Below are 57,671 nucleotides of genomic sequence, written 5' to 3' on the forward strand. Positions count from 1 at the left end.
ATTGGCAGTGAAGAGTACTATCACTACGCCACTCTTGGTAGTTTCTATCATTATCTTAGCGCAAATGGTACTAGTCTACTGAAAAGAAATGTAGATAAAGTACAGGTTGTAGAGTACCTGACACATTGGGTAAATAGTATTCGCACATCTTCGTTTGATCAAAAGGATGAGTTGGAAATCGAAACAGCACAAGTCTTACGAAGAGAAACCATTGTCTTACTAAGACGCTTGGTTGCTGACTTAGCAGATTAATCCTCAAGCTGTAAACAAACGACGAAACTTAAATCGGGTCGGTAGTTAAAGTGCGAAAGGTCTACAATGAAAGACCACACAAAACCTCATTGGTTTTGTGTGGTCTTTTTATTGTACTTCTAAATAGGCATTTCGGATCGTCAAATATTGACCATTCGTTATATTGATAGACGTTTCACCTTCTACTACGTCACTTACGAGAAGATCCATCATATCTTGCCGGCTATTTTTGCTGATTTCATAAAATCCTATATCGCTTTGATCATCTACCAATAATGTATAGGAACCAGCTGGTAGATCTGTACCCACTTTGTATTGGCCATCCTTATATATTCCATTAGTGGGTTTTATACTAGGTGCGGAAGCTACAGGATACATTTCTCCACCTTTTAATGTAAAGTTTTCTCCTTCGCGTAATGTGACATACGTGTGGGAATGTCCATCCAGTGCAACGTTAAATACAATACTGTCAGGATTTCCTGATTGATCTTTTGTATTTTCCAGAAGCGTAAGACCATTTGAGAAAACTAAATATTCTCCCGGTTCGATGTCAGTTCCCACCAGATATGTACCACCATTTATGGAAGCCGAAGTTGACGGAGCAGTTTGTTTTTCTGGTTTAGCTGGCTTGGGTACGGTTGTTGACGGCTGTGTCGAAGATGCATCTGAAACGGTGTTGGGTGGTTCTGTAGCCGGTTTCGTTGATGGTTCTTTTATTGCTTTTTCCGGTTCTCTTACATCTTTTTCGGTTTCATTCATTTTAGGCTGTTCTTTCTCGGGGTGTTCTGTGAGTGTTGTTTTAGTAGGTGGTTCCGTTGTTGTATCCTGTATCAAAGTTTCTGATGATGCTGGCTTGTCTGTTGTAGTTTCGGGTGTTTCTTTGTTGCTCGCAATGGCAATAATTAGCGCTATCAGCAATACGGCTGCACTAACCACGGACCACCGCAATTGTTTTTTGTTCATATAGTATGTAACCTCACTTTTTTCATTATATCTATATGATACATGATAGTACTTTACAGAATCTACCTATTAGCTTTCTTGTTATATAGGAAATTTGATTGTTTATCAGTTGAGCTATACATAATAAAGTGTACAGTTGCTATTGTTTAGTTTTATTTTCTTTAAGTAGTATATTACTTTGCAAATGACTATTCACGTGCTAAACTACAAGTACAACTCAATAGACTTTGACTTTATGTCAAAGGGGAGTAGCTATAGGGAAACCTATTTCACAATCGTCAGTACATGGTTTACTACCATCGGTTGTGATAGCAAAATTTTGCTTAGCGAGACCTTTGCCTTTTATTAGGCAATGGTCTTTTTTTGTTGGGAAAAATTAGAGGAGGAAAATGAATGGAAGCAATTTTATTGGAGTATGCATGGGTTTTGTTAGTATTGATCGCGTTGGAAGGATTATTAGCTGCAGATAACGCAGTAGTCATGGCAGTTATGGTTAAACACTTGCCGAAAATGCAACAAAAGAAAGCGTTGTTCTATGGATTAATCGGGGCATTTGTATTCCGGTTTGCCGCGCTGTTCATGATCACATTGTTAGTTAATGTATGGCAGATCCAAGCACTTGGGGCGGCGTACTTATTGTTTATCGCAATCAAACATATTTACGATCAGAAAAAAGGAAAAGAGCATTCCATCGAACCGGAAGCAACTAAGGGTTCTGGTTTTTGGATGACTGTATTGAAAGTAGAATTAGCGGATATTGCTTTTGCGGTGGATTCAATGCTCGCTGCAGTGGCATTGGCCATCACATTGCCTCCATTAGGAGATATAGTGATAGGTGGAATTAACGGAGGCCAGTTTAGCGTCATGCTGGCGGGTGGATTAGTCGGGCTCGTTATTATGCGATTCGCTGCTCATAAGTTCGTCCAGTTGCTAGCTAATTATCCGCAATTAGAGACAACGGCTTTCGTTATTGTCGGATGGGTAGGAGTCAAGTTGACCGTCCTAACGTTAGCACATGAAAAATTAGGATTCTTACCATTAGATTTTCCACATTCAACTGAATGGAAACTGATTTTCTGGGGAGTTTTAGTGGCGATAGTAGTGATAGGTGCCTTAATAAGTATTAAGGAAAAACGAGCTCTGAAAGTATAATGTCTAGTTCTGACAATAAATAAGCGATTTCGCGAATTAGATAGGAATCTCCCATTAAAATTGATGGGAGATTTTTTTATGTGATATTCTTTATTAGACAGTTTATATATTAATTAATATGAAAATATTAATAGTATGTACAGAAAAGTGTAGACAGTCTAATTGAAAGGGGGTTCCTCTTACTATTGATGACATTCAAATTCCAAGAACATTTACCCTCCGTACCAATTCCTGAGCTTGAAGATACGAAAAGGAAACTGCTGGAGGCGATTGAACCATTAATTAGTAAAGAAGAATTCGAAGAGACAAAGAAAGTTGTTCAACAGTTTTTTGAAGAAAGCGGAGAAGCGCAACTACTTCAAGAAAAGCTTCAGATGTGGCAAGAAGATATCGCAGGCAGTTGGCTAAAATCATTTTGGGATAATGTCTATCTGACATCCCGCAATTCGTTACATACAGGCAGTAATTTTAATGTTTTACTCGACAATCAGCAATATCCACTACGGACAATTGCAGAGTTAGCTGGTAAAGTGAGTCGATCTGTAGCGGAGTTTTATCATACGATCATTGATGAAAAAGCCGCCCCTGAAATGTCGGGGGGAATGCCGCTCGACATGAGTCAGTTTCCTAACTTCTTCCGATCGGTTCGAATTCCTAAAATTCACCGGGATGGTCATTACGTCGCTGAATACTCGAAAGTGGAAAATCATATTAGTTTGTTGACTAATGGTAATATCTACTCCATTCCTGTCACCAATCAACGAGGTATAATGTATTCCAGTGAGGCATTGTCGAGTGTAATTGAATCGATTCTTTCATTAAGGGAGCCAGCGGGAAAAAACGTAGGGATTTTCACTACTACAAATAGAAATAAAGCAGCGGATATTTATCAACAACTTTCAGTAACTACAGTCAATGCCGAAAATCTACAAAGCATAGCGGATTCCCTAGTCGTCCTATCCATAGATAAAGAAAGTACAAATTCCGATGAAGCAATACAAAATTTATTACTGGGCGGCAAAAATAAATACTTTGATAAGACATTGCAAATCGTCATTACTAAAACGGGCGAGGTTGGATATAGTGTGGAACATACGGGAGTGGATGGAACTACGAGTTTCGCCGTAATACAATATGTACAAGACCAGCTCACTTCAACGGATACAGAAAATATTGAAACGAAAGAGCAGGCTGAAGCAAAAAAGTTGGATTGGATTTTATCGGCTGAATTACTGGAAGAACTCAACGTATTGGAAACAGAAAATGAAAAAACCGTTCAAAATTATTTTATTCATGTACAAAATTTTGATGCGTTTGGTACCGATGAAATAAAACAACTTGGATTCAGTCCGGATTCATTTTTCCATATGGCGCTGCAAGTTGCTCAATATAAAACATTTGAAACAATGCGTAGCACATATGAAGCGGTGTCAATGCGTTTATTCAAAGAAGGAAGAACGGAATGCATACGTCCATCAAGCACAGAAAATCTGGCATTGGCTAAAGCGATAGTAGAGGATCCACTAGAACCCGCGATAGTATATCGATTAATGCAACATGCAAGTACTGCACATTCCGCACGTTTAAAAGAAGCACGAAAAGGGTTTGGTGTGGAAAGACATCTATTTGGATTACAAGAAATATTTTCACAGTTTGAAGATGAGCTTGAGATAGAAAAATCACCTGCACTATTTTTTGATCCTGGCTATTTAAAAATGCGTCATGATTTTATTTCTACTAGTAATATGACACATCCCGAAGTCAAAAGTTGTATGTTTGGGCCAGTAGTAGAAGATGGCTATGGAATTTTTTATGTCCTACTGAAGAATCGATTGATAATAAACTATTCTAGTTTTAGCCGGAATGAACAGGATGCTAAGCTTCTTGTAAGAAATCTTGATGAGGCGCTGAAAGAACTGAGAGATATCGTATTAGCTGTCAAGTAAGACATGTATAATGGAGAGTGAAATAATGAAAGCTGTAGAATTATATTTAGCGAATTACTTCAATGGAATTGAACTGGCACCCGCTTTATTTTATGAAACTAATAAAGCTATACGCTTTGAAATTTCAGAGTCTATTGCACATGATGAACCGGATTTTTTAAAACAAGCATTTTACCGCTCCATTACTCTATTCGAGGCGGTATTTGGAGACGAGGATGACATCATACTAGTCACTGATGTTCATACAAACAATGATTTCCTACGTGCAAAACCGTTACATGTCTATTCCAAATATGTAAAACGAAAAGATTTGTTATATAAATTGCGGTTTTCGACGGTTCCTAATCTCTATGGCGATGAGGAAGAACTTGTAACGCATCGCTTTTCGCTTTCTTGTCAGAAGCGGGATGTTCGGTATAAGCAATTGCTGAAAGCGATTTGTTATGAAGATTTCGCCGATCCGACAACGATTTTAAAACATAATCCTGAAAGTGGGTATGATATATTCTTTATTAATCAATCGAAGAATATCATTTATCACCTATATGATGATCGCGGGTGTGATATCATAGCGTCTGACAAGGAATCCATTCGATTTCTCTATGAACAATATACTGACTGGATTCTTGATTATGATAAGCAGGAAGTGGATGAAGACTTTTCGTTGAATAATTACAGCTAAACTCGATTCCTCGAAAGATAGATTTTTCGCTTTTAGTATAAGAAAAGAAATCAGCAATCTGGTTTGATTAATGGTATACTTGCAAAGTATAATTTACAAGCGAGTAGGTGAAAGACGTGATAGAGATAAAACTTTCTCCAATTGGCGAAGGGGAGTTCAATAGAGGCGTATTCGCAATATGCGATATTAAAAAAGGACAGCTGTTACACGAGGCACCAGTTATTCCCTATCCAAATGAGCAACATCAACATATTGAAAAAACCGTTCTAGCTGACTATGCTTTCGAATATGGAGAAAACCATTCGGCTGTCCTACTTGGCTACGGAATGTTATTTAATCATTCCTATGAACCAAATGCGACCTATGATATTAATTTTGATCATCATACATTTGATTTCTCTGCCTATAAAGATATTAAAGCTGGAGAAGAGATTTTGATCAATTATAATGGTGATGTGGATGATGATGAGCAATTGTGGTTTAATGACGATTATAATGGCACAGCTAACGATTAATCATAAGCATGAGAACACTTTGAATCAGTATATGGATTAAAGTGATTCTCATTCCTATCATGTCCTAGTAGCTCAGCTGGATAGAGCAACGCCCTCCTAAGGCGTAGGTCGGGGGTTCGAATCCCTTCTAGGACGTCATCAAGTCAGTTGAGAAGAAGGTTAGGATTTTAAAAAGCGCTACACATGTTGTACAAACAACATGTGTAGCGCTTTTTGTTGTTGGAGAAGGCATTATAAAAGTTTAGGACATGAAACCATACGTGAGCCCTGAAGTTAATCCGAGCAATAATAGGTAAGGTGTTATCTTCTGTCCTTTCTGGGCCTTGCGAGTGAGAACGATATTTTTTTGAAATCTTTACAATTGGAATTTAATAAAGTGAAAAAGAGTATAAAGTACTACCCGTAGTAATGTAGATAATACAAAACTAGTAGAGTAGTTTTCAGACAAAGTAGTTTTCATTAAGGATTTTGATGAGGTAGGAAGTTTTACTGTTATTGAAAAACGCCATAACATCAGTCATCTACCTAACAGTTTATTTGAAATAGTTTTTCTTTAAGTCTCTTTAATTTTAAAGCGCTTAACTTATGTATAGGGAGCAGTTGAAAGTGATGATAAGTACTCTTTTGTACCTATTTTTATTGGAGAAGTTTATTATATAATGTTTGAATATTTTTAATATTGTTGACATGCAAAAGTGAATGTCTATAATGTAAAACACAGTTGCCGTTTGAAAACTGTTATACGAATTGGATATTTCATCGACTTCGGTAAAATGGTGATTAAAAGGAGAATAGGAAGGGGATGTAGGATTTTGCGATATGAATCTCTCTATAAATGATAGCGCTGTCAATTGGCGAAAACTTTATTGAGGTATTGGTATTTGAATGTAGTGATCTACACTAGTAGAAACACAAGCTGTTTGAATGAATTTGTAGCATACTAATTGATAGGGTGGTTATGTAATGAAGCGTTCAATGAAATTATTTATGCATATGACACTTATTTTAGTTCTGATTTTCTTATCTGCCTGCTCAAAAAAGGATGTAGTATTAAGTGAAAAAGTGCAAAGTGTTTCCAAAGCTGTTGAAGTCCATCGCGATGAATTTGGAGTTCCACATATTTATGCAGACTCGATGGAAGAATTATACAAAGCTTATGGTTATGTGATGGCACAAGATCGACTATTTCAGCTAGAGATGTTTAAACGGGCAAATGAAGGTACAGCTGCGGAGGTATTTGGGGAAGAGTATCTAGCGCATGATGAAAAGATACGACGTGATGGACACACTGATGAGGCGATTCAAAAAATGATCGATACAATGGATCCTTTTGCGAAGGAAATCATTGAAAATTTTTCAAGTGGGATTGATCGCTATGTCGAAGAAGCCCTTGAGGATCCCGAAAGTAAATTATCAAAGGAATTTTCTGAGTATGATTTGAAGCCTGAAAATTGGACCAGTGTAGATGTTCTTCGCTTGTACATGGCTTCTATGACGGCCTTCATGGATCAAGAGCAGGAGCTTGAAAATGCTACTATTTATGCCGAATTGTTAGATGAATACGATGAAGAAAAGGCGCAAGCAATTTTTAATGATATGGTTTGGATAAACGATCCCGACGCACCAACAAGTTCGGACAGCGATGCTTCGATTGGTGGAGGAACGCCATTTGCAAATGTTAAAACGCTAGAGCAAGTCGCGTTAGCGGGCGAGACTGTCTCGTCGATGCGAGAAGATTTTATTGAGAAAAGGCAAGAGCTGGGGGTCCCATTAAAAGTAGGTAGTAATGCCGCGATTATTGGCGCTTCAAAATCTACATCTGGTAATCCAATTATGTTTGGTGGACCGCAAGTAGGTTTTACAGCACCTGGCTTTATTTATGAAGTCGGACTTCACGGGCCAGATCTTGATATTCAAGGTTCATCATTTATTGGCTATCCCTTCATTATGTTTGGTGCGACGAATGACTTTGCCTTTACAGCAACTGCTGGCTATGGTGATGTGTCTGATATTTTTGAGGAAGAGGTAAATCCCAATAATCCGAATGAGTATAAGTTCAATGGAGAATGGGTGGAATTTGAAAAAAGAACGGAAAGTATTGATGTGAAAAAAGATAATGGAAAGATCGAAACTGTTACTCGGGAATTTCACGAGAGTGTTCATGGTCCCGTTGTATTTAAAGATGATGACAATCATATTGCTTACAGTAAAAAATGGGCGTTTCGAGGAACTGAAGCAGACAGTTGGGCAGCTTATGTAAAGATGAACTATGCAACGAATCAAGAAGAATTTGCGAAAGCTGCAAGAGAGTATACCATGTCATTGAATTGGTTTTATGCTGATAAAAACGATGAAATCGCTTACTATCATGTCGGTCAAATACCTGAGCGGGATGAGCGAGTAGATTGGCGTTTCCCAACACCAGGAACAGGTGAATATGAATGGAAAGGTTTTCTGGACACAGTGGATAATCCACACGAGATCAATCCTGAACGTGGTTTTGTAGCGAATTGGAATAACAAACCTGCGCCAAACTGGAATACGAATGAACAAAACTATATGTGGGGAACAGATCACCGGAATCATCAGTTTATCGATAGAATAAGTGCGCGAAATAAGTTATCGATTGAAGATGTAAATGAAGTCAACTATGAAACGAGCTTTGTCAATTTAAAGACACGTTGGTTCAAGCCATTTTTGCTAAATGCTCTTTCAACGAAGGTAGATAGCCACCGTAAATATGAGACAGCTATCTCCATTCTAGAAGATTGGAATAATTTAAATGAAGATAAAAACAATGATGGCTACTATGATTCACCTGGCGCAACCATTATGAAGGCTTGGTGGGATCAGTTCTTTGTTAATGTTACAGAAGAAGACATTGGTAAATTTTACGAAGAGATGAGACCGTTCGTAGATCATCGATCAGGTGGTTCAGGCTTATTGTCCCGCCTCGTTCAAGGAGATAAAGCAGCATTACAAGTAGAAAATGATTGGTTAAAGGGACGTAACCTTGAAGAAATTGCACGTGAAAGTTTCGATCAAGTTGTAGTGGATCTGGAAAAAGAATATGGCGCATCAATGAAGGAGTGGATCATGCCGATTGAGACGATGACATTCGGCGCTGAATCCCTTATAGGAGTGCCGCATGGACTAGGAGATCAGCAACCCATTATTTTAATGAATCGCGGAAGTGAAAATCACTTTGTTGAAATGACAGAGAATGGCCCTGTAGGCATGAATGTTACACCACCTGGCCAGATCGGTTTCATTAGACAAGACGGTGAGTATTCTCAACATTATAAGGATCAGATTGAAATGTTTAAAAACTTTGAGTATAAACAAATGCTTTTTGAAAAAGAGGATGTACTAGATAATTCCGTTGAGACATTTGAGATTGAATTTCAAGAAGAGTCATAAGGTGAGTGAAGTATTTGCTATGAAAGAACTGTAAGGAGGACTGAGAAGAAAAAGTGTTTTTTTCTTCTCAGTTTTTTAATATGAAGCGGGTGTGGATCAGTTTTAAGTATGATGTGAATAGTCCATACTCTTTCTAATTAAGGTTTCGCATAATAGAATATGTACAAATTGGAGATTCACGACTAACAATAGGTGGTACATTTGATTTGGAAGTTGCAACAGAAGCACAGCGGCAATTGCAAAGTAGAAAGACGATGGGGAAATTAGTATTGACAATGTAAAAATAAGCTGTTCCGGTCGGTTGAATGACTGGAACAGCTTATATTTCTGTGAGACTATATCGTTCTAGTATTGTTGATTTTGACTATCTTCAGGATCTGTTGCATATTCTCCATATTGTTCACTTTCGTCGTTTACTGATTCATCCTCTACTGATAAAAACTCGCGTAATGCTTGTTTGTTTTGTTCTAGGTTAATCTCGAGAACAGCACCAACTTCTGTGCGCAAGTCCCCAAATGATCCTTCTACCGGAATACGCAGTGATTCCATTTCGTTATCCTTTCCACCAGTCAACATACCTTTAGCAATTGTAAAGATCGTTTTACTGTCGATGTTCGTATCAATGTATGGATCAATAACGCCCATTAATTTCGGTATATTGACGAGTGTCTGTAAACTCATCGCTTCGTCTTTTAGTTTCCCTAACGCTTCTTGTTGACGTTGCACGCGACCGTAATCACTGTGGATGTCGTGGCGGAATCGTACGTAACCGAGTAATTGATCCCCGTTCAATTTTTGTTGTCCGGGATAGAGAGTTAAACCTAGGCCGTGTGACATCTCATATGGAATATCGACTTCAATACCGTCAGGAGCGATGACATCGACGATTTTTGAGAAACCTTCGAAATTAACAATCGCATAATATTGTACATCAACATCGAAATTTTGCTTGATCGTTTGTCGTACTAATTCAGGTCCTCCAAGTGCATAAGCGGCATTGATCTTTTCCATACCGTGACCCGGAATATCGACGTATATATCACGCATCAACGAGATTAATTTCACTTTGTTTGTTGTTTGATCGTAGTGACCGATCATCAAAGCGTCTGAACGAGTGTCATCTTCGTCGCCTCTCGCATCATCACCGATCAACAATACGTTAATTTCTCCAAATTGTGATTCGCCACCTTCAAAGTCGTCAAAAGCGGAATCGCTAGTAGAAAAAGTATTACTACTGTCGCTAAGTTCTGTATGTATTTCATTTGTTTTGCCGCCACTCGCAAACGATAAGCCGTTTGAATATTGTGCAGTGACGTATCCGCCACCCGCTAACAGTAGCAAAGTGAATACCATGAATATTAACCGTTTATATTTTCTCTTAAGTTTTTTCTTACGACGCTTTCCAGTCTCTCTGTTTTCCATTAATGTCACACCTACTCATTTGATTATGAATTTTTTGTTAGTACGCTTGAAGCAATTTGGACCGCGATCGCATCATCTAGATACCCGACCGCAAAAATGTAGTCCGGGATGACATCTACAGGAATGATAAAGTATAATAATGCGCTGCCGATAATGGCTAGATCACGTTTTGCAACATCTTGCATTTTAAACCGTGTAAATAATTCTTTCATTTGATCGACGAATGGACCTACTCCGCCAGCCAGTTTTAACTTGTTATCGAAGTCATGTAGAATTCTTTCTCTTCCTTCAGTGCTTTGAACATATGCTTCGTAACTTGCAAGTTTATGTTCGACTTTTTCAATAGAGATATCCGCAGATAGAAGTTCTGATGTTTCGACCAGTTGTTGAATCGTTTCATCGTATGTAGAATGAATCACATGTTTATGATCAACCGGATAGCCTGCCGCGTGAAGTAACTTGGCTAATGGAATTTCTAAAATTATTGCGAATTTCTCTAGATGATCCAGTGTTGCTTTGCGCTTTTCATTAATGATTCTGGAGATGGTTGAAGTGTCAATATCTGTAAGCTCGCTTAGTTTGCGCATGGACAATGAACGATCTTCTAAAACATCACGCAACAACTGCCCGACAGACAGACCAAGACTACTTTCTGACATGACACTACCCCCCCAATTCTACTACACCGGTAAAAATATGTACTTCTCTCAAAATAATAAATGTTTGTTGGCAAATTGTCAACGGTTATAAGCAAGGATCTTTTTTTGTCGAAAAACGTCTGCCGCTAATTATAGTAAAGCTTGACCGAATCACAATCCATAGGCTTTATCGTATGGTTATTTTCACGTTCTGATCAGTATGGCCCTCAGTGCGGTTGGCCAAGTATCATGCAGCCAATCGTTCCGGAAGTAATGACGGAACATATAGAAAAAAGTTTCAATAGGATCCGAACTGAAGTGAGAAGTTTTGCAGGTTATAGGCATTTGGAATATATTCTAAGATGGACCAAAAGATCACAGGGGATTACGGTACTGTATTAACAGTGCATCGATTGAATTTGCACCGCTTAAAAGAAATGGTAGCTAAAGTCTATCTGACAATTTACGTAAAATAATAAACGACGAATACAATAGAAGGAAAGGCGAGCGGCAGTGGCTTTCTTTTCTTTTTAACATGATGAATATAGCAAATCGTGGACTAACACGACAAGCTGTATGTAGAAGCCGTGCTATTGCTGAATGGAATAACTTGCATGAATCATTGAAGACATGGAAAAAGGATTGATAGGGTTGCCTAAACAGCATATAGTACGACAAGGCGGTAATAAGTATTCATAATATCGGTATGCGTGTTAAACTCAATTACGGTGAGAATACGAAGCCCTAGTAAACTCTGCTTTAACATTGGGATGACTGTAACAATTTGTCTCGGTAATTCAACGAAATGAATTTCATTCGTCAGGAAAAGAACTGATTTTCTGGGCTGTATTCGCATATAACTAATGGAAAAGAGGGGAAGGGATTCAATGCAAGAAATGATAGAGAAATGTAGAATGGAAGTTAAAGGTATTTATAATAAATTTGATGCGAGTCATGATCTTGATCATATTGATCGTGTAATGAAAAATGCAGAGAAAATTTTAGCGACAGAACCCAGTGCTGATGAACTAGTCGTCCGTTTAGCAGTTCTGTTGCATGATGTAGAAGATGCAAAATATGAAGAGATGCATGAAGTCACTACGATAGAGTTGCTTGAAAAAATAGGTGCGTCACCACTGATTGCAGACAATGTGATGTCCGCGATTGAAAGTGTTTCATTCAGTGGTGGCAATGCAAAAGATATTACATCCATTGAAGGCGCAATTGTCAGAGATGCTGACCGTTTGGATGCCATAGGCGCGGTCGGCATTGCGCGGGCATTTGCATTTGGCGGGGCACGCGGCAGGAAACTGTACGATCAACAAGAAGAAGCTCGAATGGATATGTCTGAGTCAGAATACCGTATAAAGGAAACGGCTACCGTTACACATTTTCACGAGAAGTTATTATTACTTAGCGAATTGATGGTCACAAAGGAAGGTACGCGTTTGGCAAAAGAACGACATGAATTCATGGTAAGTTTTTTACAGCAACTACGGAAAGAAGTCGATTGAAAAATAGATTGCTAATTCTGAACTCGCTAGGATAGAATGAGGTAACTAATAATAATTTATCTGATAGAGAAAAAGGTGACGTCTTGGACAGAAATAATCGATTATTCATCATTACACTCGTTGTCATCGCCTTGTTTACATTAGGTGGATTCGCAGTACAAAAAGGATTCATCACATTTTAATACTGAAACGAATATTCAGAGCTCATCGGTCATAATGGATCGGGAGCTTTTTTGTTTGGATTGGACGAATTGTTTTACATTTTCACTCATAAGACCCCCTAGGCCAGTTACTTTACGTTTGGGATTAAGTATTTTTACACGTTCAAGTGCGTGAGTAAACAAAAATGGGTATAAATTGGTTCGAGTGCTGCATAGAAATGATAATACTGTAAAAGGGAGAGTGTTCTATATGTTTAAAGAACAGGAAACACGAATGATAACTGTATTTGGTGAAGGGGCAGTGAAAGTCTTACCTAGTACGGTTCATATTGTATTATCTGTAGTGTCAAGAGGAACCGAACTCGGAGAAATCCAGCAAGAAAACGCTAGACGCATGAATCAAGTAATCCAGTCGCTACAAAAAGCGGGTATTGCAGAAACATCCATTCAAACGATTGATTTTCAAATTCGTCCAGTCTATGAATACGTGAATGGAGAACAGCGCTTTCAAGGGTATGAAGTGATTAATTCCATCCGCATTACAAGTAACGAACTTTCACGAACAGGTGAACTGGTTGATCTTGCGGTCAAAAATGGTGCGAATCAAATTGGATCGATCGAATTCACGATGCCCGATCAAGAAGAACAATATCAGCAAGCGCTGGTGCTAGCCTTGCAAGATGCAGAGACTAAAATGATTACGATTGGAACTTCGTTGAAATTACAGAACCGGCCAATTCCATTAAAGGTTGAAGAGCAGCAAACATCTCAACCAGTAGCGTTCCGCGCGATGGCTATGGCAGATACCGCTAGAACACCCATCGAGTCGGGTACGATTACGATCAGCGCAAGCCTGCAAGTGAAATATCAAATAGTCTGACAATGGTCTAGTAAGTTAATGGGCAGTCTGCTACTATGATGAAAAGGCTTTTGAAAGAGGCGGTCCGTATGGATGTACATTTCATCATTAATGAACAAGCTGGAGATGGTAAAGGGGCCAAGTTGTGGGCAAACTTGCGACAGAATACCAGCTATCCATTTCATCTGACCGAGCGACGTAATCATGCGGAAGAACTTGCATGGCGACTTGCTAAACAAACCACTGTGTCATTATTGATCATCGTAATAGGCGGGGATGGGACAATCCATGAAGTGCTAAATGGTGTTGCAGGTTATCCTCATGTAACAGTCGGGGTCATGAAAGCGGGGTCCGGTAATGATTTCGCAAGGACGTTTCCAGCATTTAATAGTTTGCAGGAAGTGGAATCTTATATCGCAATCGAACCGGCTAATAGAAAAACTGTAGACTTTGGCTCCGTGAAATTGAGCGCCTCACATCAACGTTATTTTGCAAGCAACTGTGGTTTCGGCTTAGATGCAGATATTTCATTGGCAGTTGGACAATCTACTATTAAAAAGACGTTAAATAAATGGAAGCTTGGCAGCATAGTGTATGCACTGACCGTAGCGCGTAGTTTATTAGCCTTCAAACCATTTAACGCGAAAATTCAAATTGACTCAGACACACGCATTTTTGAGAATGTCTGGATGATCACCGTCAGCAATCAAAAATACTACGGTGGCGGCATGATAATTTCTCCTCATTCTATTTATGATGATGGAGAGTTTGAGCTGACAGTCATCCACTCTATTTCTGTGCTCAAATTTCTTGCAGTATTTTTAACGGTATTCAATGGAAGTCATACGAAGTTAAAGGGAGTTTCGACGTATAAGAATGACAAATTCATCATGGAGACAGATCGGGAAGTAGGTTGCCATACCGATGGGGAATATATTGGGACAACTACAGATCAGTCTGTCATTTGCGAAGTCGATCAGCGTAAGTGGTTTGTAGCGGATAAATCGATAGTGTAATCGCGTCATGGTGTCAAGGTGGAATCGGTTTGGAATGCTGTGCTATAGTGAAAGTAACAAAGCGGGCAGGTGATTACGGTGCAAAAAAAGCACAGAAAAGTCATTAGAAAAGGGAATGTGGTCGTCTTTCCTGGAACACTCGAACGTCTTCATCGTGAAGGTAGACAAGCATTGGAACGTGACCTTCATGAAGAAGCGGCACGAAATTTCGAATCTGTATTAGAAATTGATCCAGAAGATTACACAGTTTTTGATGGTTTGGCTATTTCTTTATATGAAATGAAAGAATATGAACGAGCAAAAGAATTCGCACTTCTTGCTATGCAAAACCAAGCTGGCGATTACATAGAATTACTTGAGCTTTATCTTTCGATTTCAATCCAATTACAGCAATACGATGAGGTAGAGTTGACGATACAAGGTCTGTTAGAGAAAGAAATCATTCCAGAATATAGCTTGCAGAAATTTCAATACCTGCGAGAATTGAATAGTCGATTATCTAATCGTTATGAAGAACCTTCTATTGAGGAGCCTTCTATTACAAGCGAGCAATTTCACCAAATGGGACCGATGGAGCAACAGGAATTCTTACTTTCATTGCAACATCAGAAATTACAACCGTATATTCCAGTGTTAGTAGATGTAATTGAAACAGAGGAAGCGTTACCTGTTGTGAAGACCTATGCGTTGATGTTATTGCAACAAATAGGCTATCAAGAGTCACTAGCTGTACGGAAATACCACTTTGAAACAAAAGCTAATCCATCGAGACTAGTTTCACCCGAAGAAGATCAATTTGTTCAGGAAGTGCAGTTTCTCGCAAAAGCGCAATTTGAAAAAGATCCCACGGCTAGTGAACTGGTTGTCAATCTGATCCTTAAGTACAGTGTCTTACTGTTTCCATTCCACTGGGGGCCCTACACAGCGGAAGAGGTAGCCAGCGCGTATGTTGCGTATACAAAGCAGTTATTATACGGTAAGCAGACGGAGGATTCTTCATTGCTATCGTTCATACGTTCGGTGGATGAAGAAATGGAGCGTTGACAGTGATTAATTCTTGAAAGATGAATAGACTATGTTATACTAAAATGGTTGTCAACTGCTTACCTGTCCTCAGCAGTGTTGTCGCTTCTTACAGGCGGAACAAATTGAGCCGATTCAGGTAAAGCCTTCAAAGAGTGTCGAAGATTTTTTAGGATGTACAGAAAAAATTCAGATACAATCATGCGAAGGTATAATTGATTAAAATAAAAATAAAAGTATTGCAAATGATTTGGAGGTCATACATATGACAGTTAAATGGGAAAAATTAGAGGGTAGCGAAGGGAAACTTACGTTTGAAGTTTCCGTAGATCGTTTCAACGAAGCATTAGATGAAGCGTTCAAAAAAGTAGTAAAGAAAGTACAGGCACCTGGATTCCGTAAAGGGAAAATGCCACGCAAAATGTTCAATAAAATGTACGGTGAAGAATCACTTTACAACGATGCTATCGATATCGTACTACCTGGAGCATATTCTGCTGCAGTAGACGAAGCGGACGTAGATCCAATCGCAGCTCCTGAAATCGACATTGAAAAGCTAGAAAAAGGCGAGCCTGTTGTTTTCACTGCAATTGTAGCGCTTAAGCCAGAAGTAAAGCTTGGAGAATATAAAGGTCTTGAAGTAACTCGTCAAGCAGTTGAAGTAACAGACGAGGAGGTAGACGCACAGCTTCAACAACGTACTGAAGCACTAGCAGAAATGGTAGTCAAAGAAGATGGCGTTGTGGAAGACGGCGATACAGCTACAATCGATTTCGAAGGATTCGCTGATGGTGAAGCTTTTGAAGGTGGACAGTCAGAAAACTACGAACTTGTAGTAGGTTCTGGTTCATTTATTCCAGGATTTGAAGAGCAAGTAGTAGGCATGAAAACAGAAGAAGAAAAAGAAATTGAAATCACTTTCCCTGAAGAATACCATGCTGCTGAATTAGCTGGAAAGCCTGCTACATTCAAAGTGAAAGTGAACGAAATCAAGTCTAAAGAAGTTCCTGAACTTGATGATGAGTTGGCAAAAGAAATCGACGAGAGTGTATCTTCTGTTGAAGAGTTACGCACGAAGTTGAAAGAAGAAGCTGAAGAACTGAAAAAGAATGATTCTGAAACAGCTCTTCGTGACGATTTAGTAGAACAAGCTGCAAGCAACGCTGAAATGGACATTCCACAAGCGATGATCGATTCAGAAACGGATCGTATGATGCAGGACTTCGAACAACGTCTACAAATGCAAGGCATGAACTTGGATCTTTACTTCCAGTTCTCTGGTCAAGACGAGCAAACACTTCGTGATCAGATGAAAGACGACGCACTAAGCCGCGTACGCGTTTCATTGACACTTGAAGCAATCGGTGCTGCTGAAAAAGTAGAAGTGCCAGAAGAAGAAGTACAAGCTGAACTTGAAAAAATGTCTGAGCAATTCGGTATGGACGTTGAGCAAATCAAGACTACTCTTGGTGGCACATCTGTATTGGAGAACGACCTTCGTTTCAATAAAACAGTACAACTACTTGTTGACAACGCAAAAATCATCGACTAATCTTTCTATATGAATGCAACAAGGTACGGGTTGTCCGTACCTTGTTTTTCTTAAATAAAAGAACTCATGTATAGTCTTCCGGAAACTCCACAAGCTAGAACACAAATAACCATACATATCTGGCTGGTTGTAATCGGTCATTAAGTTCTAAATAGTTGATTAAGTCATGGTAATCTTGTAGTATATTGACTTGAATAGGGGTGAGCATAATGTTCAAATTTAATGATGAAAACGATAACCTTAGCTGTTCTTTTTGTGGGAAATCTCAAGAGCAAGTCCGCAAATTGGTAGCAGGTCAAGGTGTTTATATTTGTGATGAATGCGTTGAACTTTGTGCGGAAATCGTGGAAGAGGAAGTAGGTCTTGAAGAAGGCTTCGAGCTAAAAGATGTTCCGAAACCAAGAGAAATCCAAGGTATCCTCGATGACTATATCATCGGGCAAGATCGCGCAAAGAAATCACTCGCTGTAGCAGTATACAATCATTACAAACGGGTAAATTCAAGCAGTAAAATTGATGATGTCGAGCTAGCTAAATCCAACATCGTCTTAATCGGCCCAACGGGTAGCGGTAAAACATTACTGGCACAAACGTTGGCTCGTATTTTGGATGTGCCATTTGCGATTGCAGATGCGACTTCATTAACTGAAGCAGGCTACGTTGGGGAAGACGTAGAGAATATTCTCTTGAAATTAATTCAGGCAGCAGACTTCGATATCGATAAAGCTGAAAAAGGTATTATCTACATTGATGAAATCGACAAGGTAGCTCGTAAATCTGAGAACGCGTCGATTACTCGTGACGTATCGGGTGAAGGTGTGCAACAAGCCTTGCTGAAGATTCTTGAAGGAACGGTTGCGAGCGTTCCACCACAAGGCGGCCGTAAGCATCCTCATCAAGAGTTCTTGCAAATCGACACAACGAATATCTTATTCGTTGTAGGTGGAGCATTTGATGGAATTGAAGATATCGTTAAACGCCGTATCGGACGTAAAGTCATCGGCTTTGGTTCTGAATCCAAGCAAGAAATCAATGAAGAAGATAGCCTATTGGCTAAATTGATTCCTGAGGATCTTCAATCATACGGCTTGATTCCAGAATTTATTGGTCGTTTGCCGGTAATCGCAACGCTTGATACATTAGATGCAGATACATTGTATCAAATTCTAACAGAGCCCAAAAATGCGATCGTCAAACAATACCAGAAGATGGTCGAACTTGATGATGTAGACCTTCAATTTGAAGATGATGCATTGATCGAAATCGCAAAAGAAGCGATTGCTCGTAAAACGGGTGCACGTGGACTTCGTTCCATTATTGAAAATATCATGTTGGATGTCATGTACGATCTACCTTCACTTGAAGAAGTGAAGAAATGTATCATTACGAAGGACTCTGTTCTTGGTAAGTCTACTCCGATCTTGCACCGAGAAGACGGATCTGTATACGAATCAGATAACGAAAAAAATACCGCATAACGCCGAAAAGGCAAAAGGGCCGGCTCCACCGATGCGTATCTTATACGTTCGGCAGTCGGCCTTTTCTTACATAGGATTTTATTTACGCATTATACATACATATACATAACTTATTTGGAGGTGGCTATTCATGCCGACGATTCAAAAACAGAACATCCCATTATTGCCACTTCGCGGAGTGATTGTTTATCCGACGATGCTATTACATATTGATGTAGGCCGTGAACGCTCGGTTTTCGCTATTGAACATTCATTAGCAGGTGATAGTCAAATTTTCCTTGCAACTCAGAAAGATCTGGGCTTGGAAAACCCTGAAATAGATGATTTATATGAAATAGGTACACTGGCGACTATCAAATCAATGACTCAATTACCAAATGGTACGTATCGTGTATTAATCGAAGGCATACATAGAGCAGCGTGGAGCAGTTACCAAGAAGCTGACCTGTATCCAGTTGTCAATGTCACATGTTATAAAGAAAGCGAAGAAAAAGACGCGGAAGCAGAAGCGCTAATGCGTTCACTTGTTGCACAGTTCAAACGATATGCGAAGAACAGCAAGAGGATTTCAGACGAAACACTGGAGACGGTTGAAAGCATTCAAGAACCTGGTAGGTTAGCAGATATGATCGCATCCAACTTGCCGTTAAAATTAACAGCAAAACAAGAAGTGCTTGAAATACTGGACGTGCCTGAACGTTTGGAATGGCTAATCAGTCGAATGTATAATGAACAGGAAATCATGGAGCTAGAACAAAAAATTAATGAACGCGTGAAAGATGCAATGGAACGCACGCAAAAAGAGTTTTATTTACGCGAACAATTAAAGGCGATTCAAACAGAGCTAGGCGATAAAGATGGTAAAGGTCTTGAAGTCTCCGAGCTAAAAAAGAAAATTGAAGAAGCGAATATGCCGCAATCTGTTAGAGAGACAGCAGAGCGTGAGTTGGAACGTTATGAAAAGATTCCTTCCGTTTCAGCTGAAAGTGGCATTATTCGTAATTATATTGAGTGGCTCATTATGCTGCCATGGACTCATGCGACAGAAGATCAATTGAATTTGTCTCGGTCAGAAGAAATTTTGAATCGTGATCATGAAGGGTTGGAAAACGTTAAAGAGCGAATTCTAGAGTATCTCGCAGTGCGTCAGATGACAAATTCTCTGCGTGGTCCGATTCTCTGCTTAGATGGTCCACCTGGAGTGGGTAAAACTTCATTGGCCCGTTCTATTGCAGAGTCACTAGGACGTGAATTTGTCCGCCTATCTTTAGGTGGTGTCCGTGATGAATCTGAAATCCGTGGTCATCGTCGAACGTATGTAGGCGCGATGCCTGGGCGTATTATCCAAAGTATGAAAAAGGCCGGCACTGTCAACCCAGTCTTCTTACTCGATGAAATCGATAAAATGTCTAATGATTTTCGAGGAGATCCATCGTCTGCTATGCTGGAAGTACTGGATCCTGAACAAAACAGTACTTTTAGTGATCATTATATAGAAGAGCCGTATGACCTTTCGAGTGTTTTATTCATTGCGACTTCAAATGATCTGGGGGCTATTCCCGGTCCATTGCGTGACCGTATGGAAATCATTTCGATTCCCGGTTATACAGAACAGGAAAAACAATCGATTGCGATCAATCATTTGATTCCGAAACAGATGAAAGAACACGGCCTCAAGAAGTCACAACTTCGTTTCCAGGAAGAAGCAGTTCTCGAAGTCGTACGTTACTATACACGTGAAGCTGGTGTCCGTTCACTTGAGCGAGAAATTGCCAGCATTTGTCGTAAAGCCGCGCGTCAAATTCTAGCAGGTGATAAAAAAAGTCTAACAGTGAGTCCGAAATCTTTAGAAGCCTTACTTGGCAAAAAGCGTTTCCGTTTTGGACAGGCAGAAACAGTCAATCAAGTAGGTATGGCAACTGGGCTAGCCTATACATCTGTGGGTGGAGATACATTGCAAATTGAAGTTTCATTATCTCCAGGTAAAGGTAAGTTACTACTGACAGGGAAACTTGGGGATGTTATGAAGGAATCCGCACAAACCGCTTTGTCCTATGTGCGTTCCAAAGCCATGACATTTCAAATAGATCCTGATTTCCATGAAAAATGGGATATTCATATTCACGTTCCTGAAGGCGCCACGCCAAAAGATGGACCTTCCGCGGGTATAACGATCGTAACGGCACTAGTATCCGCATTGACGGAACGCCCGATTCGCCGTGAAGTCGGTATGACAGGGGAAGTGACACTGCGTGGACGTGTATTACCAATTGGTGGACTAAAACAAAAAACGCTGAGTGCGCATCGTGCAGGATTGCGAACAATTATCATCCCGTCAGATAATGAACGTGATCTAGATGATATTCCAGATAGTGTAAGAAAAGAATTAACATTTAAACTCGTGTCGGATGCTCATGAAGTACTCGATATCGCTTTGGAGGAAAAGAAATGAAAGTCCATAACGTAGAAATGATTATGAGTGCGGTTCGTCCTGAACAATATCCAACAGAAGGTTATCCTGAATTTGCGTTGGCCGGCCGCTCGAATGTAGGGAAATCTTCCTTTATTAATAAAATGATTGGGCGTAAAAGTTTGGCGCGTACATCTTCAAAGCCAGGAAAGACTCAAACGCTCAATTTCTATAAGATTGAGGAAAAATTATTTTTTGTTGACGTACCGGGGTACGGTTACGCCAAAGTGTCGAAAACTGAAAAAGAAAAATGGGGCGGTATGATCGAACAGTACATTACATCACGAGAAGAATTGCGTGCGGTAGTGCAAATTGTTGATTTACGTCACCCACCGACAAAAGATGACTGCATGATGCATGATTTCCTCTCTCATTACAATATCCCGACGATTGTCATAGCGACAAAAGCAGATAAAATACCTAAAGGTAAATGGGAGAAGCATAAGAAAATCGTTCGTACGACATTTAACATGGAGATACACGAGCCGCTCATCCTGTTTTCCTCTGAAAAGGGTATTGGGATGGATGAAGCATGGCATGAAATTGAAAGTCGCATGTAAGTAACGATCTAATTTTATCGAATTGTTACATTATGGCTTCAAACGATGTTCACAATTGGATTCCGACTAAAGCGCTATGTATGTTATAATGAGTATAAGAAAATGATTCCGAAAGGTGTGAGCACCTAATGTATACAGTCGTTGTCGGTGTTAACCACCGAACCGCCCCTGTCGAAATTAGAGAGAAGCTATCATTCGTCGAGGCTGATTTGCCACAAGCGATGCAAACATTGCAACAGCAAAAGAGCATCTTGGAAAACATCATTATTTCTACTTGTAACCGCACAGAAATCTATGCGGTGGTAGATCAGATTCATACAGGACGATATTATATAAAAAGATTCCTAGCCGATTGGTTTTCTATTCCCATGGAGGACTTTTCGAGTCACTTGATCATTCATGAAGAAGATGGTGCAGTGGAACATTTATTACGTGTAACTGCAGGCATTGATTCCATGGTACTTGGGGAAACGCAAATATTAGGACAAGTTCGTAGTAGTTTTTTCGCTGCGCAAAATATTGGTACAACTGGTACGGTATTCAACGAATTGTTCAAGCAAGCGATTACGACAGCAAAAAGAGCACATACCGATACAGCAATTGGTGAAAATGCTGTGTCAGTTTCCTATGCAGCAGTAGAACTCGGAAGAAAGATTTTCGGTTCACTCAAGGATAAGCATATTGCGATTCTTGGTGCAGGTACGATGGGTGAATTAGCAGTTAAGAACTTGCAAGGAAGCGGTGTTGGGAAGATTACTGTAATCAACCGAACATTCTCCAAGGCAGAAATTCTAGCGGCGAAATTTAATGGTGAAGCGAAATCTATGCAAGAGTTGCAATGCTTATTACTAGAAGCAGATATTTTAATCAGCTCTACTGGTGCTACTGAATATGTCATTGATTATGAATTGATGGATTTTGTAGAGAAACTACGTAAAGGCAAGCCGTTATTCATGGTGGATATCGCTGTGCCCCGTGATCTTGATCCGAAAATCGGTGAACTAAGCAATGTATTCTTGTATGATATCGATGATCTACAAGGCATTGTCGAAGCAAATTTGGCTGAACGTAAGCGTGCAGCTGAAGAGATCGGTCTGATGATCGAACAGGAAGTAGTTGCCTTTAAGGATTGGTTAACAACGCTTGGTGTCGTGCCAATGATTTCTGCATTACGCAAGAAAGCAAGTCGTATTCAGAGCGAAACGATGCAGAGTATTGAAAATAAAATGCCCGATTTAACCGAACGTGAAAAGAAAGTGCTGAACAAGCATACAAAATCCATTATTAATCAATTGTTAAAAGAACCTATTTTACAGGCTAAAGAATTATCTACTGATAAAAAAGCAGCAGAGAAACTCGCTCTTTTCGAACAAATCTTTGGAATTTCTGAAGATGTCGTAACAGAAAAGGAACAGCTGGCATTACAAGCAAAAGAACGTCTTCAAAAGCGCGCTGATCAAAAATCAGATGGTGTGGATGTGACGAACTTACATTATCAACACTAATCCCAGGTGGTTCTGTATCTGTCTTTCACAAGAATGATACAGGCCCACTTTTTTATTGCAGTTAAATAGGCAATACATGCATAAATATTCGGCAAACTAGTAGAAAGATGCTTATTATGGATGCAATTATTTGCAGTAACACCCTCTCATTTGAGACAATATAGACGAACACTCCTTACTAGCAAAAGAGAGGTTTTCGCTTGAAAGGCAGAGAATAGCATATGGTTGATTTAACCGTCGCAAGACTTCAGGAAGTCATGATTGTTCTTTATGCCCTCGGTCTTGTTTTTTACTTAATTGATTACTTGAAGAAGTCAAAAGTTGTTCATCGTACTGCTTTTTGGCTTATCGTTACCGTCTGGGTTACACAAACCGCGATTTTATCTCTTTATATAATTCAGATGAAGCGCTTTCCAGTATTATCGCTAGTTGAAGGAATCTATTTTTATGTATGGTTACTGGTCACATTATCTATTGTGTTCCAGTTGATTTATAAAGTGAACTTCATGGTGTTTTTCACAAATATCATTGGATTTGTATTTTTAATGATTCATGTCTTTTCCAATTTGAAATACACAGCATCCACTGTTGGTGATTCGCTTATTTCGGAAGTACTGTTTGTCCATATTACGTCAGCAATCCTCTCGTATGCAGTGTTCGCGTTAGCATTTGTTTTTGCGGTATTGTATTTGATTGTATATAACGTACTAAAAAGTAAGAAATTTGGAAAACGCTTTTCCAGTCTACCGAATTTGCATCAGACGATGATGGGAATGAAAATGTCGATCTATACTGGCATCCCGATTTTATTCGTCAGTTTATTATTCGGTGTTCAATGGGCGTATGTAGCGCTTGAGAATTGGTCTCTATTTGATGTGAAAATAATGGGATCCTTTGCAGTATTACTCATCTATTCTTCGGTTATTTATTTCAACTATAAGGGTAAGCTTCAATCAGTGGAGTTTGCTTGGATGACGATATTTGCATTTCTTTTAACGGTTGTGAATTTCTTTTTGGGCAGCACGCTGTCACAATTTCATTTATGGATATAAGAAAGGAAGAGTTTTTTGAGAAAAATTATTGTAGGTTCACGTAGAAGTAAGCTGGCATTGACTCAAACGAAATGGTTTATTGAACAAATGAAGCAAGCAGGTGCACCATTTGAATTTGAAGTAAAAGAGATTGTTACGAAAGGCGATCAAATCTTAGACGTCATGTTATCAAAAGTGGGCGGTAAAGGGTTATTCGTAAAAGAAATCCAGCAAGCATTATTTGATAAAGAAATTGATTTTGCCGTACATAGCATGAAAGATATGCCTGCGGTAATTCCAGATGGTTTGACAGTCGGCTGTATCCCTAAACGTGTGGATCCACGTGATGCTTACATCGCAAACGACCATGTTCGCTTCATGGATTTACCAGTAGGCGCGGTTGTTGGAACATCCAGTCTTCGTCGTAGCTCACAACTATTGATGTTGCGCCCAGATATTGAAATTAAGTGGATTCGTGGAAATATTGATACACGTCTACGTAAGCTCCAAGATGGTGAATTTGATGCAATCCTCTTAGCGGCGGCAGGACTTAAGCGTATGGGCTGGGATGACAGCATCGTCACAGAACACCTATCGCTCGAAGATTGTATTCCAGCAGTAGGACAAGGTGCATTAGCAATTGAATGTCGTGAAGACGATACAGAATTATTAAATGAACTAGCGAAATTAACAGATGAGAGCACATGGATTGAGCTACAGGCTGAGCGCACATTCCTTAATGAAATGGATGGTTCTTGTCAAGTACCAATCGGAGGATTTGCAAAGTTTGATGGTAATGAAGTGGAAATGACTGGTTTCATCGCGTCTCCGGATGCAATTCAAGTGTTCCGTGAAACAGTGAAAGGAACAGATCCTGTTGCAGTGGGTAAAGAAGTCAGTAAAATTTTACGTGACCAAGGTGCTGCTGAAGTAATTGAGAAAGTGAAGGCGGAAATGGATGCGTAACGCTTTACCGTTAGCAGGAGAAACGGTTATTTTCACAGGAACACCAAAATCCACGGAAGCTGCCGAACTGGTAAAAAAGTACGGTGGCATTCCGGTTTCAATTCCACTAATTGAAGTGGGAGAAATACAAAAGAAGGCTGATCAGCAAAAGTTGCAACAAGCAATGAAAGCTGATTGGCTCATTTTTACGAGTCAATCAGCAGTTGCTGCGTTCCGTGCAAAAATGTTGCGGTTCAATGTAACAGCAGATACGTTCAAAGGAAAAGTGGCTGCAGTCGGAACTCGAACAGCGGCAGCGTTAGATCGACTCGGCTTTGCCGTATCTTTCATTCCAAGCGTGTTTAGTGCAGATGTTTTCGTCAAACAGTTTAATCCAAAAGAGTCGGAACGATTACACGTGGTCTTTTTGAAAGGTACTCTTGCTGGTAGTTTGATTCGGGAGGAGTTGCCGTTTCATGTTTCAGAATGGACAGTCTATGAAACCAAAAGTGCAACGAGTGAAATAGATAAATTGTGTCGTTTTATACTTCATAAAAATCAAGTGTCCGTGTTGTTCGCAAGTCCGTCGGCGGTGGAAGTGTTCTCTTCACGTATTGCCCCGAAAACAACATGGTTTGGCTTTACGGTTTGCGCGATCGGTCATGTTACGGAACGTGCATTGTTAAAAGTGGGTGCGCCTGTTCACGTCAAGCCCAAAACGTATACATTAGTCGAGCTAGTCCATGAACTGGCCAAACGAAAGGGAGAGTTCACAAATGAGTCCAATAGAATTTAAGCGTCATCGTAGACTTCGTACACATCCTACCGTTCGAGCGATGGTTAGAGAGACAGAAATTAAAGCAGCGGATTTCATTTATCCTATCTTTGTTACAGAAGGCGAGAACGTGCGTAATCCAATCGCTTCTATGCCAGGAGTAGATCAGTTTTCTATTGATTTATTATTAAAAGAAACGGATGAAGTTGTTGAATTAGGTATTTCATCTATTATTTTATTCGGTATACCTTCGGAAAAAGATGCAACGGGTACTGAAGCATATGACGACGAAGGAATCATTCAACGTGCAACACGTGCAGTGAAAGAACGGCATCCGCAATTGGTCGTTGTAGCGGATACTTGTTTATGCGAGTATACAGATCACGGGCACTGTGGCGTTATTCACGACAATGATGTAGATAACGATGCTAGTCTCGTTCTGCTAGCGAAGACAGCAGTCAGTCAAGCAAAAGCGGGAGCGGATATCATTGCACCTTCGAATATGATGGATGGTTTTGTAGCGGTCATTCGTCAAGCGCTAGATGATGCGGGATTCCAAAACATTCCCATTATGTCGTATGCAGTTAAATATGCGTCTGCTTATTACGGTCCATTCCGTGAAGCGGCGCAATCCACACCACAATTTGGCGATCGTAAAACGTATCAAATGGATCCAGCAAATCGTATGGAAGCAATGCGTGAAGCGGAATCTGATATTCTTGAAGGCGCAGATTTCTTAATTGTTAAGCCAGCATTGTCTTATCTCGATATCATTCGCGATGTAAAAAATCATGTACTCCTACCTGTCGTGGCATATAACGTCAGTGGGGAATACGCAATGGTCAAAGCGGCTGCATTAAACGGCTGGGTAGACGAGAAGAAAATTGTGTTAGAAACATTAACAAGTATGAAGCGTGCAGGTGCAGATATCATCATGACATATCATGCAAAAGATGCAGCTCGCTGGTTGGAGGAGAAATAATATGGGACAAAAAACATATACGAAATCTGAAGAAGCGTTCAAAATAGCAGTGGATTTAATGCCAGGTGGCGTCAACTCACCAGTGCGTGCTTTCAAATCAGTTAGTATGGATCCGATCTTTATGGAAAGTGGTAAAGGTGCGATCATTAAGGATATCGATGGCAATGAATATATTGACTACGTTCTATCTTGGGGTCCTCTAATCCTAGGACACACACATCCTGACGTAGTATCTGCAATGCAGAAAGTAGCTGAAACAGGTACAAGTTTCGGAGCGCCTACACTTCTGGAAAATGAATTGGCAGAGCTTGTAATCGACCGTGTACCATCCATCGAGATGGTACGTATGGTGTCTTCTGGTACAGAAGCAACAATGAGTGCACTTCGTTTAGCACGTGGCTATACGAAGCGTAATAAGATCCTTAAATTCGAAGGTTGTTATCACGGGCATGCGGATTCCTTACTTATTAAAGCAGGTTCGGGTGTTGCTACATTAGGTTTGCCTGATAGCCCTGGAGTGCCTGAAACGATTGCACAAAACACGATCACGGTCCCGTATAATGATCTGGAAAGTGTTAAATTGGCCATTAGAGAGTATGGAGACGATCTAGCTGCAATTATTGTAGAACCGGTTGCAGGAAACATGGGCGTTGTAGGACCGGATAGTGGCTTCCTTAAAGGCTTACGTGAGCTTACAGAAGAAAACGGTTCATTATTAATTTTCGATGAAGTCATGACTGGATTCCGTGTAGGGTATAAATGTGCACAAGGTCACTTCAACGTCAAACCCGACCTTACATGTCTTGGTAAAGTTATCGGTGGCGGACTGCCTGTAGGAGCATACGGCGGTTCTCGCGAGATTATGGAACATGTAGCACCGGCAGGAACTATTTATCAGGCGGGTACATTGTCTGGCAATCCGTTAGCCATGACGGCAGGTATTGAAACGTTGAGAAAGTTGACGCCGAAAACATACGAACACTTCATCAAGCTTGGTGATCAGTTGGAAGAAGGTTTCCGCGCAGCAGCGAAAGCTAATAATATTCCACATACCGTCAACCGTGCTGGTTCGATGATCGGGTTCTTCTTTACGGATCAACGCGTTAATAACTACGATAAAGCGAAAACTTCCGATTTGGAACTGTTCGCAGAGTATTATCGTCTAATGGCAGAAGAAGGTATTTTCTTACCACCTTCCCAATTTGAAGGTATGTTCTTGTCAGCAGCCCACACAGAAGAGCATATCGCGAAGACTGTGGAAGCTTTCCATACAGTGTTTGAGAAGTTGAAACGATAATCTTGAAGCGTCAAGCAGATTTTATTGCTTGGCGTTTTTTATGTTCATTTTTTATGATGATAGCGCGATGTTGGCGAGGATTGGCGCGGTTTTCAGATGTTATGGCGCGGTCTTCGGGATCAATAGCGCGGTGTACGCCGGCATTTGCGCGGTGTACTGTCCTTTTGGCGCGATGCTAGGCTTTAATAGCGCGGTTGCGATCGTTTCATTCCCATTCACATTCCACATTATACTTCACTTCTAAATTCCTTTATTTCTTCATATAGTAGCCTGAGTTAAGAAAAGGAGTGAAGCGAAAATGACGACGCATCAATGGACATTGCAAGAGTCTTTTTATTTCCCTGTGGAGTACGGGGCATTTGCTAAATCGGCTGAGGTAAAGGTGACGCCAGGGTTTACGGAAGAACGTACGGAAGATGCAATCCGTTTGCAAGGGATCTATCATATCGCGGCAAACGTTGTATTTGATGCAGACAAGCAAGTAGAATTGGCAACTGAAGATGTATTAGTCATTCATGACGTGGAAGTAGAAAACAATAAAGGATATTTTGAATATGCTGTGCCTTTGAATGTTGATCTACCAGTAGAACTCGATGGCGACTTGCAATTGGAAGTGCGAGATATTAAATCTTCATCACAGGAAGACGGGGGATTGAAACTTGAGTGGACCGTTCACTTGAAACAGGAAGAGCCTGTACAAGAACCGGTTGTAATCGAAGAAGAGCCCGCAGCACCACAGTTCGTAGCTGCCTCGACATCTCATTTAGAGTTTCTTGCAAATGCTGATCGTGCCGTTGAACAAGTAAATAATGAAATGGAAGACTTTCTCTTATACATCGCCGAGATGGATGACGATATAACGAGAAAGATCTTCCACTCAAATAATGTTTTTGTAGAAGCAGAAGGACAAAGCAGCGAGTAAGCAAAATACTAAAAAATCGCCAGTGGTCGGGATAAGTAGTAATCGAATCAATTGAAACACGGTGATCGGGATGATACAGCCTTTACAGTAAAATCTTGTTTTCCGAAGCCACGGCGGCAACAGATAGGGATTATAACCTTTTCGCATCGTTCACCATCCTTTCTCTATAGACTACTATTCAGTTGACGGACTCTACATGTTTCGCTTATAATAATGTGTATATGAATATAAATGCGAAGAGTAGGAAAGTACATGTGAACCGTTTTCTTTAGAGAGGGTACGATTGGTGGAACGTACCTGGAAACCGCATATGGAAGTCCCCTATGAGCAGTTTCTGTGAAATATGAGTAGCAGGAACCGGTGAAGACCGTTACCAAATCATGAAGATGTAATGCTTTTTGCGTTCATAAATAAAGGTGGTACCACGAGCTCCTTCGTCCTTTTACCGGGATGAGTGGGGCTTTTTTGTATCCCTTTTTATTTGAAGGAGGAAATGAAATGACTGACGAATTGACGATGCCGACCAAATACGATCCGCAGGCAGTGGAAAAAGGACGTTATGAATGGTGGCTTGAAGGTAAGTATTTTGAATCGAATGTAAAAAGCGAGAAAGAACCGTATACAATTGTGATCCCACCACCGAACGTTACCGGAAAGCTTCACTTAGGACACGCATGGGATACGACTTTACAAGATATGCTCATCCGCATGAAGCGTATGCAAGGGTATGACGCACTATGGTTGCCGGGAATGGACCACGCAGGAATTGCAACACAAGCAAGAGTAGAAGAAAAACTTCGCGCGGATGGTAAAACGCGTTATGATCTTGGACGCGAAAACTTTGTACAAGAAACATGGAAATGGAAAGAAGAATACGCGAGTCATATCCGTGCACAATGGGCGAAGCTTGGTCTGGCTCTTGACTACTCACAAGAGCGCTTTACTTTGGATGAAGGATTGTCAAAAGCAGTACGTGAAGTATTTGTTAAGTTGTATGAGAAAAAGCTGATCTACCGCGGAGAGTATATCATCAACTGGGACCCTGCAACGAAGACAGCGATATCGGATATCGAAGTGATTCATAAAGATGTGCAAGGTGCATTCTATCATATGCGCTACCCATTGGCAGATGGCACAGACTCGATTGAAATAGCGACAACACGTCCTGAAACGATGCTTGGTGATACAGCTGTTGCAGTTCACCCCGATGACGAACGCTACCAGCATTTGATCGGCAAGATGGTTAAATTGCCAATCGTAGGACGCGAGATTCCGATCGTAGCGGATGACTACGTAGAAATGGATTTCGGAAGCGGTGCAGTGAAAATTACACCAGCGCATGACCCGAATGACTTTGAAATAGGTAACCGTCATAACTTGCCACGTGTGCTCGTCATGAATGAAGATGGCACGATGAATAAATTAGCAGGCAAGTACGAAGGCATGGATCGTTTCGAATGCCGTAAACAAATCGTCAAAGACTTACAAGAGATGAATGTGCTATTTGAAATTGAAGACCATATGCACTCAGTCGGGCACTCGGAACGAAGTGGTGCAGTAGTGGAGCCGTATTTATCTACACAATGGTTCGTCAATATGCAGCCACTTGCCGAGCAAGCAATCAATCTGCAGAAAAATGAAGAAGAAAAAGTGACGTTTGTTCCTGAACGTTTCGAGAAAACCTACTTAGGATGGATGGAAAATGTCCATGACTGGTGTATTTCTCGTCAACTATGGTGGGGTCACCGAATTCCGGCTTGGTATCACAACACAACAGGTGAAATCTATGTGGGTCAAGAAGCACCAGCTGATGAAGAAAACTGGACTCAGGACAATGACGTACTAGATACTTGGTTCTCATCTGCCTTATGGCCATTTTCAACTATGGGCTGGCCAGATGTTGACAGCGAAACATTCAAAAAATATTACCCAACAGATGCCCTTGTTACAGGATATGATATTATCTTCTTTTGGGTGTCCCGTATGATCTTCCAAGCTCTTGAATTCACGGAAGAGCGTCCATTCAAGGATGTCTTGATCCACGGATTAGTACGCGCGGAGGACGGGCGAAAAATGTCTAAATCTCTCGGTAACGGTGTAGATCCAATGGACGTAATTGAGCAGTACGGTGCAGACGCATTGCGTTATTTCTTGGCAACAGGTTCTTCACCAGGACAAGATCTACGTTACTCTACAGAAAAAGTAGAAGCGATCTGGAACTTTGCCAATAAAATTTGGAATGCTTCCCGTTTCGCGTTAATGAATATGGATGGCATGACATATGAAGAAATCGATTTGTCAGGAGAGAAATCTGTTGCAGATGCATGGATTTTAACTCGTCTGAATGAAACGATTGAATCAGTAACAAGCTTGGCTGACCGGTATGAGTTCGGTGAAATGGGCCGCGCGTTATATAACTTCATCTGGGATGACTTCTGTGACTGGTATATCGAGATGGCGAAATTGCCACTATATGGTGAAGACGAAGCAGCGAAAAAAATGACGCGTTCAGTTCTTGCACATGTTCTAGATCAGACGATGCGTTTATTGCACCCATTGATGCCTTTCATAACAGAAGAGATCTGGCAGAACCTTCCCCATGAAGGTGAGTCGATTACAGTAGCACAGTGGCCTGAAGTGGATGCGGCTATGATGGACAAGTCGCGTGCTTCGGATATGAAATTGTTGATGGATATCATCAAATCCGTGCGTAATATCCGTGCAGAAGTGAATACACCGATGAGTCGTAAAGTCGATTTGTATATTTCAGCGAAAGACGAGAAGACCGTGGCGGTACTTGAAGAGAACCGTAACTATCTTGTGCGATTCTGTAATCCTGAAACATTAACAATTGGTGTGAAAGTGAATGCGCCAGGCAAAACGATGTCAGCAGTCGTGACGGGTGCAGAGCTGTACTTGCCACTTGAGGGATTGATTGATATTGACGAAGAGTTGGCTCGTTTGACGAAGGAACTTGGCAAGTGGCAAGGTGAAGTGAAGCGGGTTCAAGGCAAGTTGTCGAATGAACGTTTTACTGCGAAAGCGCCTGAGTCAGTTGTTGAGGAAGAGCGTGCGAAAGAGAAGGATTATTTGGAGAAGTACGCGGCGGTTGAGCGTCGTATTGCAGAGTTGAAAGAGATTTAAAAATAGTTTAAAAAAGAAGGCCTATTCGACAGTGTGATGCTGTTGAATGGGCTTTTTTTAATGTCGAAGTAGAGAGTGGTGGGATGAAAGGATGCCTTCATAAAGTGCGCGCGGTGGGCCAACCAGTTCGCTTTGCTCTCTTTGGTTGTCTCGCTTGTCCGACTAATGCTCTGAGAGTTGCCGTTCCTTTGCCTGAATTCCTACTTTTTGAGGAGGAAATAGTTTAATAAGTAAAAACCAAAACCATCTAAGTCAATGTTCTTATAAAAACATAGTACCCTATAAATAGTGTTATTAGATTCTTATGGGTATAATTGAATTCATAGTATTTAGACCGTGTGTAGAAGGTTGTTTATTGATTTTTTGTTAAGTCGGCTTAGCTTTGCAGTTAAGTTAAAAAAATCCGCATTATAGGATGTATTATCACGTGTATTCCGGCCGTGTATCTACTGTATTTGTACTTTACAGCTATGAATATGTAAAGGGGAGAAGCGCATGTTAATTAAACCGAAGAAATTGCAACGTGGTGATCGGGTCGCAACAGTGAGCCCTTCGTGGGGAGGCGCAGGCGAACCGGAAATCAGGTGGCGGTACGAACAAGGCGTAAAGAGATTGGAAGATCTATTCGGACTAACTGTCGTAGCAATGCCAAACAGTTTAAAGGGAACCGACTTTCTCTATAAAAACCCGAAAGCTCGTGCAGAAGATCTAATGGCGGCATTTAGCGATCCAAATATTAAAGGGATCATTGCGAATATCGGTGGGGAGGACAGTATCCGATTACTTCCATACATTGATTTTGACGTGATACGAGAAAATCCAAAAGTCTTCATGGGATACTCTGATGTTACGGTATCGCATTTATTTTGTCATAAAGCGGGAATTTCTTCATTCTACGGACCCGCAATATTAACTGATTTTGCCGAGAATGTTGAAATGGATTCCTACACGGTCGAGATGGTGAATCGAATTCTCTTTTCTAATGAAATCATAGGTGAGATACAACCGGCTGAAAGATGGACAAGCGAGCGGTTGGAATGGATCGAGTCGAATAAGAGTAAGCGGCGTACGATGAATCAGAATACTGGATACGAACTGCTTCAAGGCTCAGGCACTGTGCAAGGCCGATTGATTGGCGGATGTATCGAAGTATTAGAATTTGCAAAGGGGACGGTGATTTGGCCAGGAGACAAGTATTGGAAGGATAGTATACTATTCTTTGAAACATCCGAGGAGAAGCCTGATCCTAGTTTAATTCGATACTGGTTAAGAAATTATGCAGCACAAGGAATTTTACATAATGTGAATGGGATAATTTTCGCGAAGCCTCAAGACGAGAAATACTTTGATGAGTATAAAGAGGAAATCCTTACTGTGATGAAAGAGTATGATTTGGAGCATTTGCCTATTTTGTATAACTTGAACTTCGGTCATACGGAACCTAAATGCATTTTACCATATGGAGCGTTGGCGAAAATAGATTGTATACGAAGGACGTTTTCTATTGTAGAGAGTGGCGTTGAGTAAAATAGTAAAGAAATGGGGTGTTTATAATATTTACTGATCGGCAGTTACAAATGTTCATTGAAGGGGAGATTATGGGGGATACTTTTCCTTATGATAGTGATGATGAACAGGAAGTCTTGGCACATATCAATCGGTTATTTTATCGAATCTGTCGTATCCACAATGTGGTCTGCGAAGCGGAATGGGATCATTTCGGTAGCGGCTATGCTTCCTTTGTGGAGTTTTTTTGTTATCGGAAAGAAGATTATATAACCGTGGTAGAAAAGAATGGAATGCGTGAGATAGAGATAAAAGGTATTATACTTGATGTAAGTCGTCTAGCATCAGTTGCTATAATGGGTGAAGATGTAAGGTATAGAACAATTCGGGTAGAGACGGCTGAGGAAGTGAGTGGTGGACATGGTTCAATACTTGATACACCTACTTCGCTAGCTGTTAGTGAGGAATTGGAAACACTAGCAACAGAATTACAGAAAGCTTTACTGGAGTTTAATTACAAATTATTAGCTGCGAATGAGATGAGTACGCCACTATCGTTTAAAACAAAAATACCGACGGTTTATCGGAATGAGCGACAATATCTAATCTTGGATGCGATCTTTTACTGGGAAGATTAATAATGGTAGGGAGGAAGCATATGAGAGACTAGCTAGCATATTTCCTGACGACTTAAAATCTTATATAGAAGGGAAAAATATGTTTGTGAAGGAATTAGAGCGAAAAGCGCTTAGTTGGTACGATACAAAAGAGTGATATTTAGAAGGAAAACTGAAAAAAAGAAAGATGTTGAAGATATTCGGGAAGTTAGGAATCGTAGTATTTTCCACACTTCCACTAACCGATCTATTTTACATAATATAATTATTGGTCTAAGCGGGAAGGAGTTTAGCTATGCAAGCAATTAGTAAAACTCTATGTATTGTTTTTCCTTTCATTGTACCGTCACTAATTGTAGTCTTTGTCATAAAGAGATTGGATCAGAAAACTAATCTAGGTTCGTTGACTAAGAAAAAATCGAAGAGCGTTCAGTCATGATTAGACAGTCTGATACCACTTGGAATGTTGATTGGTTGTAAACTGGTTTGCTAATTAGTATGATCTCTCCCATTTCATTAAGAAAGAAGAGATGTAATGATAGAAACTACAGTCTAGACAAGTGGATTCGGTAGAATGAATAAGCATTATCTGCGCTAGTAGCTATACATACAGTTAAGTCAGTAACTTCTAGAAAATACGTTTTATGAATGACGTGAGGAGAAAATAGAATGAGTAAAACAAAATCTACTTCCGAAACTTGTATCATCGTTCTTCATGAAATATACGGAATCAATCAATTTATGAAAGACATATGTGTTGCGTTGTCTGAGAAAGACTTCGATGTGATCTGTCCAAATCTGTTGCCTCAAGAAACACCTTTTGATTATTCACAAGAAGAGGTAGCTTATGAAAATTTTATGCAGCATGCTAGTTTCGAAAACAACGCACGTAAGGTAAAAGAGTTAGTGGTGGAGATGAAGGACCAGTACGAAAAAGTATTTATACTTGGATTCAGTGTAGGAGCGACAATTGCTTGGCTCTGCAGCGAGGAAGAGTGCGTAGATGGGATGGTTGGATACTACGGATCACGAATACGAGATTATGCAGGAATGAACCCCGCTTGTCCAACTTTGTTGTACTTTCCGAATACCGAGAAGTCATTTGATGTGAAAGAAATGGTTTTGAAATTAGAAAAGCCGAATGTGGAGGTATATACGTACGATGGGAAGCATGGATTTAGTGATCCATACGCTTTTGCATACAATGAAGAATTAGCTCATATTACCTTTAAGCAAACGATAGACTTCTTTAGAAAAAATGTAAAGAATCGTGTAGGTGGAAGCACTTCATGAATTGAAGTGCTTTTTGTTGTTTAGATATATTGATAATATAAACCGAACTGTGTATCGTACCATAACAGTGTGCCATGTTTTCTCTTAGGTAGACGTGCTTGAAAACTCCATTCAGGATACTGTTTGATAATCTGGACATGATCGCCAGTGGCGAATGCGATAAAGGAGATATAATGATCTTTTGTCATCGGGTGGTCGCTTGAAATAAAACGTTCATTATCGACTTCTTCAATCGTAAGTTTTTCTTCATCCTTCGCTTTCTTCGCTTGTAGCGCTTCAAGCTTTCTGCCACAGCAAAATAGTGTAATATTTCCCGTTGCCAATACAATATTATTGCAAGATGGACAGACAAAGTACTTTGATTTTTTCATATTTCCTCCTATTAACTCATTAGACAGTACTTCACCGTCTAAAATATTTTCTATATTCACACCAAGTAGCTTAGATAGATTGGATAAAAGTGTTACATCCGGACAACCATATCCGCGCTCCCATTTTGAAATCGTTCGATCCGAAATATTCATTTGATCGGCTAATTGTTTCTGGGTGAATCCTTTTTCTTTGCGTAATGTATATATTAATTCACCAACTTTACTTGTATCCATCGGTTTCCCTCCTGCTCTCTATTATCATAGGCGAATATCCAACATGCATCAACAAACGTTCCGTGGAGTTTGTTACACTTATATATACTGGCGTGGTTAATTTACTAGAAACTATAAAAAGAGCAGATCTGAGATAGTAGAAAGCAAGGTGAGTAGGAATGAAACAGCATTGCTGCGAAGAAATGGCGTATCATGCAACTTTTACATGTGACGTACACAAAGACCCGTATGATTGCCCGGATCAATTGATTCTTTTTAATAAAACAGATCAAGATTACGGATTGTTAATTCATGATGGAGGTACTTCAAGTATCGAGATTTCATTTTGCCCATGGTGTGGAAGTACATTATTGGAAAGGGGATAGAAAATGAATAAACTTCAAACGTACGCTGTCGTTATTGCGGTTTTAGTACTCGTCTTTTTCTTCGTTCTTTCAGTAGTAACGAGTAATTGGAAGTTTTTCTTTTGGAGTATCATACCGATCCTTTTATGGCTAATGACGGCTTTCCTAGCTAAAGTCAACGCTAGAGATTAAATGGAGTACATCCCTCTACTTATAAAGGGGCTGTCACAGAAAATCATAATGACTTTCTGTAACTGCCCCTTTTGTTATAACCACAACGTTTCCCCAATAAGCAACTTTCTTAATCGATTTTCATCCAACTGCAATCTTCTCCACTCAGCATTCAGCCTTTCAACAGCTTCGGGCCCTGTATCGATTTCATTATCTGGCGCTTGCTCGATTACGATACGTAAATCTTTCTTTCCTTCATTACGTTCTTTCTGCCACCGAATCACTTCTCGCAGTGTCTTACGCGTATCTACGTTATCTAAATTAGTATAGCGTTTTCTCCTCATGATTCATCACTCAACTGATTTTTGATATACTCCAATAATTTCTTCGCCACTGAAAACTCATGTGTTTGATAGAGTGAACGGGCACCAACGGGATCTTCGATTTCATTCAGTAACCAGCCACCTGAAATAGGAAGAATGAAATCAATGCCTAAATAGTCGCTAGAAATTGCCCGGGAAATCGTTTGAACTTGTTTGATTTCAGTGTCGTTCAACATATACTTTTCCACGGTACCGCCTAATGTGTAATTGGATTTAAATGAATCTTTCGCGCCAGTTCGTTTCACTGCGCCTAACACTTCATTACCGAGCATAAATACGCGGATGTCCGTCGCGTCAGATTTGATGAAAGGCTGTGCGATTAGTTTAGTTGGATCAAATTGATTGAGAATATCTTCTGTTTGTTGTGCAGATTCACATAGAAATACTTCGCTTCCGCCGTGACCTCCGCGAGTTTTCAGTATGAAAGGCAATGTAGGAAGTTGATCCACTTTGAATGTGGGAACTGAGGGAATACCAAGCAAGGAGGCCAGTTCAAATGTGCGTAGTTTATCATTGGCGATTTTTTGTATACTCGCTCGATTGAACATACGGTAACCGGCTTGCTCCAATTCTAAAGCTAATTCAGGATCACGATCGCGGAATAAAATGAAATCAAGTGGTTCAGTAGGTGACTCTGTTATCAGCTCAACGTTCATATCTAGTTTTTTCGCTTCTTTTAATAGATCGTCGATAAACGCATAATTTCTCTTCGCTTCCTCCGCATTATAGTAAATGGCACCTTTCATTTAATCTTCTCCAATATATACGCAATCATTGCATCGGCGACATTGATACCGGTGACGTTCAACAGGTTGCGAATATGCGCTGCACCGTTCACTTCACAAACCAGAGGCTGTTCATCCGCACCGAATAACAAATCTACTCCTGCGAATTCTGCACCAACTGCTTTTGCGGCTTCCATAGCTAGTGTTTCTTGGGCGGGCGTCAATTCCACAATTTCAGCTACGCCGCCGTTTGTAATGTTCGCGCGGAAATCCGTCTCCGAATGACGATACATGGCCGCAATGATTTGATCGCCCACTATATTGACGCGTAAGTCCCGCCCTCTACTTGTCTCGATGAACTCTTGAAAGACATAATCGACACCACGCAACTCATCGACTTTTTCATAGAAAGCTTCTACCGTTTCGATCAAATACACTTTCATACCAAATGAGCCATGACCTTCTTTAATGATCATGGGCAAGCTGAGCGTTTCAAGGACGTTCTCGTAATATCCGCTATCTGCAATTGTGAAGTTTGGATAGACCTTCGGTGCGATGATCGTTTTCGGCATCGCGACACCGTGCTTCGCGAATTCAAGATACTGCTTGGCTTTATTATCACATGTCTCAATAACTTCAGGATCATTGAAGACGGGGATTCCTGCATTTTTTAAATACTGTCCAAGCAATGTATCTTTATCGAGGAAGACGACGAAATCAGGGACATCTTTTATCTGAACTTGCACATCCATCTGTATTTCATAATTTTTTAAGATTGTCGCCCGTACACCAGCACGCTCTGCTGCTTCCTGTACAAGCCGTGCTTGATCAGCAAATTTATCACTCGTTAAACTACCATTATAAATAACCCAACAACTTTTCAATCCCCACGCCACCTTTGCTATACTGTATATAACTTAATTTTAGCACAGGAGGAATTTCTTTGATTCCAAAACTTGATGAATATAAAGAACAATTTGACATAATGAGTGACGACGAGATTAAACCTGGATTAGACGCAATAGAAAAGGCATTGGCAAGTGTATTGAACCCTGAGAAAGATTTGCGAATTATTCATGTGGCAGGTACGAACGGCAAAGGTTCGACGATTGCAGTAATGGAAGCAGTGTTACAAGCACATGGATTTGAGACCGGTGTGTTTTCTTCACCGGCCATATTGGATATACATGATCAGATTCGGATCAATGGAAAGCCGATTGCGCAAGAGGAGTTGGAATATGTGTTTGAGGAGATGGAAGCAGCAGGATTGAGCGGTTTGCTGACGGACTTTGAATTGCTGACGGTGGCAGCGTTTTTAGCGTTCCGTAATGCAGGACCGGACTACGTCTTGCTTGAGACGGGGATGGGTGGTAGATACGACAGCACGAATGTGGTGACGCCTTTAGTGTCTGTCATCACGTCGATTGCTCTCGATCATATAGGGTTTCTAGGGGATACGGTTGAAAAGATTGCCGCGCATAAAGCTGGCATTATTAAGCCGTATATTCCAGTCGTTATAGGGGAATTGCCACACAAGGCGAAAGAGGTTGTCTTGGCAGAGGCGAAGTCGAATAAAAGTTTAGTACGCGCATATGACGAAGAATTTACAATGAAGCAAGGAACTATGGAGACCTTCTGCGGTATGTCTACATTTGAAATTCCGGCGCGTAATATGAAAGGGCCACATCAAGCGATTAATCTTGCCGTTGCTTTAGAGGCATTATCATTGGCGGGGGTACCTTTAAAACAAGATCATGTGGCTAAAGCTATAGCAAATGTAGCTTTGCCTTTTAGATTCCAAAAGATTGCAGATCAGGTTTATATGGATGGAGCCCATAATCCTGCTGCTGCGCGTATGTTGGTACGTACTATTAAAGAGCAATTTCCAGAAGAGAAAGTGGACTGGGTTGTGGGGATGTTGAATACGAAAGACTATCAAGCTACGTTGGAGATTTTAGCACCACTTGCGAATAGTTTTACATTTGTGGATTTTCCGCATGCACAAGCTGCAAAAGCGAAGGATTTACAAGCGGTTTGCCCGATTGAGGCAAGTCGTGTGATTTCGTTTGAAGAAGTCGATGTAACATGTTCGAAAAAAAACATAAAGGTAGTTGTTGGGTCTCTTTACTTATTAAGTAGTTTAATGAGACAATAGGCTTAATAAAGTTAGTTTTATAGACTATTACGTTTAGGAAAGGGTATTTAGTTTTAGTAGGAGAATATAACGAATATAAACGGGAGGAATGTCATGTCATGAATACTACGAAAGAAAAAGGATTTACACTAGTCGAAATTCTAGCGGCTTTGACAATTTTGGGTATTGTATTCGTTAGTTTCATGACAATTTTTTCTCAAATGAATGTATTTAATACTCGGACAGAATCTAAACTTGAAACGATCCATTTGGCTAAAAAAGAATTGAATTTTTGGAAAGAGAACCCGATGCCGTTAGAAAATAATGAAGGGGTTTTAGTTCTAAAGAAAGATACTGAATCGTCATCTGATTTTATTTTTTATACATATACACGTCAAGATGAACCCAAATACGAATACCGTGTGAAATACCGTGTACCATCAGACTTGAAATCTTTCACAGAAACATCTGTTACACTCCATAGATTACAAATTTCTATTTATGAGAAGGGCAAGGAAATTAGTGAGACGTTTGGTTATGTGGAGGATGGGGCTCTATGAATGTAAAGTGGACAATAAGAAAGAATCAGCAAGGAATGTCTGTTGTTGAACTATTAGCAACGCTACTACTTGTTTCCTTGGTATCTGTAATCATCTGGACAACATTCTCAATAAGTACTCGAATGAATACATCGGAGACGGCAAAATTACGCTTACAGCAAGAGGCAAATTATATTGCGACAGAAGCACAACGATTACATCGTAAGTGTTTAAGTTATGAATTTGTTGTGATGCCTCAAAAAGTGAGTGTTCAAAATTGCCGAACGTCATCACAAACTATAGAAGATTCTATTCTTAGTACGAATTTTATGTATTATACAGATCAAAAAAAATCAGAAACTACTGAAGAAAGATTCTATATAAACGCAAAGAAAGAGAATTTAGAAATATCAAAGTTTTGGGTTGTAGATCCAAAAAACAATAAATTGAAAGTGTCGATCCCATTGGAATTATCCAGATATAAGGAAGCCCCTTGAAGAAAGGAAGCGGTCATGTGCAATTACCTAAAAATGAAAAAGGCTATGCATTAGTGCTTGTCTTGCTTGTCATCATATTTATCATGATTGGTAGTGCTGTTTTCATGAGGGGATCGATTAGCAATGCTAAACAGCAACGTATTGTAGATGACAACAATCTGGCATATACTGCTGCTGAAATGGGTGTAGATTATTACAAATGGCTGTATATAAATAAATTTAAAGCAGAAAGACGTAAAATTTGGAATGAAATGAAGTTGGCCTATGAAAGCGATAAGATCACGATAAATAAAAAAAGTATAACACCCGAAAAAAAACAAGAAGAGCTTAAGCAAGCGGCAAAAAACCGGCAAAATCAAATGGTTGATCTACTTCTCAACCTTCACTTCACTAATCTTGAAAAAACGAAGCCAGATACAACAGATTCTTTACATTATAGTATTTTAGAACCGGTAAACTATACTAGAGTAAAAGACTCCATGGATAGGTATATAGGTTTACTAGTCAAAGGCAAAGTGCTGGGGGAATATGGAAAAGGAAGCAAACGAGCGAAAAGCTTGGATTTTGAGCTACTGTTTGATTTTCCGTTGCTAGTTGAGGATAGTATTTCCAACCCGCCAAATAATGGAGAGAATTCTTTGACGATTCCCGTTGTGAACATTCAAAGTTTAATTGAAGGCAATAAGCAAACTAAACCATGTACAACTAACCCTAACAATGAAAAATGCCTGGGACAGAAAACTATTGATACTCATTTTACTGCAATAAATTCCATTGTGTATTTTCCATTCGGTTATACAAAAGGAAATGGTAATATCGGAATAGATTTTAAGAATACACAAATATATTCAAAAGGAAACATCGAGCTACCTAATATGAATACTATGAATAACATAACCATGTATGCTGATGGAAATATTGAACTAAAAAACTTAAATGGCGCAAATCAAGCGAATCTATATGCAACTGGAAGTATTGAATTTAAGAATTCTAGTTCGGGTTATTCGAATTCTATACTTTACGCAGACCGTGATATAGACGGAAAAAATACCGAATTTAAAAACATGAAAATAGTTGTCGGTGGTAACTACACTGGAGAGAAATTTGCGCTAACTAGCAAGTCAATTATGGTAGTTGGTAAAGAACTCACAATGAAGAAAGCAGGCTCTATACAGAATTCCAACTTAGTTGTTAAAGGAAATTTAGTTGTAGAGAAGTCGCTTGCCATTAAAAACAATTCAAAAGTTTGCGTCGGTGGAACTATTGATTTTAATAATATAGATCTGAAAACAATGGATTCAAATAGCAAAATTTATTTCGTGGAAGAAAAAGCTAAACCCCAAAATATTATGGGGAAATATCCAAACTTAATTCCGATGAAAGAATCTGTATTTAAAACTAATCCACAAGCGTTATATGATAACTGTGTTGGCGGTGGAAATGGAAGCGACAGTTCGGGCATTTCAGATAACCCTAATTGGGAGCCTCCTGAAATCGATGTTACATATAATTAATCAAAGTCAGGAGATTTACTATGAAACTAAAACAATACAAAATTAGCCTCATCTTAGGTGCTCTATTACTAGTCATCTCCGCTATTTTTGCCCAACAAGCTTACGCAGGCGACGGCTTCTTCTCAAATTTTAAGAAATTCAGCAAGCACACGTACGCAGGGCCGTTTGACATTTCAAAGCATAATCGTAAAGATGCGAAAGAAAAGCTTATAAATAATTTTGCAGAGCTTAAACAAACTTTATCAGTACAACTAATCGTACAAGATCTTCAAGTAGATGTTCCGGCAGAAGTGGTAAGTTTCGATCCAGACGCTACGCTAAACGAAGCGAAAAGTGGAGTGGATAATTCATTAATCGCAAATGTCTCTAGGGAAGGGCTTCGTACGGTGATGAAACAAAATTTCCATACGCTTTCATTCAGTGAAGATGACGTGGAGAAAATAGCCGCACAACTAGAAGTTCAGCTACAGAGCGGCATTATGCCACAACAAGTATATATAGCGGATTTTATACCTGATTTATACGAGCAGAAACAAGTAATTGCTTCAGCTGCATATGAAGTAGATGAGCTAGAAAAAGGTTTGCGTTTATTGATGGACGATTTGAATGGTTTAGAGATTCAGCCGAATTCTACCTTTTCATTCCGTGAATATTTGGATGGTAAAGAGTCTGCTAGTGCGACAGATGTACAGATGACTATTATGTCTTCTCTTCTGTATAAAGCAGCATTGCAGACGAATTGGGTGATAGATGAACGCAATATTTCATCTGAATTACCTGCAGGCGTTGAACCAGGATTTGAAGCAGCGATCAATCGTAAGCTCGATTTAGATTTTCAGTTCACGAACCCCAATCAAACCGTCTTCACGATTCGTACGGCTTGGACAGGCGCTCAATTGGAGCTGTCGATTGAAGGTCTACCGTTTGTGCATCGTTACGATACCGAAGTGGAGAAAATCACAAAGTATGATCCGAAAACGGTTATTCGTTATAGCGCCTTTGTAAATGCAGGTGCGATCGAAGTAGTGGATAAAGGCAAGAAAGGCATGGAGGTTGCAGTTAAACGAAATGTTCTGCTAAATGGTTCATTGGAAGAAATTGAAGATGTGTCGATTGATTTCTATGCACCGAAACCGATTATTGAACGACATAGTTTAGAAAAAGTAGTAGAGAAAGTTCCTAATAGTGAGGTGGATAGTAATTCTAGCCATACCGATGGAAACTCTTCAAGTAATGGGTCAACAGATAAGCCGTCTAATTCATCTAACGGAAATGGTTCGTCTTCTTCAAATGGTGGCGGCTCAGGATCGGGCAATACAAGTTCATCTTCAGGTAATGGGACGAGTAGCGGCGGTTCAGGATCAGTTAATGGAAGTGGTTCAAGTAACTCAAATGGTTCAGCCGGGAAAGATGATGTGAAATACGATTACGATAAAGGTGGCAATCTTATAGAAGTCGACAAGAATGGTATTCCGATCGATTGATAGAGGGGGATTCAGATGGCGACAACTAGAAAGCGTCTGGGAGATTTATTAATAGAATCCGGCTTGCTAACGGACGAGCAGTTAATGAGTACGTTGAAGGAAAAATCTCGCGATGAGCGACTAGGTGATGCGTTATTGCAGCGTGGGTATATTACGGAGCAACAGTTGATTGAAGTGTTGGAGTTCCAGTTAGGAATTCCTCACGTCAACTTATTCCGTTACCCGTTTGATCCGAAGTTATTTAATATTGTACCTAAAAGTTTGGCGCAGCAAAAAATGATTGTTCCGTTAAAAAAAGATGGAGATAAATTATTCGTCGCCATGGCAGACCCGATGGATTACAATACGATTGAAGATTTACGGTTGTCTACTGGTTTCCATATAGATACTGCAATCGCGTCAAAAGACGATATTACACGAACGATCACTAGATATTATGATGATGAATTATTTGATGACTTGCTGTTTGAAGAACCCGAAACATCTGCTAGTCAGGCAGAGCAACAGGATGACATCGTAGATAATGATTCTCCTGTTGTACGTCTAGTGAACCAGATTATTTCTAGTGCAGTTTCTATGAAGTCGAGTGATATTCATATTGATCCTCAAGAACACCAAGTCATCATCCGCTTTAGAATTGATGGAAAACTGCAGACTGAACGGGTCATACCGAAGCATATGCAGGCTATGCTTCTAGCCCGAATCAAAATCATGGGGAATTTGAACATTACTGAATCACGCATGCCACAGGATGGGCGCATCAAAGTAATGATTGATTTCCGTCCAATCGACCTACGGTTATCAACTTTACCGACAGTTTTTGGTGAAAAAGTCGTTATGCGTATTTTGGACTTGAGTAGCTCATTGAATGATATGACAAAGCTTGGTTTTGGTCCAACGAATCTGGAACGTTTTCTTGGAGAAATTGAGAAGCCGAACGGTATTGTGTTGATCTCTGGACCCACTGGTTCGGGTAAATCATCTACATTATACGCGGCGTTGAATCGGTTAAATAGCGAAGAGGTAAATATTATTACGATTGAAGATCCGGTAGAGTATCAATTGGAAGGAATTAATCAGATTCAAGTGAATACGAATGTGGGATTAACGTTTGCGACAGGGTTACGTTCTATATTGCGTCAAGATCCTGATGTGGTCATGGTAGGAGAAATTCGGGATAAAGAGACGGTGGAAATTGCGATACGAGCTTCATTGACAGGACATGTAGTTTTGAGCACAATCCACACGAATGACTCGGTTGCATCTATATCACGGCTACTTGATATGGGTGTGGAGCCATTCCTTTTGACTGCATCTCTTAATGCAATTGTAGCTCAACGATTGATCCGTCGTGTTTGTCGGGACTGCGGCACTACACAGCTAGCTACTGATCGTGAAAAAGAAATTTTTGCTAGACGCGGCAAAACGATTGAAATGATTCATCGTGGTGCGGGTTGCTCTGCATGTAATATGACAGGTTATCGCGGAAGGATTGCGATTCATGAAGTATTGATCATCAATGCTGAAATGCGTAATGCGATCAACAATAGCGCATCGCCTACAGAATTCCGTAAAATCGCAGAGAAAAGTGAAACAATATTCCTGATAGATGATGGTTTGGAAAAAGTGAAACAAGGCATTACAACTACTGAAGAAGTGTTGAGGGTTGCCTCGATAGATTAGGAGTGTTTGCGGTGACTGAAAGAATTGATCAATTATTAACTGAAGCCTTTACTATCAAAGCGTCCGATATTCATTTGACTGTTGGCGTGCCCCCAGTTTTCCGAGTGCATGGTGACTTAAAACGTTTTGGTGAAACCGTTATGACCGAGGAAGACACAAAAGAAATTGCTTATCAAACGATTCCAGAAAAGATGATTCCTGCATTTAAAGAAGCTGGACAGATTGACTATTCTTATGAAATCGCTGGCGTTTCTCGTTTCCGTGTCAACGCATTCCAACAACGCGGTGCGATATCCTTAGCATTTCGGACGATTCCTACAAAGATTCCTACGATCGATGATTTGAATATGCCGGGAACGTTAAAGAGCCTATCTGACACTGCACAAGGACTAATTCTAGTTACAGGGCCAACCGGTTCGGGTAAGTCCACAACACTTGCGGCAATGATTCGTTATATGAATGAAACGATGCGAAAGCATATTATTACATTGGAAGATCCAATTGAGTATATGCATGAGCATGGTTCTTCTATTATCGATCAACGGGAAGTCGGTTTTGATACAGTGTCGTTTGCGGACGGCTTACGTGCTGCTTTGCGTCAAGATCCGGATGTGATATTAGTAGGTGAGATGCGTGACTTGGAGACGATTTCTACGGCTATCACTGCTGCGGAAACCGGTCACTTAGTTCTTGCGACCTTACATACATGGAGTGCCGCTTCGACAATCGATAGAATTATAGACGTATTTCCTCATGGGCAACAGGCGCAAATTCGCGTGCAGTTAGCAGGTGTTTTAAAAGCAGTCGTTTCCCAGCGTTTATTCCAGACGATGGATAAGCAAGGAAGACGTGCGGCGACAGAGATTATGATTAATAATCCCGCTGTATCAAACTTGATACGGTCTGAGAAAATTCACCAGATTCCGAACGTCATTCAGACAAGCCGTGCGCTAGGAATGCATATGATGGACCACTCCGTAAAGAATTTAATGAATCAGAGAATCATTTCGTATGAAGCGGCATTGCCGTTTATGCAAGGGGATGAATAAGAGTGGCTCGTTTTACATATGAAGGGCGAGATGCGAAAGCGATTCGCCGTGGTACAGTGACGGCTACGAATAAGCGAGATGCAGCGATTAAACTTAAAGATCAGGGAATTCGTGTAGTAAATCTTGTTGAGCAGAAAGAAACGATGCTAACGAAGGATATTACGATCGGTAGTCCGGTGAAGCGTGATCAATTGATTATGTTCTTACGGCAGTTTTCTACTCTCCTTCAAGCAGGGGTCACGATTGTGGATGCAGTAAGGATATTATCTATGCAGGTGGAGCAAGCGGCATTTCGAAAAATTTTGACCGCAGTTCAGGAAGATTTACGCACAGGTACTGCGTTATCTGCGGCTTTCGGAAAACATCCTAAAGTGTTTGAGCCGTTAATTTTAAACATGGTGGCGGCAGGAGAAGTTTCGGGTACGGTGGATGAATCATTGGATCAATTAGCAGAGCATTTCGAGAAGGCGTATCGTACAAGACAAAAAGTCACATCGGCGATGGCCTATCCAGTAGTAGTAGGCATTATAGCGATCACCGTAGTCATTTTTCTTCTATGGTTCGTCGTACCGATGTTCGTGGATATGTTTGATAGCATAGGTGGACAATTACCTTGGCTAACTCGTGCGGTTATGGCAGCAAGTGCATGGATTGCAAGCTACTGGTACATGTTGATTCTTATAGTTTCAATTCTAGTTGTTGGGTATATGATGTTCAGAAGCAACCCAAAAGGGAAATACATTCTGGATACCATCTTGTTGAAATTACCTATATTCGGTAGCATTGCTCAAAAATCTTCCCTCGCAATGATGACGCGCACATTAAGTTCCATGTTTTCGAGCTCTGTACCGATTTTACAGGCCCTATCTATGACAGAAAGAGTGGTGGGGAATGAAGTCATTTCAAAAGTGATTGGTGAGTCTAGAGTATCCATGGAGCGTGGCGGTTCCTTGACAGAACCCATGTTAAATCACTGGGCATTCCCACCATTAATTCCTCATATGATTGCAATTGGAGAAGAGACTGGTTCTTTAGACTCTATGCTAGCAAAAGTTGCAGATTTTTATGAGAAAGAAGTAGAAGCTGCTACAGATCGCTTAAAGGCTTTGATAGAGCCTTTAATGATTGTTTTCTTGGCAGCTATAGTCGGGACTATAGTTTTAGCTATCATGTTGCCGATGTTTAGCATGTTTGAGCAGATAGATAATTTGTAACAGAAATAACAAATGTTATATATAATTTTAAATTAATTCAATAAATCTAGTGTTAATTTCCTATGAGCTCTGGTATACTAGACTCATAGAGTACGGAAAATAAGAGGGGGAAATTATATGAAAAAGTTTATGCAGAAGAAATTAAACCAAAAGGGTTTGACGCTTGTCGAGCTATTAGCGGTTATTGTTATTTTGGGTATTATTGCTGCGATTGCGGTGCCGGCTATTGGGAATATTATTACGAATTCGAAGGTTAATGCTTTAAAGGGGGATGCCCATAATGTACTGTCTGCAGCCCAGATGTACTTCACAGAAAAAGGTGGAGAATCTGTTACGCAGGCGGAATTAATAACTAATGGATTCTTAGAAGATGCTGGTGGATTCGCTGCCGCTACTGGCGCAACAGCTGCAACAGTTACAAAATCTACAGATGTTGCTAAAGGAAATACTATTACAGGTGCGGCTGTAGCCAAAGGAGTTAAAGTATCGTTCGCAGCTTCCACTAAGAAAGACATTACAGATGCTGAGAATAAAGGAACTACAGGTACAGTTACAGTTACAAGGTAACAATCATTCTTGAATGTGCAACTTATTATAATTGAAAGACTTTGTAGAGGATATCACTCTTCAAAGTCTTTTTTAAAAATAGATAATATATCTTCAATGGGTATAAGTATTGAATGAGAATGTAAAAAAGGGCTTCTGTAATAAGGTAGTTTACTGACAACCAAGGCATATCACTCGTAGAATTTATTTATAATAGGTGCGATTCTAGTGATTCTTGCTGCTATTACTTTGCCTTTTTTCTAATATAGTGGAGATTGTTAACTTATTAATCAATGCCACTTACTTGTATTTTATAAATACTATAGAATTAATGTCGATAACAAAAATTCGTCAGCCTTCCCTACCAATCTTCCCTTCTCCCATCACATTTGCTATACTTACCATAACTAGTAAGCAAGGAAGAAATAACTAAAAACCTTGCTTACTCTCGTCCGAAAGGAGTTCGTTTATGTCTATTTTATCTAATGTGAAACGCCCACTTTCCAAACTTTCTATGCCTACACTCAGCCGTAAAAAGCGTGTGCATTCATTAACACTTGACGATGATGCGATTCGGTACGTGCGTATAAAGTCCTTGAATCCAATCGTACTAGATACAGCGAAAGAGATGTTGCTACCGGAACATATCATCCAAGAAGGCCGAATAGCCGAGGAGGACATGTTGCGCGATATTCTAACGGAGGTTGTGAAAGATTGGAATCTTGTGAAGCGTGACGTGGCGTTTCTTGCGCCTGATACATATGTCATCATCCGACGCGTTGCGTATCCTGACACGGTGGAGGATGAAGAGCTGAAAAGCCATTTCTTTATCGAAATTGGTTCGACGATTTATTTGCCGTTTGATGATCCGGTGTTTGATGTCGTTCCGTATACAGCTAATAAATTGCAGAATGAAGCGATTTTGATTGCGTCTAAAGAAAGTATTATGCAGACCTATGAGGAAGTGCTGAAGTCCGTAAAAGTGGAGCCTGTTGTGGCGGATATTGCACCGCTTTCTCTGTATCGTCTCGCACATCATGTGCACCAATTTGATGGGTCAGAACATATTCTCCTTGCTGATTTGCGTGGTCGTAGCCTGACTGTGTCTATTTTCTATTCTCATTATCCTTTGTTTATTCGCTCGATGGAACTGGAAGTGCCGCTTAGCATGGCAACAGGCGAAGAGCTAGAGCAACAAGTTGAGCTGGATACGATTGTCATGGAACTTGAGAAGCTAGCAAACTTCTATCGCTTTAATTTGGCGGAAAATGATTCCACTATTACCCATCTAGTGTGGAATGGTACATATACACAACAAGAAGAATTATTGCAGATGGTACGAGAACGTTTAGCGATCGAAGCACTTCCCTTAGTGAAAAAGCCGATTAGTTGTGTGGACGGAACCGCGATTACTGCGGATTTCCACCGAGTTATTGGTCTCGCGCTGAAGGAAGAGGTGTAATATGTTAGTTGATATAAATCTACTTCCGGAAAAGATCCGTGAGAAGGCTACTTTTCTTTGGATAGCGATTGCGATACTTTTAGTCGCTTTTATTAGTTGGGTTGTGCTTTATTTCATTGCGCAAAAATATGATGATGAAGCGGCGAGGTTGCAACAATCCACGTATGAAATACAGAAACAACAAGAAGGTATCACGTCGCAAATGCATTTGTCTGCATTTGGTCAGGAAAAAGAACAATTAGCAGCGACTGTAGAGTTTCTAAAAGGGCACCAATATAAAACACAACCTCTTATAGAAGATCTTTCGAAAGCCTTGCCAGATCGAGGGTTTTTCCAAGAGCTAACGTTCACTGCGCCTAATGAAGTGACATTGAAAGTACAGTTTGATAACTTGATGGAGCCGGCGCTTTATCTAACCCGAATGAAAGCTTCGTCGTTAGTGATCGACGCGACGTTCGAAGGAATTGAAACGGAAAAATTAGACATCGATGAGCGGGAGAATGTCTTGCCTAGATATTTCGCTACATATTTTATTCAGTTTGTTGATGAGCGTGCATTGCCAGGAACAGACGCAGACGTTGATTCTGATGTGATTCAAGAACCGCAAGAGCAACCACAGCAACCTTCTGAAGAACTACAACCTCCTGTAGATGCGAATACGGAAGGAGGCGATACGGTTGAATAAATATTTGTCTAAACGTCAGATGGAGATTGGTTTAGTCGTATTGGCTTCCATTTTCCTTATTGCACTTGTCTATTACACGGTGACGAACGTCTTTTTGCCGGCAAAAGAAATGAAGGATCAGACGGCGGCTCAGTTTGCTTCAGAACGTGATGTGTTGTTTTCCTTACAAAAACAATTAGCGAATAGAGATGTAAATGAAACTGTAACGTCTGCACCACTTCAAAAAGTTGTGCCTGTCATTCCGTTAGAAGATGCATTGCTGATTCGTCTGGAGAAGGCGGAAGTAAAGTCCGATAGTCGAATTGAAGAAATTAATTTCTCGAAGGAAGTATTCGATATAGAACTACTGCCGGAAAATGTACAAAATCTCGAAACCGTGTTGATGGAAGTGACACTCGCTGCAGATACATATAAGCAAGTCGATTCGTTCATTTACGAGATTGAAGAAATGATTCGACTGATAAATGTAGAGACGATTCAATTCGAAGCGACTGCCGAGAAAACGGAAGAGGAATCGGATATCGGTGAAATGAAAGTTGTGATTTCATTCCATGCGTACTTCCGTCCGGATCTTGTCAATTTACAAAATGAGGCGCCGAAAGTAGACGCGCCGCCACCTGCGATGAAATTCGATCCAACGACGATCAATAAAATGACAGGTACTGAGAAAGCGGAGTAAGGAGGTAATCCATGGAATGGCTCTATAGTAGTTTTATCTTCCTTTATGGCATTACGTTCGGCTCGTTCTTTAACGTAGTCGGCATACGTTTGCCGGTAAAGGAATCCATCGTGTCACCACCTTCTCGCTGTACGACATGTGATCGTAATCTGACCGCAGTGGATCTGGTGCCGGTTTTCTCTTACGTGTTTTTGCGTGGGAAGTGCCGTGGATGTAAAGAGAAGATCAGTGCTCTATATCCCGTGATGGAGCTGATCACGGGTGTGCTGTTCGTCTGTGCGTATTTACACTTCGGATTTCAAAGGGAATTCGTTGTGGCTTTGTTACTTATTTCCATGTTGGTTATTTTAACGGTATCCGATCTAAAGTATATGTTGATTCCGAATAAAATTTTATTGCCGTTTGGTATTGCAATTTTTATCTTGCGCTTCGTCAGTCCGCTGACGCCCTGGTGGGATAGCTTGCTTGGAGCTGCGGTGGGGTTCGGTTTGTTGCTATTGATTGCCATCGTGTCGAACGGTGGTATGGGCGGTGGCGATATTAAGTTGTTTTTCGTTATCGGTTTGGTGCTCGGAACGATGCAGACGTTAGTGACGCTGTTTCTCGCTTCATTGATAGGCGCGATTGTCGGCATGATCTTCTTAAAAAAGACGAAGCAAGGACGTAAAACACCTGTGCCATTCGGTCCTTCGATTGCGGTCGCTGCACTCATTGCTTATTTCTATGGGACGCAGCTTGTCAGTTGGTATACAGGTTTGTTGAACTAAATCGGTAAATGTTTATGGACGAGACGACAACAGTCTCGTCTTTTTTTACGTTCATTTTGATATGGTGAAAGAAAACTAGTGGAGTGATGGAATGAATTTCCGCAGGACGTATTCAAAGAACATTGTGATTCGGGCGTTAGTGCAAGGGGTAGCGATCGGCTTGGTCGCAGTACTAGTGATCGGGCTGACGATATCGACTACGGGAGAGAAAAAGGATAAGGCGAATGAGACGGTAGCGACGACTGGGCCGAAGACAGACGAGCAAGGCGGAGCGGCTGAGGGTGGAGATACTATGTTCGTTAAGCAGCATGGTGTGTTTTCCAGTCAGGAGGCAGCGACGGATTTCGTGGCGGACAATCCGAGTCTCGCAAGTACGGCTATCGTGCCAGCGGGGGGACAGTTCTATGTCTGGGGAGCGGTTTGGCTGAACGAGAGTGATGTAATGTTGAAGGAAGGCGAAGATGCATTTAAGAAGAGAATTACAGTCGTACCGGGCACTTGCAAGTCTGCGGATGCCGGCGAGGTGAAAAAAGCGCTGCTTGCTGAGGATCTATCGAAGATTGAATTATCTAAAGATGCAAAAGACGCGAAAAAAGGGGGAGACTTTGCGAAGAAAATGACCGCCATTACTGCATTTACAAAGGATTCCTCTGTCGCGAGACTGCATCTGTTGGCGCATTACTCGAATCAAGACCCGTGCTTCAAAATTCAATTTTGATTCCATATACGGGGGGAGAATTGAATTTTGCCCTTTTTTCAAATCGCGTGGAATAGCGTACACTAGGAAAAAGGGGGTTGTTCCAATGAAATTTAGTAGTTTAAAACCTATCGTGCTCGCATCTTCCTCGCCGAGACGTAAAGAATTATTACAGCTTGCAGGAATTGATTTTATCGTGAGACCGAGCGATGTAGACGAGAATTTACCGTTTACACCAGAAGAGCCATATGAATATGCGGTTCGTCTGTCTGAGCAAAAGGCACTTGCGGTAGTTGAATCAGAAGAAGAAATCATCATTGCTGCAGATACGATTGTGGTGAAAGACGGCAGGGTATTCCCAAAGCCAGAAGATGACGCGCAAGCCATTGATTTCTTGATGGAGCTGTCTGGAGAGCTACATGAAGTGATTACAGGTGTGACGATCCTTGCGAACGGGAAGACGATACAGTTTGCTGGTTTGTCTCAAGTGAAGTTCAGGAAACTGGATGAAGAGCTCGTTCGTGCCTATGTGAAATCAGGAGATGCTTCAGATAAAGCAGGTGCGTACGGCATCCAAACGCAAGGGATGCTGTTTGTGGAAAATATGGTAGGCGATTATCAAAACATCGTCGGGTTGCCGATCAGTGATCTAGTCAACCGTATGCGTCAAGAAGGGTTGCTGACTTTAGAAGGTGGTGCATAATGCCGCTTGATTTAGCCCCGCAAATGATGATCCGTGATGTGCATATCGCTGACAGGCCTCGTGAGCGTTTAATACGAGAAGGGGCGAGCAGTTTATCCAACCAAGAGCTGATGGCGATTCTGTTGCGCACCGGCTCCCGCTCGGAATCTGTTCTCGTACTCGCCAACCGTGTGTTGTCGACAATTGACCGTTTACAAGATTTGAAAGAGTTAACAGTGGACGAGATGACCAAGATTAAAGGGATTGGTGAAGCGAAGGCGGTGCAGTTATTGGCTGCCGCAGAACTCGGCAAGCGATTGTATCGAACGGCCCCGCACGAACGCTATAAGATTCGTTCACCGGAAGATGCCGCGAATTATTTAATGACGGATATGTCGTCGTTGAATCAAGAACATTTCGTGGTGTTATTTTTGAATGTAAAAAATGAAGTGTTACATAAGCAAACGATTTTCATTGGCAGTTTGAATTCTTCCATAGTACATCCGCGTGAAGTGTTCCGTGAAGCTTTTAAACGGTCGGCCGCATCGATGATTATTTCGCATAATCATCCGAGTGGCGACACGACACCTTCGAGGGAAGACATCGAAGTGACGAAACGACTGATGGAGGCGGGTCAGATCATGGGCGTGGATGTGCTTGATCATATCATTATCGGTGATCAGAAATTCATCAGTTTAAAAGACAAAGGGTACATCTAAAAACGTGAATATTGTCGCGCAAAAGTGGAGAGACTGGGAAATCAGTCTCTTTTTCGATGTTTTTTGCAAACTGGCCGGGTGACGCTGTAAATTAAGTTACCTTTCCGTTATAATGTGGTGTATGCTTTTAAGAATACCGATGATGGTTTTATAGAAAGGGAGAATTGACTTGTTTGGTTTCAGATCAAGAAACGTAGGAATTGACTTGGGGACAGCCAATACTCTAGTTTTCATTAAGGATAAAGGTATTGTGCTAAGGGAACCTTCTGTCGTAGCGAAAAATACGACGACCGGTGAAATCGTAGAGGTAGGCAGTAAAGCGCATGCCATGATCGGACGTACACCGACTTCAGTCGTGGCAATTCGCCCGATGCGAGAAGGAGTCATTGCAGATTTTGAAACAACAACTGCCATGATTCGTCATTATTTAAAAGAAGCGCTAAAATCAGCAGGAAATTCATGGACGAAACCGACCGTTATGGTTTGTGTGCCATATGGTATTACATCGGTTGAGCAACGCGCGGTGATCGATGCTGCACGTCAAGCGGGTGCGAAAGAAGCGTATACGATCGAAGAACCTTTTGCGGCTGCAATTGGTGCGAATTTGCCAGTATGGGAACCAACGGGCAGTATGGTCGTCGATATAGGCGGAGGTACGACGGAAGTAGCCATCATTTCTCTAGGCGGCATCGTGACGAGTACTTCGATCCGTGTTGGTGGAGATTCTATGGATTCAGCTATCATAACGTATATCCGTAAAGAATATAAATTGATGATCGGTGAACGTACTGCCGAAAACATCAAAATGCAAATCGGTTCGGCATTTGATTTGGATAAGACGGAGAAAATGGACATCCACGGTCGTGACTTATTGACAGGTTTGCCGAAAACGATGGAAATTAATTCGCAGGAAATCACGAAAGCGTTGCGTGAGCCGATGGATTTGATTATTGAAGGTATGAGAAAGACGCTGGAACAGACACCACCTGAATTGGCGTCAGACGTCATGGAACGTGGAATTGTCTTAACAGGTGGCGGTTCATTACTTCGTAATCTCGATAAAGCAATTTCTGAAGAAACAAAAATGCCTGCATTTGTAGCAGAAGATACGCTAGACTGCGTAGTGATTGGGACAGGTAAAGCTTTGGATAATTTAAAACTCATTAAAAAAATTCAATCATAATATTAATTGGAGGAGATGTAGGCAATGCCGCGTTTTTTTTCCAATAAACGATTAATCATTTTATTAGTAGGGGTAATCGTCCTTGTGGCATTAATTGCATTTTCACTTCGCGACCGAAATCATGCAAATGTACCGGAACAAGCAGTGAAGGATGTCGTAGGTTTCGGGCAGTCGCTCGTTACGAAACCAGCCCACTTTGTGACGGGACTGATTGAAAATATTGATACGATGCTTAATACATACGAAGAAAACAAACGATTAAAAAAGCGTCTGGAAACGTATGCCGCCATGCAAGCGGAGTTGGTGGATGTCAAAGCGAATAATGTGAAGCTACGTGGAATTATTGATAAGCAAGAAGATCTGCGCGCATTTGAGCCGATACAAGCCACGGTGATCTCACGCAATCCTGATCAATGGGAAGAGAAGATCATCATAGACAAAGGAACGGCAGCTGGAGTGGACGTCAATATGGCGGTCATGACGGCGCAAGGTCTGATTGGTAAAGTCATTTTGTCGACTCCATTCACGTCAACAGTCGAATTGATTTCAACGGAAAATAGCGATTTCCGTGTGGCGGCTATGGTAGTTGGCGAAGAAGAAATGTTTGGCTTAATCGAAGGATACGATCGGACTTCGGGACAATTGATCATGAAGAGGTTAGATTCGAGCTTCAATGTAAAAAAAGGGATGCAAGTGATATCTTCAGGGCTTGGAGGAATCTTCCCTAAAGGCATTTTAATAGGGGAAGTAACCGAAGTTTCCACGGACGACTACGGACTGACGAAACTGGCCTATATAAAACCGGCAGCTACTTTCTCGCAACTAGATCATGTGATGATCGCAAAGCGTTCCATGACGGTTGTCGATGGGACTGACGGGGGCAACTCCGCAACGACTAAAGGAGACGATGAGTCATGATCCGATTCATCATTCCGATAATTGCTATCCTATTATTTTTCCTAGAACCTATCTTCAGTCTGTTTTCACCGATTGAAATTAACGGTAATTTATATGTCACGGTCCCTAGGTTCCTAATTGTCTATTTAATTTTCATTGCGACGTATTATACTAGCAAGCGAGCGATTATTTACGGATTTGTCCTTGGACTGTTGTATGATATGTATCATATTGATATTATTGGATTATACACATTCATGTATCCACTGATTTGTTATGTTGCGGCGTTAGTAATTCGACAAATTGAGCGTCATACCGCGACGGTTATGGTATTATCAGTAGTAATGATTGTGTTACTGGAATTGTTGTCGTACTTTTTTGCTAGTGTGATTGCGTTAACGTCCATTGATTTCGGCGAATTCTTTACGAGTCGACTCGTTCCGACAATGATTGCGAATTCATTATTTATCGTGATGTTCGGCTATATGTTCAAACAGATTACAGAGAAAAGATTTTTTCAAAAACAAGCAGGTTTTTAAGTATTGTGAGGTGATGTAGGTGACGAAATCACAGTTGATAACGATAAAAGGAACAAAAGACGGCTTAGTATTACGATTGGATGACCATTGCGCATTTACCGAATTGCTAAGTGAGTTGAAAGAAAAAGTTCAGAGCAGCGTACTTGAAGGTGTATCTGAAGTACAGTTGCATCTAGGGCATCGTTATTGTGACGAGAAAGACATGAACAAGATTCAATCGGTCATTCATACTTCCCCTCATTTGCGAGTTTCGAAGGTACATAGTGACGTCATTTCGTTAAAAGAGTGTGAGAGAAAGTTGATCGAGAAGCAGTCCGAAACCTATATAGGAATCGTTCGATCGGGTCAGGTCGTAAAGGCTGATGGCGATTTGGTCATTATCGGTGATGTGAATCAGAGTGCGCAAGTCATTGCGGGCGGCAGTATTTATGTACTGGGTCGTGTCAAAGGCATTGCACATGCGGGAGCACAAGGCAATAAAGACGCAGTCATTGCTGCATCTTGGCTGGAGGCGACGCATCTGAAAATTGCGGATAAGATCGAAATCATGACCGACGAATTGACGATTCTTTCTGAGCAACCTGAAATGGAATGTGCGTATCTTCAAAAGAATGGGCAGATTGCGATAGACCGTCTTCAGGAGCTCCGATATTTACGTCCGGACCTTGCTACATTTAAGGGAGGTATATAATTTGGGAGAAGCAATTGTCATTACTTCTGGTAAAGGTGGCGTTGGAAAAACCACAACGTCAGCCAATCTTGGTACCGCTCTTGCGTTACAAGGGAAAAAAGTGTGTTTAGTCGATACAGATATCGGTCTGCGTAACTTGGAC

General features: G+C 40.7%; 57 protein-coding genes, 1 tRNA gene and 1 other annotated feature (2 of these 59 cut by a window edge). Of the genes, 51 read left to right on the forward strand and 7 right to left on the reverse strand.

The features are described 5' to 3' along the window. Positions 1–252 carry the end of a hypothetical protein gene (locus CSV77_RS06975; RefSeq protein WP_099672855.1) on the forward strand. 1,701 nt of this gene lie to the left of the window's left edge, so 252 of the gene's 1,953 nt are visible here — the last part of the coding sequence; its start codon lies off the left edge, out of view; it ends in the stop codon at positions 250–252. Between the two features lie 108 nt (positions 253–360). Here the strand turns inward: CSV77_RS06975 and CSV77_RS06980 are convergent, their stop codons facing one another. Further along, positions 361–1,215, reverse strand: coding sequence for a hypothetical protein (locus CSV77_RS06980; RefSeq protein WP_099672856.1), 855 nt, complete (start codon positions 1,213–1,215; stop codon positions 361–363). A gap of 393 nt (positions 1,216–1,608) precedes the next feature. Between CSV77_RS06980 and CSV77_RS06985 the strand changes: the two genes are divergently transcribed. The 7 genes from CSV77_RS06985 (at position 1,609) to CSV77_RS17255 (ending at position 9,211) form a co-directional block, all read left to right on the forward strand. Next, on the forward strand, positions 1,609–2,367 hold the full coding sequence (locus tag CSV77_RS06985) for a TerC family protein (protein ID WP_099672857.1): 759 nt from the start codon (positions 1,609–1,611) through the stop codon (positions 2,365–2,367). A 188-nt stretch (positions 2,368–2,555) separates the two neighbouring features. Beyond that, positions 2,556–4,313 (forward strand): choline/carnitine O-acyltransferase, encoded by a 1,758-nt coding sequence (locus CSV77_RS06990; RefSeq protein WP_099672858.1) that lies wholly within the window; start codon positions 2,556–2,558, stop codon positions 4,311–4,313. A gap of 25 nt (positions 4,314–4,338) precedes the next feature. Next, positions 4,339–4,995 (forward strand): DUF3885 domain-containing protein, encoded by a 657-nt coding sequence (locus CSV77_RS06995; RefSeq protein WP_233212189.1) that lies wholly within the window; start codon positions 4,339–4,341, stop codon positions 4,993–4,995. A gap of 116 nt (positions 4,996–5,111) precedes the next feature. Further along, the gene (locus CSV77_RS07000) at positions 5,112–5,510 is read left to right on the forward strand and encodes an SET domain-containing protein (protein ID WP_099672860.1); all 399 of its coding nucleotides are present in this window, start codon (positions 5,112–5,114) and stop codon (positions 5,508–5,510) included. Between the two features lie 61 nt (positions 5,511–5,571). Then, positions 5,572–5,645, forward strand: a tRNA-Arg gene (locus CSV77_RS07005). An 828-nt stretch (positions 5,646–6,473) separates the two neighbouring features. Continuing rightward, entirely contained in the window at positions 6,474–8,930 is a 2,457-nt protein-coding gene (locus tag CSV77_RS07010; protein WP_099672861.1) for a penicillin acylase family protein, read from the forward strand. Positions 8,931–9,082: 152 nt separating this feature from the next. Then, a complete protein-coding gene (locus CSV77_RS17255) occupies positions 9,083–9,211 on the forward strand; it encodes a zinc-binding dehydrogenase (protein ID WP_255407070.1) in 129 nt (42 codons plus the stop codon). Between the two features lie 64 nt (positions 9,212–9,275). Here CSV77_RS17255 and CSV77_RS07015 read toward each other — a convergent pair whose 3' ends face one another. Beyond that, the gene (locus CSV77_RS07015) at positions 9,276–10,352 is read right to left on the reverse strand and encodes an LCP family protein (RefSeq protein ID WP_099672862.1); all 1,077 of its coding nucleotides are present in this window, start codon (positions 10,350–10,352) and stop codon (positions 9,276–9,278) included. 23 nt (positions 10,353–10,375) lie between these two features. Further along, on the reverse strand, positions 10,376–11,011 hold the full coding sequence (locus CSV77_RS07020; protein WP_099672863.1) for a DUF1232 domain-containing protein: 636 nt from the start codon (positions 11,009–11,011) through the stop codon (positions 10,376–10,378). 141 nt (positions 11,012–11,152) lie between these two features. Here CSV77_RS07020 and CSV77_RS17350 point away from each other — a divergent pair, with 141 nt between their 5' ends. The 20 genes from CSV77_RS17350 to CSV77_RS07125 all read left to right on the forward strand — a co-directional run bounded on the left by CSV77_RS17350 (position 11,153) and on the right by CSV77_RS07125 (position 35,640). Next, a complete protein-coding gene (locus CSV77_RS17350) occupies positions 11,153–11,392 on the forward strand; it encodes a peptide-methionine (R)-S-oxide reductase (RefSeq protein WP_199203716.1) in 240 nt (79 codons plus the stop codon). A gap of 485 nt (positions 11,393–11,877) precedes the next feature. After that, positions 11,878–12,504 carry an HD domain-containing protein gene (locus tag CSV77_RS07030; protein WP_099672864.1) on the forward strand — a complete coding sequence of 209 codons (627 nt, stop codon included), beginning with the start codon at positions 11,878–11,880 and terminating at the stop codon, positions 12,502–12,504. 411 nt (positions 12,505–12,915) lie between these two features. Further along, positions 12,916–13,545: an SIMPL domain-containing protein gene (locus CSV77_RS07035; RefSeq protein ID WP_099672865.1), complete on the forward strand. Its 630-nt coding sequence runs from the start codon at positions 12,916–12,918 to the stop codon at positions 13,543–13,545. A gap of 68 nt (positions 13,546–13,613) precedes the next feature. Beyond that, entirely contained in the window at positions 13,614–14,540 is a 927-nt protein-coding gene (locus CSV77_RS07040) for a diacylglycerol/lipid kinase family protein (RefSeq protein WP_158232035.1), read from the forward strand. 78 nt (positions 14,541–14,618) lie between these two features. Beyond that, positions 14,619–15,584 carry a tetratricopeptide repeat protein gene (locus CSV77_RS07045; protein WP_099672867.1) on the forward strand — a complete coding sequence of 322 codons (966 nt, stop codon included), beginning with the start codon at positions 14,619–14,621 and terminating at the stop codon, positions 15,582–15,584. A 244-nt stretch (positions 15,585–15,828) separates the two neighbouring features. Further along, positions 15,829–17,115: a trigger factor gene (tig, locus tag CSV77_RS07050; RefSeq protein WP_099672868.1), complete on the forward strand. Its 1,287-nt coding sequence runs from the start codon at positions 15,829–15,831 to the stop codon at positions 17,113–17,115. 209 nt (positions 17,116–17,324) lie between these two features. Next, a complete protein-coding gene (gene clpX / locus CSV77_RS07055) occupies positions 17,325–18,593 on the forward strand; it encodes an ATP-dependent protease ATP-binding subunit ClpX (protein WP_099629780.1) in 1,269 nt (422 codons plus the stop codon). Positions 18,594–18,723: 130 nt separating this feature from the next. Continuing rightward, the gene (gene lon / locus CSV77_RS07060; protein WP_099672869.1) at positions 18,724–21,045 is read left to right on the forward strand and encodes an endopeptidase La; all 2,322 of its coding nucleotides are present in this window, start codon (positions 18,724–18,726) and stop codon (positions 21,043–21,045) included. Further along, positions 21,042–21,623, forward strand: a complete 582-nt coding sequence (gene yihA / locus CSV77_RS07065) for a ribosome biogenesis GTP-binding protein YihA/YsxC (RefSeq protein WP_099629782.1) — start codon at positions 21,042–21,044, stop codon at positions 21,621–21,623. The genes lon and yihA overlap by 4 nt, the downstream gene beginning before the upstream one ends. A 128-nt stretch (positions 21,624–21,751) precedes the next feature. After that, positions 21,752–23,128 carry a glutamyl-tRNA reductase gene (gene hemA, locus CSV77_RS07070; RefSeq protein ID WP_099672870.1) on the forward strand — a complete coding sequence of 459 codons (1,377 nt, stop codon included), beginning with the start codon at positions 21,752–21,754 and terminating at the stop codon, positions 23,126–23,128. A 221-nt stretch (positions 23,129–23,349) separates the two neighbouring features. Further along, positions 23,350–24,180 (forward strand): cytochrome c biogenesis protein CcsA, encoded by an 831-nt coding sequence (gene ccsA, locus CSV77_RS07075; RefSeq protein ID WP_099629784.1) that lies wholly within the window; start codon positions 23,350–23,352, stop codon positions 24,178–24,180. A 15-nt stretch (positions 24,181–24,195) separates the two neighbouring features. Continuing rightward, positions 24,196–25,125, forward strand: a complete 930-nt coding sequence (gene hemC / locus CSV77_RS07080) for a hydroxymethylbilane synthase (protein ID WP_099672871.1) — start codon at positions 24,196–24,198, stop codon at positions 25,123–25,125. Then, positions 25,118–25,900, forward strand: a complete 783-nt coding sequence (locus CSV77_RS07085) for a uroporphyrinogen-III synthase (RefSeq protein WP_099629786.1) — start codon at positions 25,118–25,120, stop codon at positions 25,898–25,900. Before hemC ends, CSV77_RS07085 begins: the two co-directional genes overlap by 8 nt. Next, positions 25,881–26,861, forward strand: coding sequence for a porphobilinogen synthase (hemB, locus tag CSV77_RS07090; protein ID WP_099629787.1), 981 nt, complete (start codon positions 25,881–25,883; stop codon positions 26,859–26,861). Before CSV77_RS07085 ends, hemB begins: the two co-directional genes overlap by 20 nt. 1 nt (position 26,862) lies before the next feature. After that, positions 26,863–28,158, forward strand: a complete 1,296-nt coding sequence (hemL, locus tag CSV77_RS07095; RefSeq protein WP_099672872.1) for a glutamate-1-semialdehyde 2,1-aminomutase — start codon at positions 26,863–26,865, stop codon at positions 28,156–28,158. Positions 28,159–28,456: 298 nt separating this feature from the next. Then, positions 28,457–29,080 carry a hypothetical protein gene (locus tag CSV77_RS07100; RefSeq protein WP_099672873.1) on the forward strand — a complete coding sequence of 208 codons (624 nt, stop codon included), beginning with the start codon at positions 28,457–28,459 and terminating at the stop codon, positions 29,078–29,080. A 227-nt stretch (positions 29,081–29,307) separates the two neighbouring features. Further along, positions 29,308–29,525 (forward strand) — a binding site (T-box leader). Between the two features lie 53 nt (positions 29,526–29,578). Then, positions 29,579–32,224 (forward strand): valine--tRNA ligase, encoded by a 2,646-nt coding sequence (locus CSV77_RS07110; protein WP_099672874.1) that lies wholly within the window; start codon positions 29,579–29,581, stop codon positions 32,222–32,224. Positions 32,225–32,719: 495 nt separating this feature from the next. Then, positions 32,720–33,751, forward strand: coding sequence for a S66 family peptidase (locus CSV77_RS07115; RefSeq protein WP_099672875.1), 1,032 nt, complete (start codon positions 32,720–32,722; stop codon positions 33,749–33,751). A gap of 71 nt (positions 33,752–33,822) precedes the next feature. Then, positions 33,823–34,368: a hypothetical protein gene (locus CSV77_RS07120; RefSeq protein WP_099672876.1), complete on the forward strand. Its 546-nt coding sequence runs from the start codon at positions 33,823–33,825 to the stop codon at positions 34,366–34,368. Positions 34,369–35,016: 648 nt separating this feature from the next. Beyond that, on the forward strand, positions 35,017–35,640 hold the full coding sequence (locus tag CSV77_RS07125) for a dienelactone hydrolase family protein (RefSeq protein WP_099672877.1): 624 nt from the start codon (positions 35,017–35,019) through the stop codon (positions 35,638–35,640). A gap of 20 nt (positions 35,641–35,660) precedes the next feature. On the opposite strand, the gene CSV77_RS07130 is transcribed toward CSV77_RS07125, so the two are convergent. Beyond that, on the reverse strand, positions 35,661–36,245 hold the full coding sequence (locus CSV77_RS07130; RefSeq protein ID WP_099672878.1) for a helix-turn-helix domain-containing protein: 585 nt from the start codon (positions 36,243–36,245) through the stop codon (positions 35,661–35,663). Positions 36,246–36,403: 158 nt separating this feature from the next. Between CSV77_RS07130 and CSV77_RS07135 the strand changes: the two genes are divergently transcribed. After that, complete coding sequence (locus tag CSV77_RS07135) at positions 36,404–36,610, forward strand: DUF6980 family protein (protein WP_099672879.1); 207 nt, start codon at positions 36,404–36,406, stop codon at positions 36,608–36,610. A 3-nt stretch (positions 36,611–36,613) separates the two neighbouring features. Then, complete coding sequence (locus tag CSV77_RS16890) at positions 36,614–36,781, forward strand: hypothetical protein (protein WP_158232036.1); 168 nt, start codon at positions 36,614–36,616, stop codon at positions 36,779–36,781. A 74-nt stretch (positions 36,782–36,855) separates the two neighbouring features. Here the strand turns inward: CSV77_RS16890 and CSV77_RS07140 are convergent, their stop codons facing one another. From CSV77_RS07140 to CSV77_RS07150, 3 genes are read right to left on the reverse strand one after another with little or no spacing between them, the layout of a single operon-like run. Further along, positions 36,856–37,104: a hypothetical protein gene (locus CSV77_RS07140; RefSeq protein WP_099672880.1), complete on the reverse strand. Its 249-nt coding sequence runs from the start codon at positions 37,102–37,104 to the stop codon at positions 36,856–36,858. Next, positions 37,101–37,889: an ATP-grasp domain-containing protein gene (locus CSV77_RS07145; RefSeq protein ID WP_099672881.1), complete on the reverse strand. Its 789-nt coding sequence runs from the start codon at positions 37,887–37,889 to the stop codon at positions 37,101–37,103. The genes CSV77_RS07140 and CSV77_RS07145 overlap by 4 nt, the downstream gene beginning before the upstream one ends. Continuing rightward, entirely contained in the window at positions 37,886–38,752 is an 867-nt protein-coding gene (locus tag CSV77_RS07150) for an ATP-grasp domain-containing protein (RefSeq protein ID WP_099672882.1), read from the reverse strand. Before CSV77_RS07150 ends, CSV77_RS07145 begins: the two co-directional genes overlap by 4 nt. A gap of 59 nt (positions 38,753–38,811) precedes the next feature. Here CSV77_RS07150 and CSV77_RS07155 point away from each other — a divergent pair, with 59 nt between their 5' ends. The 21 genes from CSV77_RS07155 to minD form a co-directional block, all read left to right on the forward strand. Continuing rightward, positions 38,812–40,023, forward strand: coding sequence for a bifunctional folylpolyglutamate synthase/dihydrofolate synthase (locus CSV77_RS07155; protein ID WP_099672883.1), 1,212 nt, complete (start codon positions 38,812–38,814; stop codon positions 40,021–40,023). Between the two features lie 98 nt (positions 40,024–40,121). After that, the gene (locus CSV77_RS07160) at positions 40,122–40,562 is read left to right on the forward strand and encodes a type IV pilus modification PilV family protein (RefSeq protein WP_099672884.1); all 441 of its coding nucleotides are present in this window, start codon (positions 40,122–40,124) and stop codon (positions 40,560–40,562) included. Continuing rightward, complete coding sequence (locus tag CSV77_RS07165) at positions 40,559–41,038, forward strand: hypothetical protein (RefSeq protein ID WP_099672885.1); 480 nt, start codon at positions 40,559–40,561, stop codon at positions 41,036–41,038. The genes CSV77_RS07160 and CSV77_RS07165 overlap by 4 nt, the downstream gene beginning before the upstream one ends. Positions 41,039–41,055: 17 nt before the next feature. Continuing rightward, the gene (locus CSV77_RS07170) at positions 41,056–42,552 is read left to right on the forward strand and encodes a hypothetical protein (protein ID WP_144034666.1); all 1,497 of its coding nucleotides are present in this window, start codon (positions 41,056–41,058) and stop codon (positions 42,550–42,552) included. 20 nt (positions 42,553–42,572) lie between these two features. Next, complete coding sequence (locus CSV77_RS07175; RefSeq protein ID WP_099672887.1) at positions 42,573–44,036, forward strand: VanW family protein; 1,464 nt, start codon at positions 42,573–42,575, stop codon at positions 44,034–44,036. A gap of 15 nt (positions 44,037–44,051) precedes the next feature. After that, positions 44,052–45,719, forward strand: a complete 1,668-nt coding sequence (locus tag CSV77_RS07180; protein ID WP_099672888.1) for a GspE/PulE family protein — start codon at positions 44,052–44,054, stop codon at positions 45,717–45,719. An 11-nt stretch (positions 45,720–45,730) separates the two neighbouring features. Further along, positions 45,731–46,768, forward strand: a complete 1,038-nt coding sequence (locus tag CSV77_RS07185; RefSeq protein WP_099672889.1) for a type IV pilus twitching motility protein PilT — start codon at positions 45,731–45,733, stop codon at positions 46,766–46,768. Positions 46,769–46,770: 2 nt separating this feature from the next. Next, on the forward strand, positions 46,771–47,982 hold the full coding sequence (locus CSV77_RS07190) for a type II secretion system F family protein (protein WP_099672890.1): 1,212 nt from the start codon (positions 46,771–46,773) through the stop codon (positions 47,980–47,982). A gap of 117 nt (positions 47,983–48,099) precedes the next feature. Further along, entirely contained in the window at positions 48,100–48,549 is a 450-nt protein-coding gene (locus CSV77_RS07195; protein WP_099672891.1) for a type II secretion system protein, read from the forward strand. Between the two features lie 448 nt (positions 48,550–48,997). Continuing rightward, entirely contained in the window at positions 48,998–49,990 is a 993-nt protein-coding gene (gene pilM / locus CSV77_RS07200) for a type IV pilus biogenesis protein PilM (RefSeq protein ID WP_099672892.1), read from the forward strand. Between the two features lies 1 nt (position 49,991). Continuing rightward, positions 49,992–50,675, forward strand: coding sequence for a PilN domain-containing protein (locus CSV77_RS07205; protein WP_099672893.1), 684 nt, complete (start codon positions 49,992–49,994; stop codon positions 50,673–50,675). Beyond that, positions 50,668–51,354, forward strand: a complete 687-nt coding sequence (locus CSV77_RS07210; RefSeq protein WP_099672894.1) for a hypothetical protein — start codon at positions 50,668–50,670, stop codon at positions 51,352–51,354. The genes CSV77_RS07205 and CSV77_RS07210 overlap by 8 nt, the downstream gene beginning before the upstream one ends. Before the next feature lie 11 nt (positions 51,355–51,365). Beyond that, a complete protein-coding gene (locus tag CSV77_RS07215; protein WP_099672895.1) occupies positions 51,366–52,121 on the forward strand; it encodes a prepilin peptidase in 756 nt (251 codons plus the stop codon). A 91-nt stretch (positions 52,122–52,212) separates the two neighbouring features. Continuing rightward, positions 52,213–52,839 (forward strand): hypothetical protein, encoded by a 627-nt coding sequence (locus tag CSV77_RS07220; RefSeq protein WP_099672896.1) that lies wholly within the window; start codon positions 52,213–52,215, stop codon positions 52,837–52,839. An 85-nt stretch (positions 52,840–52,924) separates the two neighbouring features. Continuing rightward, a complete protein-coding gene (locus CSV77_RS07225; protein ID WP_099672897.1) occupies positions 52,925–53,521 on the forward strand; it encodes a Maf family protein in 597 nt (198 codons plus the stop codon). Further along, on the forward strand, positions 53,521–54,219 hold the full coding sequence (radC, locus tag CSV77_RS07230; protein WP_029053688.1) for a RadC family protein: 699 nt from the start codon (positions 53,521–53,523) through the stop codon (positions 54,217–54,219). The genes CSV77_RS07225 and radC overlap by 1 nt, the downstream gene beginning before the upstream one ends. Before the next feature lie 169 nt (positions 54,220–54,388). Then, positions 54,389–55,402, forward strand: coding sequence for a rod shape-determining protein (locus tag CSV77_RS07235; protein ID WP_099629815.1), 1,014 nt, complete (start codon positions 54,389–54,391; stop codon positions 55,400–55,402). 24 nt (positions 55,403–55,426) lie between these two features. Further along, positions 55,427–56,320: a rod shape-determining protein MreC gene (gene mreC / locus CSV77_RS07240; protein ID WP_099672898.1), complete on the forward strand. Its 894-nt coding sequence runs from the start codon at positions 55,427–55,429 to the stop codon at positions 56,318–56,320. Beyond that, positions 56,317–56,838, forward strand: coding sequence for a rod shape-determining protein MreD (gene mreD / locus CSV77_RS07245; RefSeq protein ID WP_099672899.1), 522 nt, complete (start codon positions 56,317–56,319; stop codon positions 56,836–56,838). The genes mreC and mreD overlap by 4 nt, the downstream gene beginning before the upstream one ends. 19 nt (positions 56,839–56,857) lie before the next feature. Then, positions 56,858–57,529 (forward strand): septum site-determining protein MinC, encoded by a 672-nt coding sequence (gene minC / locus CSV77_RS07250; protein ID WP_085131026.1) that lies wholly within the window; start codon positions 56,858–56,860, stop codon positions 57,527–57,529. 1 nt (position 57,530) lies between these two features. Next, positions 57,531–57,671: the 5' portion of a septum site-determining protein MinD gene (gene minD / locus CSV77_RS07255; protein ID WP_099629818.1), read on the forward strand. Its footprint extends 660 nt past the window's final position; only the first 141 of its 801 coding nucleotides appear in the window; the start codon lies at positions 57,531–57,533; the stop codon falls past the right edge of the window.

The organism is Sporosarcina sp. P16b (genome assembly GCF_002743065.1).
Lineage (GTDB): Bacteria > Bacillota > Bacilli > Bacillales_A > Planococcaceae > Sporosarcina.

What these genes read in the sequence shown, in the direction of transcription:
- CSV77_RS06980 (WP_099672856.1), bottom strand. Translation starts at nt 1,215, where the DNA reads ATGAACAAAAAACAATTGCGGTGGTCCGTGGTTAGTGCAGCCGTATTG.
- CSV77_RS06985 (WP_099672857.1), top strand. Translation starts at nt 1,609, where the DNA reads ATGGAAGCAATTTTATTGGAGTATGCATGGGTTTTGTTAGTATTGATC.
- CSV77_RS06990 (WP_099672858.1), top strand. Translation starts at nt 2,556, where the DNA reads ATGACATTCAAATTCCAAGAACATTTACCCTCCGTACCAATTCCTGAG.
- CSV77_RS06995 (WP_233212189.1), top strand. Translation starts at nt 4,339, where the DNA reads ATGAAAGCTGTAGAATTATATTTAGCGAATTACTTCAATGGAATTGAA.
- CSV77_RS07010 (WP_099672861.1), top strand. Translation starts at nt 6,474, where the DNA reads ATGAAGCGTTCAATGAAATTATTTATGCATATGACACTTATTTTAGTT.
- CSV77_RS07015 (WP_099672862.1), bottom strand. Translation starts at nt 10,352, where the DNA reads ATGGAAAACAGAGAGACTGGAAAGCGTCGTAAGAAAAAACTTAAGAGA.
- CSV77_RS07020 (WP_099672863.1), bottom strand. Translation starts at nt 11,011, where the DNA reads ATGTCAGAAAGTAGTCTTGGTCTGTCTGTCGGGCAGTTGTTGCGTGAT.
- CSV77_RS07030 (WP_099672864.1), top strand. Translation starts at nt 11,878, where the DNA reads ATGCAAGAAATGATAGAGAAATGTAGAATGGAAGTTAAAGGTATTTAT.
- CSV77_RS07035 (WP_099672865.1), top strand. Translation starts at nt 12,916, where the DNA reads ATGTTTAAAGAACAGGAAACACGAATGATAACTGTATTTGGTGAAGGG.
- CSV77_RS07040 (WP_158232035.1), top strand. Translation starts at nt 13,614, where the DNA reads ATGGATGTACATTTCATCATTAATGAACAAGCTGGAGATGGTAAAGGG.
- tig (WP_099672868.1), top strand. Translation starts at nt 15,829, where the DNA reads ATGACAGTTAAATGGGAAAAATTAGAGGGTAGCGAAGGGAAACTTACG.
- clpX (WP_099629780.1), top strand. Translation starts at nt 17,325, where the DNA reads ATGTTCAAATTTAATGATGAAAACGATAACCTTAGCTGTTCTTTTTGT.
- lon (WP_099672869.1), top strand. Translation starts at nt 18,724, where the DNA reads ATGCCGACGATTCAAAAACAGAACATCCCATTATTGCCACTTCGCGGA.
- yihA (WP_099629782.1), top strand. Translation starts at nt 21,042, where the DNA reads ATGAAAGTCCATAACGTAGAAATGATTATGAGTGCGGTTCGTCCTGAA.
- hemA (WP_099672870.1), top strand. Translation starts at nt 21,752, where the DNA reads ATGTATACAGTCGTTGTCGGTGTTAACCACCGAACCGCCCCTGTCGAA.
- ccsA (WP_099629784.1), top strand. Translation starts at nt 23,350, where the DNA reads ATGGTTGATTTAACCGTCGCAAGACTTCAGGAAGTCATGATTGTTCTT.
- CSV77_RS07085 (WP_099629786.1), top strand. Translation starts at nt 25,118, where the DNA reads ATGCGTAACGCTTTACCGTTAGCAGGAGAAACGGTTATTTTCACAGGA.
- hemB (WP_099629787.1), top strand. Translation starts at nt 25,881, where the DNA reads ATGAGTCCAATAGAATTTAAGCGTCATCGTAGACTTCGTACACATCCT.
- hemL (WP_099672872.1), top strand. Translation starts at nt 26,863, where the DNA reads ATGGGACAAAAAACATATACGAAATCTGAAGAAGCGTTCAAAATAGCA.
- CSV77_RS07100 (WP_099672873.1), top strand. Translation starts at nt 28,457, where the DNA reads ATGACGACGCATCAATGGACATTGCAAGAGTCTTTTTATTTCCCTGTG.
- CSV77_RS07110 (WP_099672874.1), top strand. Translation starts at nt 29,579, where the DNA reads ATGACTGACGAATTGACGATGCCGACCAAATACGATCCGCAGGCAGTG.
- CSV77_RS07115 (WP_099672875.1), top strand. Translation starts at nt 32,720, where the DNA reads ATGTTAATTAAACCGAAGAAATTGCAACGTGGTGATCGGGTCGCAACA.
- CSV77_RS07120 (WP_099672876.1), top strand. Translation starts at nt 33,823, where the DNA reads ATGGGGGATACTTTTCCTTATGATAGTGATGATGAACAGGAAGTCTTG.
- CSV77_RS07125 (WP_099672877.1), top strand. Translation starts at nt 35,017, where the DNA reads ATGAGTAAAACAAAATCTACTTCCGAAACTTGTATCATCGTTCTTCAT.
- CSV77_RS07130 (WP_099672878.1), bottom strand. Translation starts at nt 36,245, where the DNA reads ATGGATACAAGTAAAGTTGGTGAATTAATATATACATTACGCAAAGAA.
- CSV77_RS07135 (WP_099672879.1), top strand. Translation starts at nt 36,404, where the DNA reads ATGAAACAGCATTGCTGCGAAGAAATGGCGTATCATGCAACTTTTACA.
- CSV77_RS16890 (WP_158232036.1), top strand. Translation starts at nt 36,614, where the DNA reads ATGAATAAACTTCAAACGTACGCTGTCGTTATTGCGGTTTTAGTACTC.
- CSV77_RS07140 (WP_099672880.1), bottom strand. Translation starts at nt 37,104, where the DNA reads ATGAGGAGAAAACGCTATACTAATTTAGATAACGTAGATACGCGTAAG.
- CSV77_RS07145 (WP_099672881.1), bottom strand. Translation starts at nt 37,889, where the DNA reads ATGAAAGGTGCCATTTACTATAATGCGGAGGAAGCGAAGAGAAATTAT.
- CSV77_RS07160 (WP_099672884.1), top strand. Translation starts at nt 40,122, where the DNA reads ATGAATACTACGAAAGAAAAAGGATTTACACTAGTCGAAATTCTAGCG.
- CSV77_RS07165 (WP_099672885.1), top strand. Translation starts at nt 40,559, where the DNA reads ATGAATGTAAAGTGGACAATAAGAAAGAATCAGCAAGGAATGTCTGTT.
- CSV77_RS07175 (WP_099672887.1), top strand. Translation starts at nt 42,573, where the DNA reads ATGAAACTAAAACAATACAAAATTAGCCTCATCTTAGGTGCTCTATTA.
- CSV77_RS07180 (WP_099672888.1), top strand. Translation starts at nt 44,052, where the DNA reads ATGGCGACAACTAGAAAGCGTCTGGGAGATTTATTAATAGAATCCGGC.
- CSV77_RS07195 (WP_099672891.1), top strand. Translation starts at nt 48,100, where the DNA reads ATGAAAAAGTTTATGCAGAAGAAATTAAACCAAAAGGGTTTGACGCTT.
- pilM (WP_099672892.1), top strand. Translation starts at nt 48,998, where the DNA reads ATGTCTATTTTATCTAATGTGAAACGCCCACTTTCCAAACTTTCTATG.
- CSV77_RS07205 (WP_099672893.1), top strand. Translation starts at nt 49,992, where the DNA reads ATGTTAGTTGATATAAATCTACTTCCGGAAAAGATCCGTGAGAAGGCT.
- CSV77_RS07215 (WP_099672895.1), top strand. Translation starts at nt 51,366, where the DNA reads ATGGAATGGCTCTATAGTAGTTTTATCTTCCTTTATGGCATTACGTTC.
- CSV77_RS07220 (WP_099672896.1), top strand. Translation starts at nt 52,213, where the DNA reads ATGAATTTCCGCAGGACGTATTCAAAGAACATTGTGATTCGGGCGTTA.
- CSV77_RS07225 (WP_099672897.1), top strand. Translation starts at nt 52,925, where the DNA reads ATGAAATTTAGTAGTTTAAAACCTATCGTGCTCGCATCTTCCTCGCCG.
- radC (WP_029053688.1), top strand. Translation starts at nt 53,521, where the DNA reads ATGCCGCTTGATTTAGCCCCGCAAATGATGATCCGTGATGTGCATATC.
- mreC (WP_099672898.1), top strand. Translation starts at nt 55,427, where the DNA reads ATGCCGCGTTTTTTTTCCAATAAACGATTAATCATTTTATTAGTAGGG.
- mreD (WP_099672899.1), top strand. Translation starts at nt 56,317, where the DNA reads ATGATCCGATTCATCATTCCGATAATTGCTATCCTATTATTTTTCCTA.